This is a genomic window from Pelagibacterium sediminicola (genome assembly GCF_003390885.1).
Lineage (GTDB): Bacteria > Pseudomonadota > Alphaproteobacteria > Rhizobiales > Devosiaceae > Pelagibacterium > Pelagibacterium sediminicola.
The window spans coordinates 57,672-113,002 of record NZ_QMEL01000008.1; the positions used below are offsets into that span (position 1 = coordinate 57,672).

General features: G+C 65.4%; 57 protein-coding genes and 1 pseudogene (1 of these 58 only partly in view). 8 read left to right on the plus strand and 50 right to left on the minus strand.

All coding sequences use genetic code 11. The annotated features are described in order from the left end of the window. Together DQG18_RS12765 and DQG18_RS12770 are read left to right on the plus strand one after the other, a co-directional pair. On the plus strand, positions 1-2,174 hold the 3' portion of the coding sequence (locus DQG18_RS12765) for a DUF499 domain-containing protein (protein WP_116654657.1). The gene continues 1,126 nt to the left of window position 1, outside the view; the window shows 2,174 of its 3,300 coding nt (coding positions 1,127-3,300); its start codon lies beyond the left edge, outside the window; its stop codon occupies positions 2,172-2,174. Between the two features lie 91 nt (positions 2,175-2,265). Next, positions 2,266-4,386, plus strand: a complete 2,121-nt coding sequence (locus DQG18_RS12770; RefSeq protein WP_116654658.1) for a UPF0149 family protein — start codon at positions 2,266-2,268, stop codon at positions 4,384-4,386. A 165-nt stretch (positions 4,387-4,551) separates the two neighbouring features. On the opposite strand, the gene DQG18_RS12775 is transcribed toward DQG18_RS12770, so the two are convergent. After that, positions 4,552-5,538 carry a LysR family transcriptional regulator gene (locus DQG18_RS12775; protein ID WP_116654659.1) on the minus strand — a complete coding sequence of 329 codons (987 nt, stop codon included), beginning with the start codon at positions 5,536-5,538 and terminating at the stop codon, positions 4,552-4,554. 250 nt (positions 5,539-5,788) lie between these two features. Between DQG18_RS12775 and DQG18_RS12780 the strand changes: the two genes are divergently transcribed. Next, entirely contained in the window at positions 5,789-6,421 is a 633-nt protein-coding gene (locus DQG18_RS12780; protein WP_116654660.1) for a TetR/AcrR family transcriptional regulator, read from the plus strand. Here DQG18_RS12780 and DQG18_RS12785 read toward each other — a convergent pair. Genes DQG18_RS12785 through trbB form a run of 11 tightly spaced genes read right to left on the minus strand, consistent with a single transcriptional unit; the run spans position 6,416 to position 16,043 of the window. After that, positions 6,416-6,637 carry a DUF2274 domain-containing protein gene (locus DQG18_RS12785; protein ID WP_116654661.1) on the minus strand — a complete coding sequence of 74 codons (222 nt, stop codon included), beginning with the start codon at positions 6,635-6,637 and terminating at the stop codon, positions 6,416-6,418. The two genes, DQG18_RS12780 and DQG18_RS12785, sit on opposite strands and share 6 nt — an antisense overlap. A 2-nt stretch (positions 6,638-6,639) precedes the next feature. Then, complete coding sequence (locus DQG18_RS12790) at positions 6,640-7,767, minus strand: TraB/TrbI/VirB10 family type IV secretion system protein (protein ID WP_116654662.1); 1,128 nt, start codon at positions 7,765-7,767, stop codon at positions 6,640-6,642. Then, on the minus strand, positions 7,764-8,792 hold the full coding sequence (gene trbG, locus DQG18_RS12795) for a P-type conjugative transfer protein TrbG (RefSeq protein ID WP_116654663.1): 1,029 nt from the start codon (positions 8,790-8,792) through the stop codon (positions 7,764-7,766). Before trbG ends, DQG18_RS12790 begins: the two co-directional genes overlap by 4 nt. Then, entirely contained in the window at positions 8,789-9,478 is a 690-nt protein-coding gene (trbF, locus tag DQG18_RS12800) for a conjugal transfer protein TrbF (RefSeq protein WP_116654664.1), read from the minus strand. Before trbF ends, trbG begins: the two co-directional genes overlap by 4 nt. Then, positions 9,475-10,833: a P-type conjugative transfer protein TrbL gene (gene trbL / locus DQG18_RS12805; protein WP_116654665.1), complete on the minus strand. Its 1,359-nt coding sequence runs from the start codon at positions 10,831-10,833 to the stop codon at positions 9,475-9,477. Before trbL ends, trbF begins: the two co-directional genes overlap by 4 nt. 2 nt (positions 10,834-10,835) lie before the next feature. Next, the gene (gene trbK-alt, locus DQG18_RS12810) at positions 10,836-11,123 is read right to left on the minus strand and encodes a putative entry exclusion protein TrbK-alt (RefSeq protein WP_116654666.1); all 288 of its coding nucleotides are present in this window, start codon (positions 11,121-11,123) and stop codon (positions 10,836-10,838) included. Positions 11,124-11,140: 17 nt separating this feature from the next. Then, positions 11,141-11,923, minus strand: a complete 783-nt coding sequence (gene trbJ / locus DQG18_RS12815) for a P-type conjugative transfer protein TrbJ (RefSeq protein ID WP_116654667.1) — start codon at positions 11,921-11,923, stop codon at positions 11,141-11,143. Next, entirely contained in the window at positions 11,920-14,427 is a 2,508-nt protein-coding gene (trbE, locus tag DQG18_RS12820; protein WP_116654668.1) for a conjugal transfer protein TrbE, read from the minus strand. The genes trbJ and trbE overlap by 4 nt, the downstream gene beginning before the upstream one ends. Positions 14,428-14,437: 10 nt before the next feature. Then, complete coding sequence (locus DQG18_RS12825; RefSeq protein WP_035746452.1) at positions 14,438-14,719, minus strand: VirB3 family type IV secretion system protein; 282 nt, start codon at positions 14,717-14,719, stop codon at positions 14,438-14,440. Further along, positions 14,719-15,048 (minus strand): TrbC/VirB2 family type IV secretion system protein, encoded by a 330-nt coding sequence (locus DQG18_RS12830; RefSeq protein WP_035746450.1) that lies wholly within the window; start codon positions 15,046-15,048, stop codon positions 14,719-14,721. The genes DQG18_RS12825 and DQG18_RS12830 overlap by 1 nt, the downstream gene beginning before the upstream one ends. Beyond that, positions 15,045-16,043 (minus strand): P-type conjugative transfer ATPase TrbB, encoded by a 999-nt coding sequence (gene trbB / locus DQG18_RS12835; RefSeq protein WP_116654669.1) that lies wholly within the window; start codon positions 16,041-16,043, stop codon positions 15,045-15,047. The genes DQG18_RS12830 and trbB overlap by 4 nt, the downstream gene beginning before the upstream one ends. Positions 16,044-16,553: 510 nt before the next feature. Here trbB and DQG18_RS12840 point away from each other — a divergent pair. Beyond that, positions 16,554-17,314 (plus strand): annotated as a pseudogene (locus DQG18_RS12840) (IS5 family transposase). 151 nt (positions 17,315-17,465) lie between these two features. Here DQG18_RS12840 and DQG18_RS12845 read toward each other — a convergent pair. From DQG18_RS12845 to DQG18_RS12950, 22 genes are all read right to left on the minus strand, one after another. Then, complete coding sequence (locus tag DQG18_RS12845) at positions 17,466-17,909, minus strand: CopG family transcriptional regulator (RefSeq protein WP_116654671.1); 444 nt, start codon at positions 17,907-17,909, stop codon at positions 17,466-17,468. A gap of 4 nt (positions 17,910-17,913) precedes the next feature. Next, positions 17,914-19,899, minus strand: a complete 1,986-nt coding sequence (locus tag DQG18_RS12850; RefSeq protein WP_116654672.1) for a conjugal transfer protein TraG — start codon at positions 19,897-19,899, stop codon at positions 17,914-17,916. 25 nt (positions 19,900-19,924) lie between these two features. Continuing rightward, a complete protein-coding gene (locus tag DQG18_RS12855; protein WP_116654673.1) occupies positions 19,925-21,679 on the minus strand; it encodes a relaxase/mobilization nuclease domain-containing protein in 1,755 nt (584 codons plus the stop codon). A gap of 243 nt (positions 21,680-21,922) precedes the next feature. Then, a complete protein-coding gene (locus DQG18_RS12860) occupies positions 21,923-22,687 on the minus strand; it encodes a lytic transglycosylase domain-containing protein (protein WP_116654674.1) in 765 nt (254 codons plus the stop codon). A gap of 2 nt (positions 22,688-22,689) precedes the next feature. Next, the gene (locus DQG18_RS12865) at positions 22,690-23,025 is read right to left on the minus strand and encodes a DUF736 domain-containing protein (protein WP_116654675.1); all 336 of its coding nucleotides are present in this window, start codon (positions 23,023-23,025) and stop codon (positions 22,690-22,692) included. A 68-nt stretch (positions 23,026-23,093) separates the two neighbouring features. Beyond that, on the minus strand, positions 23,094-23,639 hold the full coding sequence (locus tag DQG18_RS12870) for a S26 family signal peptidase (RefSeq protein ID WP_116654676.1): 546 nt from the start codon (positions 23,637-23,639) through the stop codon (positions 23,094-23,096). Beyond that, a complete protein-coding gene (locus DQG18_RS12875) occupies positions 23,636-24,121 on the minus strand; it encodes a DUF2840 domain-containing protein (protein WP_116654677.1) in 486 nt (161 codons plus the stop codon). The genes DQG18_RS12870 and DQG18_RS12875 overlap by 4 nt, the downstream gene beginning before the upstream one ends. Continuing rightward, on the minus strand, positions 24,118-24,372 hold the full coding sequence (locus tag DQG18_RS12880) for a hypothetical protein (RefSeq protein WP_116654678.1): 255 nt from the start codon (positions 24,370-24,372) through the stop codon (positions 24,118-24,120). Before DQG18_RS12880 ends, DQG18_RS12875 begins: the two co-directional genes overlap by 4 nt. Beyond that, complete coding sequence (locus tag DQG18_RS12885) at positions 24,369-25,112, minus strand: DNA-methyltransferase (protein ID WP_116654679.1); 744 nt, start codon at positions 25,110-25,112, stop codon at positions 24,369-24,371. The genes DQG18_RS12880 and DQG18_RS12885 overlap by 4 nt, the downstream gene beginning before the upstream one ends. Further along, positions 25,109-25,762, minus strand: coding sequence for a ParA family partition ATPase (gene parA / locus DQG18_RS12890; RefSeq protein ID WP_116654680.1), 654 nt, complete (start codon positions 25,760-25,762; stop codon positions 25,109-25,111). The genes DQG18_RS12885 and parA overlap by 4 nt, the downstream gene beginning before the upstream one ends. Then, complete coding sequence (locus tag DQG18_RS12895) at positions 25,759-26,934, minus strand: replication initiator protein A (RefSeq protein WP_116654681.1); 1,176 nt, start codon at positions 26,932-26,934, stop codon at positions 25,759-25,761. Before DQG18_RS12895 ends, parA begins: the two co-directional genes overlap by 4 nt. A gap of 18 nt (positions 26,935-26,952) precedes the next feature. Then, positions 26,953-27,234 carry a helix-turn-helix transcriptional regulator gene (locus tag DQG18_RS12900; RefSeq protein WP_012092626.1) on the minus strand — a complete coding sequence of 94 codons (282 nt, stop codon included), beginning with the start codon at positions 27,232-27,234 and terminating at the stop codon, positions 26,953-26,955. Between the two features lie 141 nt (positions 27,235-27,375). Next, entirely contained in the window at positions 27,376-27,885 is a 510-nt protein-coding gene (locus tag DQG18_RS12905; protein ID WP_245958460.1) for a DUF2285 domain-containing protein, read from the minus strand. After that, on the minus strand, positions 27,851-28,147 hold the full coding sequence (locus tag DQG18_RS16565) for a transcriptional regulator domain-containing protein (protein WP_116654682.1): 297 nt from the start codon (positions 28,145-28,147) through the stop codon (positions 27,851-27,853). Before DQG18_RS16565 ends, DQG18_RS12905 begins: the two co-directional genes overlap by 35 nt. Positions 28,148-28,259: 112 nt before the next feature. Then, the gene (locus DQG18_RS12915; RefSeq protein ID WP_116654683.1) at positions 28,260-28,538 is read right to left on the minus strand and encodes a DNA -binding domain-containing protein; all 279 of its coding nucleotides are present in this window, start codon (positions 28,536-28,538) and stop codon (positions 28,260-28,262) included. Positions 28,539-28,631: 93 nt separating this feature from the next. Beyond that, positions 28,632-28,883 (minus strand): helix-turn-helix domain-containing protein, encoded by a 252-nt coding sequence (locus DQG18_RS12920; protein ID WP_058099093.1) that lies wholly within the window; start codon positions 28,881-28,883, stop codon positions 28,632-28,634. A 232-nt stretch (positions 28,884-29,115) separates the two neighbouring features. Continuing rightward, positions 29,116-29,517: a single-stranded DNA-binding protein gene (locus tag DQG18_RS12925; protein WP_058099094.1), complete on the minus strand. Its 402-nt coding sequence runs from the start codon at positions 29,515-29,517 to the stop codon at positions 29,116-29,118. 702 nt (positions 29,518-30,219) lie between these two features. Further along, positions 30,220-30,636: a hypothetical protein gene (locus DQG18_RS12930; protein ID WP_116654684.1), complete on the minus strand. Its 417-nt coding sequence runs from the start codon at positions 30,634-30,636 to the stop codon at positions 30,220-30,222. A gap of 160 nt (positions 30,637-30,796) precedes the next feature. Beyond that, the gene (locus DQG18_RS12935) at positions 30,797-31,732 is read right to left on the minus strand and encodes a DUF2493 domain-containing protein (RefSeq protein WP_066816302.1); all 936 of its coding nucleotides are present in this window, start codon (positions 31,730-31,732) and stop codon (positions 30,797-30,799) included. 335 nt (positions 31,733-32,067) lie between these two features. Next, entirely contained in the window at positions 32,068-33,111 is a 1,044-nt protein-coding gene (locus DQG18_RS12940) for a DUF7146 domain-containing protein (RefSeq protein WP_066816305.1), read from the minus strand. Beyond that, complete coding sequence (locus DQG18_RS12945) at positions 33,111-37,460, minus strand: strawberry notch-like NTP hydrolase domain-containing protein (protein ID WP_116654685.1); 4,350 nt, start codon at positions 37,458-37,460, stop codon at positions 33,111-33,113. The genes DQG18_RS12940 and DQG18_RS12945 overlap by 1 nt, the downstream gene beginning before the upstream one ends. Positions 37,461-37,618: 158 nt before the next feature. Beyond that, the gene (locus DQG18_RS12950) at positions 37,619-38,041 is read right to left on the minus strand and encodes an antirestriction protein (protein ID WP_012092616.1); all 423 of its coding nucleotides are present in this window, start codon (positions 38,039-38,041) and stop codon (positions 37,619-37,621) included. Positions 38,042-38,202: 161 nt separating this feature from the next. On the opposite strand from DQG18_RS12950, the gene DQG18_RS12955 reads away from it, so the two are divergent. Both DQG18_RS12955 and DQG18_RS12960 read left to right on the plus strand, forming a co-directional pair. Then, entirely contained in the window at positions 38,203-38,460 is a 258-nt protein-coding gene (locus tag DQG18_RS12955) for a type II toxin-antitoxin system Phd/YefM family antitoxin (RefSeq protein ID WP_116654686.1), read from the plus strand. Further along, on the plus strand, positions 38,457-38,840 hold the full coding sequence (locus tag DQG18_RS12960; protein WP_116654687.1) for a type II toxin-antitoxin system VapC family toxin: 384 nt from the start codon (positions 38,457-38,459) through the stop codon (positions 38,838-38,840). Before DQG18_RS12955 ends, DQG18_RS12960 begins: the two co-directional genes overlap by 4 nt. A 17-nt stretch (positions 38,841-38,857) precedes the next feature. Here DQG18_RS12960 and DQG18_RS12965 read toward each other — a convergent pair whose 3' ends face one another. The 16 genes from DQG18_RS12965 to DQG18_RS13040 form a co-directional block, all read right to left on the minus strand. Next, positions 38,858-39,502: an antitoxin of toxin-antitoxin stability system gene (locus DQG18_RS12965; protein ID WP_116654688.1), complete on the minus strand. Its 645-nt coding sequence runs from the start codon at positions 39,500-39,502 to the stop codon at positions 38,858-38,860. Continuing rightward, positions 39,495-39,911, minus strand: coding sequence for a hypothetical protein (locus DQG18_RS12970; protein ID WP_012092612.1), 417 nt, complete (start codon positions 39,909-39,911; stop codon positions 39,495-39,497). The genes DQG18_RS12965 and DQG18_RS12970 overlap by 8 nt, the downstream gene beginning before the upstream one ends. Positions 39,912-39,977: 66 nt before the next feature. Continuing rightward, a complete protein-coding gene (locus DQG18_RS12975) occupies positions 39,978-40,535 on the minus strand; it encodes a hypothetical protein (RefSeq protein WP_039194755.1) in 558 nt (185 codons plus the stop codon). Positions 40,536-40,666: 131 nt separating this feature from the next. Then, positions 40,667-41,035, minus strand: a complete 369-nt coding sequence (locus tag DQG18_RS12980; protein WP_012092610.1) for a thermonuclease family protein — start codon at positions 41,033-41,035, stop codon at positions 40,667-40,669. Between the two features lie 39 nt (positions 41,036-41,074). Then, entirely contained in the window at positions 41,075-41,455 is a 381-nt protein-coding gene (locus DQG18_RS12985; RefSeq protein ID WP_012092609.1) for a DUF6915 family protein, read from the minus strand. 10 nt (positions 41,456-41,465) lie between these two features. Next, positions 41,466-41,954 (minus strand): DUF6878 family protein, encoded by a 489-nt coding sequence (locus tag DQG18_RS12990; protein WP_012092608.1) that lies wholly within the window; start codon positions 41,952-41,954, stop codon positions 41,466-41,468. Positions 41,955-42,164: 210 nt separating this feature from the next. Beyond that, a complete protein-coding gene (locus tag DQG18_RS12995) occupies positions 42,165-42,329 on the minus strand; it encodes a hypothetical protein (RefSeq protein WP_166507195.1) in 165 nt (54 codons plus the stop codon). Positions 42,330-42,753: 424 nt separating this feature from the next. Next, complete coding sequence (locus DQG18_RS13000; protein WP_012092597.1) at positions 42,754-43,050, minus strand: hypothetical protein; 297 nt, start codon at positions 43,048-43,050, stop codon at positions 42,754-42,756. Next, positions 43,047-43,313, minus strand: coding sequence for a DUF6117 family protein (locus DQG18_RS13005; protein WP_116654689.1), 267 nt, complete (start codon positions 43,311-43,313; stop codon positions 43,047-43,049). The genes DQG18_RS13000 and DQG18_RS13005 overlap by 4 nt, the downstream gene beginning before the upstream one ends. Before the next feature lie 71 nt (positions 43,314-43,384). Next, positions 43,385-43,861, minus strand: a complete 477-nt coding sequence (locus tag DQG18_RS13010) for a hypothetical protein (RefSeq protein WP_116654690.1) — start codon at positions 43,859-43,861, stop codon at positions 43,385-43,387. 98 nt (positions 43,862-43,959) lie between these two features. Further along, positions 43,960-46,110 carry a ParB/RepB/Spo0J family partition protein gene (locus DQG18_RS13015; RefSeq protein ID WP_116654691.1) on the minus strand — a complete coding sequence of 717 codons (2,151 nt, stop codon included), beginning with the start codon at positions 46,108-46,110 and terminating at the stop codon, positions 43,960-43,962. A gap of 123 nt (positions 46,111-46,233) precedes the next feature. After that, complete coding sequence (locus tag DQG18_RS13020) at positions 46,234-46,629, minus strand: DUF2958 domain-containing protein (RefSeq protein ID WP_116654692.1); 396 nt, start codon at positions 46,627-46,629, stop codon at positions 46,234-46,236. Next, the gene (locus tag DQG18_RS13025; protein WP_116654693.1) at positions 46,626-47,582 is read right to left on the minus strand and encodes an ArdC family protein; all 957 of its coding nucleotides are present in this window, start codon (positions 47,580-47,582) and stop codon (positions 46,626-46,628) included. The genes DQG18_RS13020 and DQG18_RS13025 overlap by 4 nt, the downstream gene beginning before the upstream one ends. A 185-nt stretch (positions 47,583-47,767) precedes the next feature. Beyond that, positions 47,768-50,947, minus strand: coding sequence for an error-prone DNA polymerase (locus DQG18_RS13030; protein ID WP_116654694.1), 3,180 nt, complete (start codon positions 50,945-50,947; stop codon positions 47,768-47,770). After that, entirely contained in the window at positions 50,944-52,467 is a 1,524-nt protein-coding gene (locus DQG18_RS13035) for a Y-family DNA polymerase (protein WP_116654695.1), read from the minus strand. The genes DQG18_RS13030 and DQG18_RS13035 overlap by 4 nt, the downstream gene beginning before the upstream one ends. Further along, on the minus strand, positions 52,382-53,143 hold the full coding sequence (locus DQG18_RS13040; protein ID WP_116654696.1) for an ImuA family protein: 762 nt from the start codon (positions 53,141-53,143) through the stop codon (positions 52,382-52,384). The genes DQG18_RS13035 and DQG18_RS13040 overlap by 86 nt, the downstream gene beginning before the upstream one ends. 160 nt (positions 53,144-53,303) lie before the next feature. On the opposite strand from DQG18_RS13040, the gene DQG18_RS13045 reads away from it, so the two are divergent. Continuing rightward, on the plus strand, positions 53,304-53,972 hold the full coding sequence (locus DQG18_RS13045; protein ID WP_116654717.1) for an SOS response-associated peptidase: 669 nt from the start codon (positions 53,304-53,306) through the stop codon (positions 53,970-53,972). Between the two features lie 9 nt (positions 53,973-53,981). Beyond that, positions 53,982-55,109, plus strand: coding sequence for a DNA polymerase IV (dinB, locus tag DQG18_RS13050; RefSeq protein ID WP_066816363.1), 1,128 nt, complete (start codon positions 53,982-53,984; stop codon positions 55,107-55,109). Positions 55,110-55,331: the final 222 nt, after the last annotated feature.

A 55,331-nucleotide genomic window follows, 5' to 3' on the forward strand; every position in this document is an offset into this window, starting at 1 on the left:
AGGGACTGCCGTCCGGTTCGTTTGATGCGAACCTGTCTTTCGTCCAGTCACTGACCGAGGCGGTCAAGGCCAGTCCCGGCACGCTGCTGGTGGCCTCGCTCCCGGCATCCCAGATCGAGGTCGGCGGCGAAGGCGGTCAGGAGGCGCTGGCGCGCCTGAAGCAGACCTTCAGTCGCGTGGAATCCTCATGGCGACCGGCAAGCCAGGAAGAAAGCTATGAGATCGTCCGGCGGCGGCTGTTCAAGGAAATCCCGGGCGACAAGTTCCATCACCGCGACAACACACTGAAGCAGTTCGCCAAGCTGTACCGGGAAAACGCCAACGACTTCCCGCAGGGCTGCGCGGATGAGGACTACCGGCGCAAGCTGGAAAAAGCCTATCCGATCCATCCCGAACTGTTCGATCAGCTTTATACGAGTTGGGGCTCGCTGGAGAAGTTCCAACGCACACGCGGCGTGTTGCGCCTGATGGCGCAGGCCATTCACGAACTTTGGATGAGCGGTGACCCCTCGGTGATGATCATGCCCGGCAGCGTGTCGGTCAGTTCGCCGCGCGTTGAGCCGGAGTTGCTGCATTATCTCGACGTGACCTGGCAGTCGATCATCGCCGGCGATGTCGATGGCACGGCATCCACGCCATACAAGATCGACCAGTCGGCACCGAACCTGAACCGCTATTCGGCGACCCGGCGCGTTGCGCGCACGATCTTCATGGGCACAGCTCCGACGCACCAGCAGCAGAATACCGGCCTCGACGACAAGCAGATCAATCTCGGGGTCGTTCAACCGGGCGAGCGTCCGGCGATCTTCGGCGATGCAATGCGACGGCTGACCAATCAGGCCAAGTTCATGCACGCCGATCTTGGCCGCTATTGGTACTCGATGTCGGCGAGCCTCAACCGTATCGCAGCGGATAAGGCGGCACAGATTGAAGCGGCACTGGTCGATGTGACAATCGACGCGGAACTCGGGAAATATGTGAATGGCCTCGCCGATCGCGGGCATTTCGACGCCGTGCAGGTCGCTCCGGCCTCGTCTGCCGAAGTCCCCGATGAAGCGGGCGGTGTGCGCGCCGTCGTGCTGGGTGTCAAACATCCCCACAATGGCCGTGACGGCTCGGACGCGCTGGTCGAGGCGAAAGACATCCTGATGCAGCGCGGCAGCACACCGCGCGTCTATCGCAACATGCTGGTATTCATCGCTGCGGAAAGTCGGCAACTCGACAATCTGAAGGATGCCGTGCGCGCATCGCTCGCCTGGGGCGAGATCGTCCGTGACACCGAGCGGCTCAACCTCACCCAGAGCGACAGTGCGCTGGCCAAGACAAAGCTGTCCGAGGCCAATGAAACGATGAAGACGCGCCTGAAAGAGGCATGGTGCTATTTGCACTATCCCGCCCAGGAGAGCGCCCAGATGGATTGGGAATGGGTATCGGGCAAAATTCCGGCACAGGACGGGTTGCTGGCGCGCGCCAGCAAGAAGCTGGTCGCCGAAGAAGGCTTGCTCGTGGAACTGGGGCCGTCTCGCCTCGACCGTGATCTCCAGAAATACATCTGGAACGGCAAGCCTCATCTGTCCCTGAAGGAGCTGCGAGAGTTTCTCAATCGCTACATCTATCTGCCGCGCATCAAGGGTCAGGACGTGCTGATCAAGGCAGTGCAGGCTGCCGTGAGCGGCATGCTGCCCGGCCCCTTCGCCTATGCCGAGCGGTGGGACGAGAAGACCGGCGCCTATCTGGGCCTCGCGATTTCGCACACCGGAAACGCCATGGTGGTCATCGACAGCGACAGCATCATCGTGAAACCGGACGTCGCGGAGGCGCATCGTCCGTCTCCTGCGCTGCCTGATCCGACTCGTAATCCCAGTGAGGCGGCCGAGACCACAGGGGAAGCTGGCGGTGCCCAGACCACCGACGGTGCATCAGAACCCACTACCACGGAGAAGAAGCCAACCCGATTTGCCGGAACGGTGATGGTATCTGCCGACAGGCCAGCGCGAGACATGCACCAGATCGTGGAGGCCATCGTCGAACAACTCACCATCATCCCTGGCAGCGATGTGAAGCTGCGGCTCGAAATCGAGGCGGAAATCCCCTCGGGCCTTGATCGCGCAAAGGTCCGGACGCTGGTCGAGAACGCCAACACCCTCGGATTCATCGAAAAGTCTGTCGAGTAATAGGAGCTGGTTGCTTATCTTCTCAAGGACAAGACTGGCAGCGCAATTTTTGGTGACCGAAGTAGCAGCTTGATACAGAAAGCGGGGCGGCGTGGCTGACGGGCAGATCGAAACGGCGATAGCGGAACTGACGCGGCTGCGGGACGATGACAACGCACATCGCGAGGTTCTCGACCGCGCAAGCTATACGATGCTGCATCGGCCTGCATTGGGTGGACGCCTGATCGCCATTCTTTGCGCCACGGAGGAGAACGCCCCGGAGCTGGAGCCACTCACCGAATTGCTGGCATCGGCACTGGATGCCGCGCGTATCGCCAGGGAGAACCGAAAGAAGCGAGGTGATACCTTTCTTGAGGCAGTGACGGATGCGGTCGAACTGGCTTCTGGCCAGGGGCGCCTGAGCCCCTTCCACCGCCTGCTTCTTGCAAGCGCATGGACGAGGAACGGACTGCCCGCACCCGCATCTCTGGAGGTTTCTTCCGCCGATATGATGCTCGCAGCGCCCGGTCCTGCCCCGCAGGATCGTGTCGCGGCGGAGGCGGCGCTGGAAGATCTGTTCCGCAGCCTGATCGAGCAGACCGAAGGCGATGCGCTCGCGCTGCATGCCGCGCTGACCGAGACGTTCCCGGCAATGCCGTCGGCAATGCGTCAGCACGTCATTGCATGGTCGGTTGGACGATCGGAGCCGATCCACGCGAAGCTGACATGTTTCTGGCTGCTCGATCCGTCAGCGCAGATCCGCGCTGCGGCGGCACACGCCTTGGTCGAACGCGCCGCCGCAGGCACGCTCTCGCAGGAGATAGCGAGCAAGATGGTGATCCTGCGCAGCTGGATGCCTCAGGACGAGGCTCGCGCCTCGGTGGACAGGGCATTGAAACTCGCCATGCGGTCGGGTCTGGCGACCGGCGCATCAGCCAAGCCGTGGACCATCCATTCGGTCATGGCCACACTGCCCGATGGCGGCGGCGCGCAAAGCCTCATGATCGCGCTACAATCGGGCGGAAGCCGCAAGACCGCGATGCTGCTCTTCAAGCAGGGCCACGGGGTCAAGGACGCCTATACCGTGCCCTGCACGTCGGCGAGCGAACAGAAGGCGCTGCTCAGCCGCATCAGCCAGGAGACCGGCGCGGTCAAGGTGCCCCTCTCTTGGCTCGAAGGCAGTATCGGCATGGCCCTGGCCGATGGCCTGGCAGGAGGGCTGCCCCCGGCTCCGGGGCTCATCGAGGTGGCGGAACTCTGCGGCCTCGACAAGCTGCGACCTGAAGCCGTCACGACTGAAGCCATGATCTCTGCCTTGCCCGCGTCGGAACGTATACGCGACCTCTCGGCTCAAGCGCGAGGCAGGCTGATCAATGCCAGCGAGGGCTGGTGGGATCGTCATGAGATCGTCCAGAGCTGGTTCGAGGAAAGCGATCATGCGCATGAAGTGCTCGAGGGCCGCCACAGCCCGCGCGCGCTGGACTCGGCGCTGTGGCGATGGCTTGACACCCGACGCGACTTCTGGGCGCGACTTGTCGCGCGGGCGGCCGATGTGCTGGCGGCGGCCGACCACCCGGACGCCAACAGCTTCACGGCCACGGCGATGGCGCTCCTCGAAGGACGCGATCTGAAGAAGATCCCGGTCATGGCCGATGTCCACGACCAGACAATCGAGGCATGGGTATTCGACGACCCGGACGTGGATCCGGACGCCACGCTTGAGGAATGGGTGGAAGAGGCGGAAGCAGAGGCGCCAAAGCCGGAGCGGAAGGGCGAACTGGCACGCCTCGTGAAGGGCTCGGCGATTACGGCAGATTGGATCGACGGGTTCCTGATGTCGGTCACAATCGCGCCGAAGGTGATCGCGCCCAGCAGGTGGCTACCCGAGATCCTCGGCAGCGCCATCGGAAACCTGACGCCGGACAGTATCCAGCGCTTCGCCGATCTGATCCTGATGCGCGCAAACGCCTGCGTGGACCAGGCGGACGAGCCTACGGAATTTTCGGGCGCGATGTCGGGACGCAGCCAGATGGCCATGCGGGACTGGGCGGCCGGATTCAGCCATGCCCGCGAGCATTTTCGATCATCTTGGCCCGCGAAGTCCACGGCCCCGGGCGATCGGGCGATGATGCAGTGTGTTGCCGATGCGATGGCCACGGGCTTCGGCGCAGCCGAATTGAAGGGCCTTGGCCAGTGGATCACTGCTCGGCATGATCGAAACAAGGAATCCTGATATTTGATCCACTGCGGATGTCGTCCGCCGGGGGCCAGCGCACGGGTTCTCGTGACGCGCATCCTGCGGAGGTGAGGCTATCCGCCAGATCTGAAGGTGGCTGCTTCGAGGGCAAGCGAGCCAGGGGAAAAACCCACGACATTCTTGCTTCGAGGGTTGCCATCCTCAGGGAGGTGGTTGTGACCCTACAGAAGCTTTTCCCATCGCGCGAGCCATGCTGAGCAATCGCCGGCAGGCCGGGTTGTCGTTTTGATCTGACCACACCATGCTGAACGGCAACACTTCATCCACCAGTTGCCGGAATGCGATCCCCGGAAATTGCCCGACGGTGGTGGCTTCGCTCGTCAAGGTGAGGCCACGACCGACCGCGACCAGCGACAAGATGTTGTCGCGGCCCACCTGCTGGGAGTGAATGTCAGGGTGATGACCGAGACCGGCAAGGTGAGCGACCAGATAGTCGTGGATCTCCTGGCCCGGTGCGACATCGCTCACGATGAAGCGTTCACCTGTCAGATCAGGCCATCCGAGTTGGGCTTTGGCAGCCAGCGGGTGGTCGGTCGGCAGCACGACAAAGACCCGTTCGCACCAGAGATGCTCCGTTTCGCAGCCATCCCAGCGAGCAGTTCCGGTAATGAAGGCGATGTCCAGGTCCAACTGCCGGACAGCCGCGACATGCTCGGCAGGATTTCCGTCCATGAGGTCGATCTGAACCGTCGGATGGTGCCTCCCGAACTTCCGCAGGAGGTCAAACAGAAACCCCGACGCCAGCGACGAGAAAATTCCGACCTTGAGCAGTCCCCGGTCTACCCGGCCAACCGCAGCGACTTTTGTCACGCCGATGTCGATCTGCCGAAGGGCATGCCGGGCGCTGCGCAGAAACTCCTGCCCGGCGACTGTCAGCCGCACCCCGCCCGAATGTCGTATGAAAAGAGAAGCACCCAATTCGTCCTCAAGGTCGCGGATCTGGCGGCTGACCGATGATTCATTGATGGCGAGCGCGATTGCTGCCTTGCGGAAACTCCCGTGGTCCGCCGCTGCAAGGAAATGCCGCAACTGGCGCAACCGGATTGTGTTCTTACCGGCGCCGCCCTCGACAATATGCGCGAGGACGGAGCTACCAGATGGGGCGTCCCTGTTCCGGCGCGCAGGCATGACGCATCATCCCGAACCGCAGTTGGCTTCTGGCCGGCGCTCGTTTGCAGCCTGCCGACGAAGGCGACGGCGCGTACCAAAAGAGAGGCGCGCACCATGATGCCCAGATTCGTACGCGACCATCTCCCCTCCTCTCCGCCTCAAACTTAATATCATTCAGTTCTTGGGATGGTGCTGCTTGACATCGGCTCCGTCAACGAAAAAAATAAATCGCATTCAGTTTTCACGCACAGTTGCAGCAGGGATCCCGATGGCTCGGCCCAGGAAGGAGCAGGAACTTGATATTCCTCGCCGCGCGGTCGAGGAAACGATCCGCCTGCTGGCACAGCAGGGTGACTTCGGTGTTCCACTGACGGCAGTGGCACAAGCCGTGGGATGCACGGCGCCGGCCCTTTACGGCCATTTCCGTAACAAGAATGCTTTGCTGCGCGCGGCGCGCGATGAAGGCTTTGGACGGCTCTACAATGAGAAGTTCGCGGTTTTCGAACAGATGCGAGGCGATCCGTTCGGCTATTTGCGCGATGGTGGCTATGCCTATGCGCGCTTCGCCCTGGAGAACCCCACTCTGTACCGGCTGATGTTCTCACCCCCCCCGAAGCTTGGGGTGAGCGATGATCCGTGGTCAAGCGAAGCGGGTCGTCAGGTCCTGAGTCTGCTGCTGACCGGCCTTCGCTCATCTCAGGAGCATGGTTACTTGCCGGGCGCTGACCTGCAACGCTACGGCTTCATGTTCTGGTCAACGATCCATGGTGCGGTCAGTCTGAACATTCAGAACCGCCTGCTGGACCACGCGGCGAAGTGGGACTCGACGCAGAGCGTGATAGACGCGCTCATGGAGATGATCGCGGCAACCGGCCCGGCCAAACACCCGATCACGTCATGAGCAGATCTTTCGCGCCTTTGCAAAGCCGCGATCCGTTGCAATGAACCGCTCCAGCATGGGCACGATCAGTCTGACGGGATCGGCGACGGGCTGGCCGCTCTCGCGGGCCAGCACCTCGGCATAGGCGATCAGATCGCGGTGAAGCGGCGCGGGCAGTTCCACCGTCACCTTGACGGGCTTGTCGTCAGTCAGCGGGCCGAGTTTCAGCTTTGTCATGGTCAACCTCCTGCCGGCTCGAATACGAGATCGCGGGTCACGATGATCCTGACCGGGAAGCCGGGCCGGATGGTGAGCGTCGGGGCAACCTGCAACTGGCGCTGCACGATCTGCTGGCCCGCCTGATTGACGGTATCCTGTGCGCCGTCGCGGATGGCGCGGATCAGCCGATCCTCGTCGCTGCTGGCCAATTCCGTGCCGACCGCGAGCAGCGTGGACAGCCCTGCGGCCTTCATCAGATCCCACCAATGATAATCGACGCCATCCTCAAGCCCGGCGTAGCCGCTGGCGTCCGCACCCGGCAGGCGCTCAAGGACGATGGAACGGCCGCCCGGCAGGATCAGGCGATTCCACACCAGCAACACACGGCGCTGGCCGAAGGTCACGCCATCATCATATTGACCGATGATGCGTGTTCCCTGCGGGATCAGAAGCAGCGAGCCGGTGGGGCTGTCATAGACGTTCTCCGTCACTTGCGCGGTGATCTGGCCGGGCAGATCGGACCGGATGCCGGTGATGAGCGCGGCCGGAATCACAGCCCCGGCCTGAAGGGTGTAGGGCGATGCCGGCGGCGCGACGCGATCCGGCGCGACGGTCTGCCGGTCCACGGGTCCATTGAGGAAAGCGGTATGGCGGTTCTGCCCGTCTGGCTGCCCGCCGAGGCCGAGGCCAGCGAGGCCGGGCATGGCCGTTCCCGACGGAGCTGCCGTGCGCGGGCCGGCCTGGAAGAACACACCGCTCAACCGTGCGGCTTCTTCCTCAGCGAGACGACGCTGTTCATCCGGATCGACGGCCGGTGTCGCGATGGTTGGCGGCACGACCGGCTGGCCCCGGTTCTGTGCCTCGAGGATCGGACGGCCGAGGTCGCCAGGCAAAGCCGGTCCAAGAACCGGGCCGGAATAGTCGCGCGGCAAGCCAGCGAGGCCGTCCGCCGTAGGCCGGTTCTCGGTCGAATATAGTTCGCTGCCCCCCGGTCCCGCCTCACTGGTCTGGAGGGCGTAGATCAGCGCCCCGCCGATTCCGAGAAGGGCGACGGCTCCGACCCCTGCCAGCACCTTGCGGGACAGACGGGTGACGCGGGGCGGCTCGGCGCGCAACCGCATGGGAGCCGTATTGTCGGTGCCACTCATGAGGGTGATCCTCCCGTGGTCGCACCGGCTGGTTGGGCTGCGGCCTGCGTTTGCTCGACGCGGACAATCCTGACCACCTGCTGGCGGTTGCCGCTGCCAAGGCGCAGCTCGGCGGCGCCGAACAGTCTGTCCACGATCAGGACGTTGTGGTGGATGCGGGAATTGACGATCTGCGGCTCGCCGTCCGACCCAAGAACGAACAGAGGCGGCATCTCGCCCTGGACGATGCCGCGCGGGAACACGACATAGACGCGCCTGCCGTCGTCGAAGACGGAGACTGGGCGCCATGGCGGGCTGTTGCCCTGCACCTGCAAGCCGTAGCGATAGTTGCGCGCGGCCTCGGCCGGGATGACGGGGGCCGACGGCGCGGTCACGCGGCTGCCTGGCGGCGGTGCGGGATAGGCCCAGGCGACGGCGGGCATGTAGAGCGCTTCCCGCGCGCGCAACTCGATCATGTAGATCCGACGGTCGGTGGTTATGACGAGGTTGGTCGAGATGTCCGGCCGGGTCGGCTTCACCAACACATGCACCCGGCGGGTCGGGCCGGAGCCGCTTTCGGTGTCGCCGATAACCCACCTTGCAGTATCGCCGGCGGCAATCGGTCCCGCGCCTGTCAGGCTCTCGCCCGGCTCCAGCGCGATGGTGGTGATCTGCCCGACAGCGGCATAGACCTGATAGAGCGCGCCTTCCGACCAGGGATAGATCTGGATGGCATTATAGTAGCCTTCCCGGCGCGGCTCGACGCGGGCGGCGGCATTGGCGTTCTCGACGCGGGCCGTCGCCGTGCCGGCAGCCTCGCCGCCCCGCGCCACAGTCCAGGCGGGCGGGACATGCAGCGGTCGGGGCGTTGTGTCGGTCGCAGCCGCCTGCACGGTCGGCAAGGGCGGCACATCGGCATCGTAGCTGAACTGCGGCGTCCGATTGGTCGCGCAGCCGGCCAGCATGGTCGCGGAAAGCAACAGAGCCGCGCAGGCGGATTTACGGAAAGCCGGAAAGCCGGTTTTGCGGAAAGTTGTGGCGGTCATTGGCTCATCTCCCGCGACCAGTTGATCGCGTTGACATAGATTCCGAGGGGATTGGCGCGCAGCCGCTCAGCGTTGCGCGGGGGCTGGATCACGATGGTCAGGATCGCGGTCCATCGCTCGGTGGTGGAGAGCTGGCCGTTTTCGTAGTGGCGTTCGGTCCAGGCTACGCGGAAACTGTCCGGGGACGCCCGGATGATGCTCGACACCTCGACGGCAACCTGCTGGCGGCCGACGCGCGTGAAGGGATCATTGGAGCGGGCATAATCGTTCAGCGCCGCCGCGCCCCGGTCGGTGGTGAACTCGTAGGCCCGGAGCCAGTTCTGGCGGACGACGATGGCGTCGGCCGGGAGCGAGCGAACCTGTTCGATGAAACGGCCGAGGTGAAAGGCGATCTGCGGGTCGGTCGGCCGATAATCGGCCGCCGCCGGCCCGACGGCCTGCGCCTGGCCGAGATTGTCCACCTGAACCACCCAGGGCACGACGGTCCCGCGCGCCGATTGCCAGACGAGAGCCCCGGCGAAACCTGCCGCGAGGATCAGGGAGCCGAAGGCCATGTAGCGCCAGTTTCGTGCCTGGACGCGGGCCGAGCCGATGCGGTCATCCCAGATCTGCGCGGCGCGCTGATAGGGCGTCTCGGGTTCCGGCACCTTGCCGTAGTGGGTCGTCGGTCGTTTGAAGATGGTCATGTGCGATCACTTTCGGATAGGCTGACGGATGAGCCGCCGCCGTGGCTGTCGCCGGACCGGACGGCATGGGCGGCAGCGGTGACGCCGTGGCTCATCGCCCGGCTACGGCGCATGTTCTGCGCCCAGGCTGGGGGACCATCAGCGGCTGAGGGGGGTGACGACTTGGGCGATGGGGAGCCCCCGATCGTGCCCATAGAGGAGCTGCCGCCGGATGCCGCGAACCCGGCTTTTGCGCCATCGGAGTAGCTGGATTTCACGCTGTCGGCGGCACGGGAGGCTGCGCGCTTCAAAGGCGAGATGGCAGCCGAGCCTGCGGCGCGTGCCACACCGCCAAGCCCGGAGGCGACCCCGGCCGGGCCGGAGTCGCCCATGGAACCGAGGGAATAGGCGGACGAGGCCGCACCGGCGGCCGAGGCGCCACCGCGCGCAAGCGCAGCACCACCCGAGAGTGCGGCACCGCCGCCCCGCGCGGCGAGCATGGTTGCGCCACCGGCAGCGATCGCGGCACCACCGACCGCGAGGCCGGTTCCAACCGCCGCCCCTGCGCTGAGTTGCGGGCCGCCCGAGACGAGGCCGGTAGCAATGCCGGGGCCGAAGATGCCGAGGCCGAGAAGAGAAAGGGCGGCCAGCACGATGGCCATGGCGTCGTCGATGGTCGGGGTCGCGCCGCCGAAGCCTGCGGTGAACTGGCCGAAGAGTGTCGAGCCGATGCCGATGATGACGGTCAATACCAGCACTTTGATGCCGGATGAGACGACATTGCCCAGAACCCGTTCGGCCATGAAAGCAGTCTTGCCGAAGAGACCGAAGGGGATCAGCACAAAGCCGGCCAGGGTGGTCAGCTTGAACTCTATCAGGGTGACGAAGAGCTGGATCGCCAGAATGAAGAAGGCGAGGATCACCAGCGCCCAAGCGAAGAACAGGCAGAGGATCTGCACCAGGTTCTCGAAGACCGCGATCCAGCCCATGAGGTCCGAGATGGATTCGAGCAGCGGTCGCCCGGCATCGAGGCCGATCTGGGCGACACGGCCGGGACGCAGAAGATCGGCGGCGGAAAACCCGGTGCCGGAGGCCATGAGGCCGAGGCCGGCAAAGCTCTCGAAGACGATGCGCGCGAGGTTGTTCCAGTTGGAAATCAGGTAGGCGAAGACCCCGACGAAGATCGTCTTCTTCACCAGGCGGGCGAGAACATCATCATCGGCACCCCATGCCCAGAACAGGGCGGCGAGCGTGACGTCGATGACGATCAGCGTGGTGGCGATAAAGGCCACCTCACCGCCGAGCAGTCCGAAGCCGGAGTCGATATAGCTGGTGAAGATGCCAAGAAAATTGTCGATGACCCCCGTTCCGCCCACGACTATCGCCCCCCATCCAGGCCAGGCGAAGACTGCACGGGCGTCCGGCCGAGGAAGCGATCACGAGTCTCGGCCCAGATGCCCAGGCACTCGGCATCATTGGCGGCCGCTTCGCCCATCTCCTGACAGCGGCGCTGCCCTTCGCGCAGGGGATCGACCTGCCGCGTAAGCGATGGAGCGGAAGGTGCTGGCGCGGGGATCTCCTCGCGGGTCATCTCGATAATCGCCGCGGTGATCGCCACGGCGACGAACACGATGGCCGCGATCCGCGCCAGCATCTTCCCTTCCATGATCTGCCCTCCCGGCCTCAGTTGAACATCTGCGCATTGCCAGGCTGATAGCCGCTGCCCGGTGCCAGGAAGCGCTCGCGCTGGATACGGCCCTGCTCCGCGGCGGTCGCACGTTCGGCCTCGGACAGCGCGTCGGCGCGGCCATTGGCCGAGATGACCGCGATAAGGTCGGAAAGCTGCTGCGACTGGAGGGCGAGAAGCTGGTTGCCGGCCTGGGTGGCTTGAAGCGCGCCGGTCGCGCCCTGACTTTCGCTGACGAGTGCGGACATTTCGGCCCGGTTGCTGTCGATGTTGCCGACGACGCCGGCCTGCACCCGCATCGCGTCCTGAAGACCCCCGACGGTATTCTCCCAGCGGGACCGGGCATCGGCGATGAGCTGCTGGTCGGTCGCGGTCAGGGACAGATTGCCGTAGTCCTGCTGGAACATCTGGTCGATGTTCTGCACGTCGAAGGTGATGTTCTGGGCCTGACCGAGAAGCTGCTGGGTCCGCTGGACATTTTGCTGAAGGGCCTGCAGCGAGCTGTGGGGCAAGCTCGCGAGATTGCGTGCCTGGTTGATCAGCATCTGTGCCTCGTTCTGGAGCGAGGTGATCTGGTTGTTGATCTGTTCCAGCGTGCGGGCGGCGGTCAGCAGGTTCTCCGCATGGTTGGTGGGATCGTAAACGATCCGGCCGAACCCACCAAAGAAGGCATGGGCCGGTGTCATGAACACCGGCGCCAGAGCCAGCGGCGCGGAGAGCGCAAGCAAGAGCGTCGAGGCGCTGGCCATGCGGATGAACCGGGGAATTGCGCGCGTCATAGGGTAATCTCCTCTTCTTCCAGGATGATGCCGAACTCGTCCTCATCGACGACGGGCGGCAGGTGTTCGCTTTCGGTCGCGAGATTGGTGAGGTCCGGGATGAGATCGGCCGCCCAATCGACGCCGCGGGCCCGGAGCCAGGCACCAAGGAAGCCGTCGCGGCCATGTTCAGTGAGGATTTCGCTGATCAGGGCCTGATCGGACTTGGCCGATGCGGCGCAAAGCGCCAGCCCCACTTCGGACAGTCCAAGATCGAACAGGCGGTTGCCGCGCCGCGACTGGCAGTAGTAGTCCCGCTTCGGCGTTGCCCGCGCGAGGATCTCGATCTGGCGGTCATTGAGGCCGAAGCGGCGATAGATCGCGGTGATCTGCGGCTCGATGGCGCGCTCGTTCGGCAGCAGTAGCCGCGTCGGGCAGCTTTCGATGATCGCGGGTGCAATGGCGGAATTGTCGATGTCCGACAGCGACTGCGTGGCGAAGATGACGCTGGCGTTCTTCTTCCGCAGGGTCTTGAGCCATTCCCTGAGCTGGTCCGCGAACCCGTCGTCATCGAGCGCCAGCCAGCCCTCATCGATGATCAGCAGCGTGGGCCGCCCGTCCAACCTGTCCCCGATGCGATGGAACAGGTAGGCCAAGACAGCCGGCGCGGCTCCGGTGCCGACCAAGCCCTCGATCTCGAACGCCTGCACGTCGGCAGAGCCGAGATGTTCGGCCTCGGCATCGAGCAGCCGGCCATAGGGTCCACCGACGCAATAGGAGCGCAGCGCCTGTTTCAGGTCATTGGATTGCAAAAGCACGGCGAGGCCGGTGATGGTGCGTTCCCCGACCGGAGCCGAAGCAAGCGAGGTCAGCGCCGTCCATAGATGCTCCTTCACCTCGGGCGTGATCTGGATGTTCTCGCGCATCAGGATCGCCACGATCCAGTCGGCCGCCCAGGCGCGCTCGGCAGTTTCGTGGATGCGGGCCAGCGGTTGCAGCGAAACCGACGCCTCAGATGCCTCGGTCAGCTCGCCGCCCAGATCGTGCCAGTCACCCTGCATCGCGAGTGCGGAGGCGCGGATGGAGCCACCGAAATCGAAGGCGAAGACCTGTGAGCGCGCGTAGCGGCGGAACTGCAGGGCCATCAGCGCCAGCAGCACCGACTTGCCGGCGCCGGTCGGCCCGACGACGAGGGTATGGCCTACGTCGCCGACATGAAGGGACAGCCGGAACGGGGTCGATCCTTCGGTCCTGCCGTAAAGCAGCGGGGGTGCGCCGAAGTGATCGTCCCGGTCCGGCCCCGCCCACACGGCGCTTGAGGGGACCATGTGGGCAAGGTTGAGCGTCGAGACCGGCGGCTGACGGACATTCGCATAGGCGTGTCCGGGCAAGCTGCCGAGCCAGGCGTCGACTGCATTGACCGTCTCGACCATGACGCTGAAGTCGCGGGCCTGGATGATCTTCTCGACCAGCCGCAGCTTTTCGTCGGCACGGCGGGCGTCCTCGTCCCAGACGGTGACGGTCGCCGTGACATAGGCCATCCCGGCCATGTCGGCGCCGAGTTCCTGCAAGGCCATGTCCGCGTCGGCGGCCTTGTTTGCTGCATCCGTGTCCACGAGCGCGGATTGCTCGTTGGTCATCACCTCCTTGATGATCGCCGCGATGCTCTTGCGCTTGGCGAACCATTGCCGCCTGATCTTCGTCAGCAGCCGGGTCGCGTCGGTCTTGTCCATGAGGATGGCGCGGGTCGACCAGCGGTAGGGGAAGGCGAGCCGGTTCATCTCGTCGAGCAGGCCGGGTGTGGTGGTGCCGGGAAAGCCGGTGATCGTCAGCACCCGGAGATGGTGATTGCCCAGGCGCGGCTCCAGCCCGCCGGTGAGCGGCTGATCGGCCAGCAGCGCGTCGAGATACATCGGCACCTCCGGCACGCAGACGCAATGTCGGTTGGTCGAGATCGTGGAATGGAGATAGGTCAGCGTGCCGGCATCATCGAGCCAGCGGCACTCCGGCATGAAGCCGTCGAGCAGCGCCAGCACGCGGTCGGTGCGGTCGATGAAGCCGCGCACCAACTCCCAGGGGTTCACCCCGGATGTCTCTCGCCCCTCATAAAGCCAGGACTCCGAGCGGGCGGCATCTTCTGCGGGCGGGAGCCAGAGGAAGGTGAGAAAGTAGCCGGAGACGAAATGACTGCCTTCCTCCTCGAAATCGGCCTTGCGCTCGGCATCGACCAATGCCGAGGCGGGATCGGGGAAGCGGTCCGCAGGATAGGTTGCGGCCTCCGAACGCTGTGCTTCCACGAAAATGGCCCAGCCAGAGCCGAGACGGCGGAAGGCGTTGTTCAGCCGCCCGGCGACCGCGACCAGTTCGGCCGCAACGGCGGAATCCAGATCCGGCCCGCGAAACTTCGCCGTCCTCTGGAACGAGCCGTCCTTGTTGAGGACAACCCCCTCCCCGACCAACGCGACCCAAGGCAGATAATCGGCTAGGCGGGAAGCGGTGCGGCGGTATTCTGCGAGATTCATCATGGATCAAACCTCACACCGAGAGATGGCCGGGGATGCGGAGATGGCGGCGCGCGACCTCGACGAAGAGCGGATCGCGTTTGGCGGCCCAGACGGCGGCGATATGGCCAACCGCCCAGATCAGGATGCCGGCCAGCCAGAGCTGGAGACCGAGGCCGACCGCTCCAGCCAAGGTGCCGTTGAGGATGGCGACGGATCGCGGCGCACCGCCGAGCAGGATCGGTTCGGTCAGGGCGCGGTGGACCGGGACAGCGAAGCCCGGCACCGCGTCGAGCGCCTCGAAGCTCACGGCCATCAGACCAGCGCCCCGCCGCCGAAGCTGAAGAAGCTCAGGAAGAAGGAACTGGCGGCGAAGGCGATGGAGATGCCGAAGACGATCTGGATCAGTCTACGGAAGCCGCCGCCGGTATCGCCGAAAGCCAGCGTCAGGCCGGTGACGATGATGATGATCACGGCGACGATCTTGGCCACCGGCCCTTCAACGGATTCGAGGATGGATTGCAGCGGCGCTTCCCAGGGCATCGAAGAGCCGGAGGCAAAGGCCGGGGACGTCATGAGGCTCACCCAGGCGAAGGCGGCGGCGGTTGCGATATGGTGACGGATGCGGAAGGCGCGACGGATCATGCAGGTTCTCCAGTGTTGCGAGTGGTGCCGGGTTCTGAAAAGGCGGGGGAAATCCGGTAGTCGCCGTCGGGTCCGAGACCTTCGACGCGGGCGAGTTCGACAAGCCGCCGTGCGGAACCGCGACCGGCGAGGACAGCCACGAGGTCGATGGTTTCGGCGATCATGGCGCGCGGGACGGTGACGACGGCTTCCTGGATCAATTGTTCGAGGCGGCGAAGCGCGCCGATGCCGGAACCGGCATGGATGGTGCCGATCCCTCCGGGGTGTCCGGTGCCCCAGGCTTTGAGGAGATCGAGCGCCTCGGCGCCGCGCACCTCACCGATCGGAATACGGTCGGGACGTAGGCGCAGCGAGGAACGGACGAGTTCGGAAAGCGTCGCCACCCCGTCTTTTGTTCTCATGGCAACGAGGTTCGGAGCGGCGCATTGCAGCTCGCGCGTGTCCTCAATGATGACCACGCGGTCGGAGGTCTTTGCGACTTCGGCCAGCAGCGCATTGGTCAGCGTGGTCTTGCCGGTGGACGTGCCACCGGCGACAAGGATGTTCGCACGCGACTGGACGGCAACGCGGAGCGTTTCCGCCTGATCGGCGGACATGATGCCCGTCGCCACATAATCATCCAGCGTGAACACCGCGACGGCGGGCTTGCGGATGGCGAAGGCGGGTGCTGCCACGACTGGAGGCAGCAGCCCCTCGAAGCGCTCGCCGGTCTCAGGCAGTTCGGCCGTCACGCGGGGGCTGCGGGTGTGGACTTCGACACCGACATGGTGGGCAACCAGGCGCACGATGCGCTCGCCATCGGCGGGCGCCATCCTCTCGCCGGTGTCGGCCAGTCCCTCGGACATCCGGTCGACCCAAATGCGCCCGTCGGGGTTCAGCATGACCTCGACGACGGACGGGTCTTGCAGCAGGGTTGAGATGGCAGACCCGAGCGCCGTTCGGAGCATACGCGCGCCGCGGTCCACTACTGCCTGTTTGTGGTTGATGCCTGCCATCTCGTCCCCGTTCCACCAGGGAGGCGCGAGATGATCCCCGGATGGGGATGACTAAAAGAGACTCGAAACGGGTTGTTTCAACAAGTTTCGAGCGTCGTAGTAGCGTGGCGTGCAAATACAGGAGAACGGCGGTGGTGGTTCTCCTCGCCAAGTACGAACGACGAGGACCACCACTTCAATCTCATCTGACTGATTCGATGAGCGTGGCCGCTTTGGAATCCTTCTGGCCAATCCCTGCGGCTGCGAGGTTGGCACATGCGCCGCCGCATGTGCGGTGCATCGGCGGGAAAGCGGACGGAAGTGCTTGCGGCACGGCGTGCGCGGCATCCTGCAAGAACTGCCATTCGACTGCGGCTCAGGTTCCCGGTAGGTCGGTCTGGTGGTGAAATGCGTGCTGCAGTCATTTGCTTTTTGCGCGTTTAGGTCGTGTTGACAAAAGGGATTCACAGGGCGTGCTGGACGTGATTCAAGCTGGTATCTGCGATGGAGATCAGCTTGGCACGAGACCTGATGTCGGACGAGGAATGGGCGTTTCACGAACGCTTCATCCTGGCGATTCGAGCCCCGAACGGGCGCAAGCCCATGAACCATCGCCTTGTTCTGGATGGCATTTTCTGGGTCGCGCGGACGGGGTCGCCGTGGCGTGACCTGCCCGAAGAGTTCGGCAAATGGTCGTCGGTTTACCGCCAGTTCCGGCGTTGGACGCTGGCCGGGCTCTGGGAAAAGATACTGGAGGTTCTCAATGCAAGCGGGCTGGTCCCGGACGCGCTCCAGATGATCGACAGCACCGTGGTCCGCGCCCATCATCAGGCAGCGGGCGCAAAAGGGGGACTCCGCGACAGGGTTTTGGCCGTTCGCGCGGTGGCTTCACGACCAAGATCCATCTCCGCGTTAACGGCGCGGGCCTGCCCATGAGGTCGGACATCACGCCGGGCGAGATTTCGGACTATCGCGGCTTCGATCTGGTCATGGACGACAACCTGCCCGAGCCCTGCGTTCTGCTTGCCGACCGTGGCTATGACTCTGACAAGGTGAGAGAAACCATGGAGGCGCGCAACGTCGTGCCGGTCATCCCGATGCGCAAGTCCCGCAAGCTGCGCGTGGCTGTGGACCGCTCCCTCTACCGCCTACGCAACCTCGTCGAGCGCTGCTTCAACAAGCTCAAGAACGCCCGCCGCGTGGCGACCCGCTACGACAAAACCGCCGAAAGCTTCCTGGGCTTCATCGACATCACCTCGATCCGCCTCTGGATCCGCCATTTGTCAACATGACCTACGGCAAGAATGAATGTCCGGTTCGGGGAAGTTCGCAGCCGAGGCCGAAAGGCGGCTTTGGGCCGCACTTTTCCGCTGCACCCGCATAGAGATGCACGATGCTGCGGCCTGCCTGAATGTCTCAGATGGGTTCAAAGGTGCGGCGCGTTCAGTTTGACCCTGCTGGCTGGTGTGCCCCATCAACATCCTCGGAAATCTCCTGCCGCAGCTTCGGCCCCTGAGCGAGCCGTCGGCCGAGGGCCGTGATGAACGCCTCATACCGCTCGGCCGATTTGGCCTTGGCCGCCTTCGCTGCCGGCTCGGGCAAGGCCGGCGTTGTCGTGACCCAGAACCGAATGAACACCGCCAGGCTTTCGACGGCGATTCCGACATCACGCTCCAGCCGCGTCATGCGGCGGTCGAGCTGGTCGAGGCGCTTGACGACAACCGCTTCGCGCCGCTCGGCGTCGTCCGGCGACAGGAACGACGCGATGGCGGCTTCGGCGATCATGGATTGCGAGCGATCCCGGCGCGCGGCGAAGTCCGCAAGGGCGGTCGTGACATCGGGGTCAAGATAGATCGTGATCTTCGATTTCTTCCTGTGGCGTGTCATGGTGCTACAGCTCCATGCCGTCGTTCGGGTCCATGGCGACCTGCCGGGCAATCCCCTGCACCTGTCGGATCATGCGTCGGTTCCGGGCAACATCTTCGTCCACGTCATCGGACAGATGGGGCTCGAACTCGTTCTCGATTGGCTGTTTCTTCTCGACCGGCTTCACGCGGCTGAGTTCGGGCTGCAACCGGCGTTCGGATTCGGTCGGATCTTCATCATCCCTCATGTGCTCCTCGTCATCCTCGGCAGGTCCGGGTCGCGCCGGGATCGGCAACGCGGTCCAGTCGTCGGCACGGGTTCCTTCTGGGCGCGTCAGGTCAGGCGGAGAAAGAACCCGCTCCCGAAACCGGGTATCCTCAAAGTAGCGCGCCTTCGTCGCCCGGATCGGCGGGATGCCAGCCACCATGACGATCTCTTCATCGGGTGGAAGCTGCATGATCTCGCCTGGCGTCAGCAACTGGCGGGCGGTTTCCGACCGCGAGACCATGAGATGCCCCAGCCAGGGCGACAGCCGGTGCCCGGCGTAGTTTTTCATCGCCTTCATCTCGGTGGCGGTGCCGAGCGCGTCGGATACGCGCTTGGCTGTGCGTTCGTCGTTGGTGGCGAAACTCACGCGAACATGGCAGTTGTCGAGGATCGAGTTGTTCGGCCCATAGGCTTTCTCGATCTGGTTCAGCGACTGCGCGATAAGGAAGCTCTTGAGGCCATAGCCGGCCATGAACGCCAGCGCCGTCTCGAAGAAGTCCAGTCGCCCGAGCGCCGGAAACTCGTCGAGCATCAAGAGCAACCGATGCCGCCCGGCATTCGCCTGCAGATCCTCGGTCAGGCGACGGCCGACCTGGTTCAGCAGCAAACGCATCAGGGGCTTGGTTCGGTTGATGTCGGATGGTGGCACCACGAGGTAGAGCGTGGTTGGCTGATCGCCGGCCACAATATCGCTGATCCGCCAGTCGGAGCGGCGCGTGACCTCGGCCACGACGGGATCGCGATAGAGGCCCAGAAACGACATCGCCGTCGACAGGACGCCGCTCCTCTCGTTCTCGGATTTATTGCGCAGCTCGCGCGCCGCACTGGCCACGACCGGATGCGGCCCCGCCTCACCCAGATGCGCGGTTGTCATCATGGCGCGCAGTGTGGAGTCCACCGGACGCTTGGGATCGGACAGGAACCTGGCCACACCAGCCAGCGTCTTGTCAGTTTCGGCATAGAGAACATGCAGGATCGCACCGACGAGGAGCGAATGGGAGGTCTTTTCCCAATGGTTGCGCTTGTCGAGGCTGCCTTCGGGATCGACGAGGATATCAGCGATGTTCTGCACGTCCCTCACCTCCCACTCGCCACGACGCACTTCGAGCAGGGGATTATAGGCCGAGGATTTCGGGTTGGTCGGATCGAACAGCAGCACGCGGCCATGGAGTGCCCGGAAACCAGAGGTGAGTTGCCAGTTCTCGCCCTTGATGTCGTGGACGATGGCCGAGCCAGGCCAGGTCAGCAGCGTTGGCACCACCAGGCCGACGCCCTTGCCCGAACGGGTCGGCGCGAAACACAGCACATGCTCGGGGCCATCATGCCGCAGATACTCGTGGTCATATCGGCCGAGGATGACACCATCGGGATCGAGCAGGCCCGCAGCCTTCACCTCGGGCTTTGAGGCCCATCGTGCCGAGCCATAGGTGGCGACGCCCTTCGCCTCGCGCGCCCGCCAGACCGACATGCCGATGGCGACCGCAATGGCGATGAAGCCGCCCGAGGCTGCGATGATCCCGCCCTTGGCAAAGATCGGTGGCGCATAGGCTTCGTAGAAATACCACCACCAGAAGATCGCCGGCGGGTAATAGATCGGCGTCCCGAACAGCTCAAACCAGGGCGGCCCGAGCCGCGCCTGATAGCCGAGACTCCAGGCGACATATTGGGTGGCGCCCCAGGTGGTGGCGAGGATGATGAGGAAGACGATGCTGATCTGTCCCCAGAGAATTTTGGTGGCGGACATGGGCGGAGATCCTTTCCGGTTGAGGTCAGAGGCCGAGGCTGCGCTTTCGCCCGAAGTCCCAATCGATGCCGCCATCGTCGCGGGCGACGCCGGAGACGTGACGGCCGATCTGCTTTTCCAAAGAGGGCGACCAGGGCACGAGCTGGAAGCCGAGGCCCCCGTCGGGTCCGGGACCTTCGATCATGGCGAAACGGCCGGAGGCGAGCGCGAAGCGCTGGCGATAGGAACCGGCGACATATTCGCCGCTGGCGGCACGCTCAAAAGACATGCCGGTTTCAGTCGCGAGCTTCTCGGCAAGGCTGTCGAGTTCGCGCCTGCGCAGCGTGCTGAGCAGCCGGCGCGCAAAGACCACGCGCCCGCCCTGTCGTTCGGCATAGCCCTCGCCGATCAGATGTTCCGCGCGGTCATCCAGAGCCTGACGGACCTCGGCGCCGAAGCCGCTGTCGGAAAGTGCAATCGGATCGCGGGCGATGGCCTGCCGGTCGAGCCAGGTCGCACCCGAGGCGCCGATCTGCGCGCCGAGATCGAGATCGGAGCGGACGGCAAGCGCGACACGGCGCGCGCCTTGCACATCCTCATAAGCGCGCAGCTCGACAATCGAGCCGGGCGGGCTGTCGCCAGCGGCATCCAGATGCGGGAGCCTGATATGATGGCTGCGGCCGTCGGCACCATCGACCACCGCATAGGCGGTCCCCTTCAACTCGTCATCAAGGCCGCGTTCGACCAGACGGCCGATAACCGGAACGTCGAGGCTTTCACCGGCGAGGACATAGCTGGCGGAGCCGCGCTCGATGCCGCGTTCGGTCAGGGCGCGGTGCATGCGCTTGATGATGTCACTACGCTCGCCAAGCTCGCGTAGGACCGCTTCAGCCTCGGGCTTGATGAACCACTGCGACTGGCCGATCTGATCGGCCAGCCCGAGGATTTCGAGGGTGCGCAGCCGACCGACCTTCAGCGTGTGGAACTCGTCCTGCGGGTGATCAGCGAGCGGGGCGAGATCGACGATACCGGATTTGCCAGCGTCGCGGGCAAGCTGCCGGTCGAGTTGTGTCCAGCGTTCCGCCTGGATCTGGGCCTCAAGGCTGCGGTGGATGTCGAGATCGGTGCGCGGCCCCAGATCCAGGGTGATGAGATCGCGCGCCCGGTCCCGCATCCCCTCTTTGATGTAGTCTCGGGAAATCACGAGATCCTGCCCGTCGTCGCGGGTGCCGCGCACGATCAGATGGACATGCGGATGCGCCGTGTTCCAGTGATCGACCGCCACCCAATCGAGGCGCGTGCCGAGATCCTTTTCCATCTGGCCGACAAGATCGTCGGTGAAGGATCGGAGGTCGGACATATCCAGCGCGTCGTCAGGCGAGACGATGAACCGGAAATGATGCCGGTCATCACCGCTGCGCTCCGCGAAAGCGCGACCATCAGCATCCTCCGTTCCCGGCCCGAACAGCCTTGCCTTCTCTCCGTCTCGGGTCACGTCGTCACGGCGCAGATAATCAAGATGCGCACCAAGCGGCGCCGACGACGCCATGTGGCGAACGACGCGTGCCTTGACGACGGCACCGCGTGTACGGGAGGTGATGAGGCGGTTGGCCTGTACGCTGGCGCGCTGGCCGCGCCCGAAGCGGGAACGATTGCCGGATGTGACGCGGCCGGATCGCGAGACGCCACCTCCGGCCTTTTTCGCGGCGGCAAGCGCCTGTGCGATGAAAGGACGGGTTTGCTGCGCACGAGTTGATCGGATGCGCCCCGGACGGATGCGGAACTCGTGCTCATCGGACATGGCACATCCCCGCACGGCGCAAAACTGACAAGAAAATCAGGAAGATGGACGCGAAGCACACGGTGCGCGATAACGCGGCACGGTGCGAAACGCGCCAGAAACATGAACAAAAACAACCGCCCGCCTGAGCCGCACCGTGCGCGCTTTTATCCTGCCATCCTTCGGTCGTGGTGCCTGCCGCCACCCTTTGCGCCCTCCATGACACGCCAGCGCCCGATGGGATGCGAATTGCGGTGCCAATGCTCATGGCCGGTCCTCACCGGCATTGCGGGCGACGAACAGCCCCTCCGGCTGCAAGGCGTTGAGTGCATCTGGTGTCGCCGGGACGAGCGAAGGACCGGCGTCCGGCGTCCAGTCGGAGGACACGGGATCGGCAGCGGAAGCACCGATTTCGCTCGCCACGAAGATCGCCGCCTCGCGCCAGTCGAGCGGCGGGGCAACCGACGAACCGCTGCCGGAAGGCTGCTCGCCGAGCAGGATCGGGATCAATGCAGCGACATAGGCGCGCGTCTCGGCCGGAAGCGGGCGAGACGTCGCGCGGTATTCGTCGTAGCGTCCGGGACCGGCATTGTAGGCCGCGAGCATGGCGGCGACATTGCCGTAGCGATCCCACATCTCGCGCAGGTAGGCCGTGCCCGCGAGGATGTTGTCGCGCGGCTCGAAGGGATCGCGGCCGAGAGCATGACGGAGGCGCAGCTCCGCCCAGGTCGAGGGCATGACCTGCATCAGCCCCACCGCGCCGGCGGACGATACGGCGCGCACATCGCCCGCGCTTTCGACCCGCATCACGGCAACGATCCATGCCGCCGGGATGCCGAAACGCCGCGAGGCCTCTTCGATATGCGCGCCGTGCGGATGCGTGGTGACAGCACGATCCGGCACGGTGGTCTGCGCTAGAACCGGCGGCGTAGTGATGGCCGGGATGAACAGGCCGGAAAGAAGAAGGAAGAGGATACCGCGGCGCGCGCCGCATCTCCCCGAGGCGGGACGGGTGCAGGACGTGACCATGCTCACTCCTGTTCGTCGCGCTTCTTCGGACGGGTCCAGTGCAGGCCCCAATCGCGGCCATCCTCGTCCGACTGGAACAGGCGGGCGCGGATCGGCTGCTGGAAGACGGGATCGTCGAGAATGACGGAGACGAACGGTCCCGCGCGCTCGCCGGAATGTTTCCAGCCTGCGCCGACCTCCGGCCCGTCCTCATCGCCGAGATGAATGCGATAGGCGGGCGCCTTCTCGGACTCGGCGTTGTCGGTCGGAACAAAGGTCAGCTCAAGGTCGAGCGAAAGGGTGCGAAGCTGCCCGGAATAGCCGGACGGGGTGCGGGTAAACTGGCCGATCTGTGCCATTGGAGGCTCCTTTCCTATGCGGTGGAGAAGACGCGGGACGGCTCAACCGCCCCGCTATGGACGAGCCGTCACCGCACCGGCGCGCGCCAGACGAAGCGGCCATCGCCGTCTTCGTCGGTGAAAAGCGGGATCGCGTGGCCGATCACCGCCGAGGCGGGGAACGGGCCGAAATAGCGACCGTCGAGGCTGTCGCCGACGTCCGGGTTCATCAGGAACACTTCGCCCTCGGCAATGACGCGGCAGCCCTGCCAGACCGGCAGATCTCGGCCGAGGCTGTCGCGGTCGTGCGCCTCGCCGAGCGGAACCGCGTCGACGGTGATCGCGCGGCCAGTGCGGCATACGCGCTGTCCGGGCAGGCCGAGGACGCGCTTCAGAAGCGGCACGTCGCGGGCAACGTAGCTGCGTTCGACTATGAAAGAGGCGAAGGGTTCAGGTGGAATGACCGCGACCAGATCGGGCACCTCGATCCGGTCAGTGGGCACGACGGTGTAGAACCCGATTGGCACGCTGGCCGATGCGTTCCAAAGCAGCCTTGGCGCGGTCGGAACGACAGCGGCGATGGCGATCCCGAGCACGGCCACCGCCGTCACCATGACATAGCGAAAGCGGGTCATGGGGCGATCTCCCGGCGCCGGAGCCATGCTTGATGGCGCTCGGCGGTGTAGGGGCGCGGCGCTTCCCCTGCGTTCATCCAGTGGGCGACGTGCCGCCAGTGGTCGGGATCGACCTCGGCCGGATCGATGCCGAGCGCCTCGATGGCATCGACATGGCGGAGGACGTCCTCGACCTTCGGCCAGGTATCGATCCTGAGCAGGATTTCCGCACCGGGACGCACGAAGGGCAGTGTTTGATAGGCGCAGCCGGGCGCGACGGCGCGCAGGATGTCGATCCGCGAGATGACGGTGCCATAGTCATTCGCCGCCCAGCGGACGAATGCGAACACGGCACCGGGACGGAAAGAGACGGTGCGGCGGCTGCGGTCGAGGATATTTTCCCCGGCCTCCTGACCGAATCTGATCCAGAACTCGATCTTCTTTTCCACCCACGTCAGTTCCACGCGGGTCAGGTCATCTTCATGAGCTGCGGCGCCGATCATGAGCGCTCTCCTGATGTATCAGGGAATTCGCGCGCGAGCAGGTCGCGCAGCATGTCGGTGACGGTGCCGCCGCGCCTGATTGCTGCGATCTTGATCCGCCCGCGAAGCTCGGGCGTGATGTCGATCGTCAGCCGGGCGGAATGGGTGGCTGCGGCGCCATCTCGTGCTGGCCGCGTGTCGCCGGCCCTGATCCAGCCATCGGGATCGACCGGGCGGGTGGCAAAGCCGCGCTTGTCGGTGCGAGTCGTCATGACGAGCCTCCGTCATGGAACGGCAGCACGGTGGCGATGCGCGCCCGAGCGCGCTCGGCCATCGCGGGGTCGATCTCGCAGCCGATATAGCGCCGGCCGGAAAGTCGGCAGGCTTCGCCTGCCGCGCCGGAACCGGCGAACCAGTCCACGACCAGGCCGCCTTCCGGGCAGCTCGTGCGGATCAGGATTTCCAGGAGCGCCGACGGTTTCTCGGTCGGATGGATGGCGCGGCCGTGACAGTTGCGTAGGTAGATGACCGAGCGCATGAGGCGCGGCCCACCGTCATGGCTGACGTAATGCCCGGCGTCGATCTGGCCGGTATGGGGCGGACGCTGCTTGCGCCGCACCGTCCGGGCCGTCGCATCGGGCGTGGTTTGCGGGTCGTTGTAGATGTCGCGCCAGGCCGTCTCGGCGGGATAGAACTGCACGGCCAGTTCATGCACGCGCTTGAAGCGGTCGGCATGAAACCCGGTGCCGTTCTGCTTCTCCCAGACCACTTCTTGCGCGATCCGCAGGCCGGCGTCAGTGAAGCAGTCGGCGGTCGCCATGAAGCTGCGCAGCGAGCCGAAGACCCAGAGCGAGCCGGTCGGTCTGAGGGCGGCGCGCGCCAGCGCGACCCAGCCCTCGACGCGCCGGTCCCAGGGGAGCGAGGTGTCGCCATAGGGCGGATCGGCGAGGATCATGTCATAGGGTGCGTGCCAGGGCATCTGGTCGCGGCCGTCGCCGGTAAGGATCGTCATGCCGATACCCTCCCGATCCCCAGCCGTTCGACCTCGGTAGCCAGTGCTGCGATCTCGCGCGCCGCAGGTGATTGGGCGTCGATCTCACTGGCGAGCCGCCCGGTCTGCGCGGCGTCGGCGAAAACGACGCGCTGGCCGATGGCACTGGCGAGCAGGGGAGGGTCGTGGTCCGCCAGCGTCTCGGCCGTTTCGCGGGCGATGACGGTGCGGGCCCCGCAGCGGTTGAGCACGAAGCGCGCGACAAGCTGCGGGCGATAGATGCGCGCTTCCGCCAGGAGGGCGAGCATCTCGGCCGAGGCCCAGCCGTCGAACGGCGATGGCTGCACCGGGATCAGCACGAGATCGGCGGCGAGCAGCGCCGAGCGCATGAGGCCGGCGACCCGCGGCGGCCCGTCGATGACGATATGATCGACGTCGCGGGCGAGTTCGGGCGCTTCACGGTGCAGCGTGTCGCGCGCAAGGCCGAGTGTGCCGAAGGCACGGGGCAGGCCCTCACGCGCGCGTTGTTGCGGCCAGTCGAGGGCGGAACCTTGCGGATCGGCGTCGATCAGGGTGACGCGCTTGCCGCCCCGCGCCAGCTCACCGGCGAGATGCAGGGCCAGCGTCGTCTTGCCGACGCCGCCCTTCTGGTTGAGGAGCGCGATGATCATTTGCACCCCCCCGGCAGATCGAGAGGCAGGCGGGGTCTTTCTGCAGATTCAGGAGCCTCGGTTGCGCCTCGATCAGATGCCGGTCGAGGCGATGTCGGGGCGTCGGATGCCCTCTTCTTCGCGGCTCTGCCAAGGCTTCTGGCGGTGTCGCGGATGAGGTTTTCCACATCGCGCGCACGCTCTTCAAAGTTAGACTCTTTGTTAGACTCTAAGTTAAGGGCGCGATTTCCTGAATGACTGCTATGGGTTAAGGCCGGTTTCGGTTCCTGATAGCACGAGCCTCCGGTTCCCGATAGCACGATAGTCCGGGTTCCTGATAGCACGAGGCCATCCACAGGTTTTCCACAGGCCGACAGCGGCTCGAAGGCCAGCAACATCCGCCCGCCGACTTCGGCTTCAAGGAACAGCAAATAGCCGGGCAGCGGCTGGCGCCGGATGATGTCGCGCAGTTCGAAGGCAAAACGCTTGAAGGGCGACAGGCTGCCGGATTTCTGGTGAAGGTGACGGAAATCGAACCGCCAGCCATCGCGCTGGCGGCCGCCGTGCTTGCGCACCAGGCGATAGAGCCAGCGGTCGAGGCCGCCGGTGAGATCGAAATAGGTCCGGTCGATGGTCAGCACGAGGGCATCATCCAGGACAGCCTGGTAGAACCAGTCCGGCACGATCATCTCGATGCCATCGGGTCGGCCGTTGCGGTCGGTGCGCTCCTGCCACTCGTTGATCCACGAAAAGCGATGCCGGCGGCCTTCGACCGGCTGGCGAATCGAGGTGGAGATCGTGGTCGACTGCAGCCGGTCGAGAGCTGCCTTCAGCCGCTGATAGTCGCGCAAGCCGGTGCCGCGCCCGACATAGGTGAGAATCTCATAGGGCGTGGCGGCCATCAGTCGGGAGGTGCGAAGGCCGCTGTCGCGGGCTTCGACGATCTGGCTCGCCGCCCAGATCAGAATATCGGCGTCCCAGATCGTGGCCATACCATGATCGGGAACGGCCTCGACCCGGATGGAGACATTGCCGGTGGCGAAGTCGATCGGCGCGATGCGCTTCGACTTGGCGAGGGAGAAGAAGGGGTAGGCCATGAGATCCTGCGCGTCTCGTGGCGCGAAATCGCCGGGGAGCGCCCTGAACAGGTCGAGTTGCCCACGCTCGGAAAGGGATCGACGTCGCACCGTCATGAAGAAAACCGCGAGCGGTCAGCGGGCATAACGACCAGCCTGCGGGCCGGACGGAAACGCATGACGCTTGGCGGGCAGTACGGAGCCGCGCGGATCGGAGGTGGAGGTCACCGCGCCGCGCTCGGTCCAGGCTTCGAGATCGTCGATGGCATAGACTACGCGGCCGCCGAGCTTGCGATAGGCAGGCCCGGTTCCGTAGGTGCGGTGCTTTTCGAGAGTCCGGGCCGAGAGGCTGAGAAAGGTCGCGGCCTCTTTGGTCCGCAGGAAGCGCGGCGGCAGGACGACGGGTTCATGTGGCATGATCGGGCCTCCGTGGGGTTGCAAACGGCCGCTGCGGATCAGCGGCGGGCAACGACCACGGTGGCGAAGGAAGTGCGGCGAGGTGCAGGGCGAAGTTGGGGGGTATCGAAATCGCCCACCATCAGGGGCCGCAGGATCGCGTTATCGTGGGCGGCGATGACGAAGGAGTTTCCGATAACCGCCGGCGACCATGGAACGGGCGTCGCGCAGGAGTGCCTTGATGGCATGACGGGCCGAGGACGCCTGCCATTCGTCCCGGTCAAGCCGGCCGGTGTTCAGAAGAACCCGCGCGATCTCCTGCTGCGTGACGCCGGCCCGATGGCCATCGAAGGCCCGTAGCATCCGTCGGAGGCGCGCGCGTTGCTGGCGTGTCATGCGTGTATCCGGCGGGATCGCACGACCATGCAGGGCGGAAAGGAAGCGTTGAATGGCCTCGATCCGGTCGAAACCGGCGAGGCTGAGAGGGACGACGGCGACCGCGATCGCGTCCCCCATAATGGCGCCGTCGAAGATCTGGAGCTTCTGCCCATTGCCAAGCGGGACATGGAACTCCGCGCCAGCGTTCTCGACCGAGAAGTCGAGGCGCCAGTTCGGCGGAGCGCCTTCAGTGCTGTCGTCAAGTTCCGAAGGGACCCCGGTCAGCACCACCACACTTGTGTCCTCCGCCGGGAGCCAGAAGACCGGCGCATCGGGCGGCGGGACCAGCGGATCGACAGGGAAATCGCAACCCCCAGCGCTGCCGGATCCGTTCGGTCAGCGGTTGGGGGTCTCCATGGTCGGCAATTGAGGCTTCAAAATCTGCGTCATAATCGTCATTGCGGCGAAGCCATTCCCAGGCCAGATCGGATGCCGTCAGTTCATCCAGATGGTCGTATTGCGCCGACAAACGCCAGGTCGATGCGTCAGGGGTCATCGCGGCCTCCCGGGTCTACTCAAACGAATTGGGGATGGTCAGGATTCCCGCACGGGTTGAGTTGGAGAAGTCAGGCGATGGTCAACAGGTGATGCGCGGCACGCATCACGCGTCAGGACTTGCGCTGGCTTTCGCGGACCAGCTCGCGGTAGCCGTGTTCGGTCATCCAATTCGCGCGCGCGAGATGAGAATCATGGATGGAGCGGCAGCGGTCGGGATCGCACTCTGGATCGAGGCCAAAGAGAACCTGCACAGCTTCGCGCCAATCGGCGCCATCACGCTCGGCATCGAGCAGGCGCATGTAGAGTTTCATGTGCTCGCGATCATAGGATGTCAGCGTCTGGCTGGACGGCGGTTTGTCGAGATATGTCTGTGTCGCGCGGCCCATCATTCGCTCACGTTCGGGTAACGTATTTGTTAACCATCTTCGGCGGAAGATAGCCATTCCTTTTGACGAGAACCTGACATCACGCTGGCCGCTATTTCACCGTTTGTCGGTGTTGGCTCCATTGTGTTGCAGCAACACGCCCTCGCCCTTATCTGTCGACAGGAAAACGATCCCGGCCGCTTCGAGAGCGCGGCGCACCTGGTCGCGGGTGGACTCGAACACCTCGAGCCCGCTTTGGGATTCGAGGCGTTTGAGTGCGGTCAATGCGACCTGGGCCTTGTCGGCGAGCGTCTCCTGTGTCCATCCCAGTAACGCGCGCGCAGCCCGTGATTGGCGAGCGGTGATCATACATGATCACCTCCCACCGGGATATGCACGCACTCCAGAACTACGACTATAATAGTCGTTCTTGCTATGAGCGCCAGCCGAAATTCAGGTGCAATTATCATGGATAGAGAGGCGACGCCCTCGTCCATGCCCGTCTGATTCGGTCGCTGGACCTTGCCAGAGGCGGCGGGCGCGATCCGTTGAGACAGGGGAGAAACCCGGCGGCTTGCGCCGCCGGGCCTCGGGTTCCCGATCAGAACGGAATGTCATCGTCGTCGATGAACTTGCCGTCGTCGTTCTCGGTCTGCTTCGCCCGGCTCAGGAAATCGACCGTCTCGGCGATGATCTCGCAGCCGTAGCGATCGACCCCGGCGGCATCGGTCCATTTCGTGTAGTGGATGCGGCCGCGAACCAGAACCTTCATGCCCTTGTCGCAATGCTGCTGGACCGTCTTGCCGAGGCCGTTGAAGCAGGTGATGCGGTGCCATTCGGTGTCCTGGACCCGATAGCCGTTCTCGTCGCGCAGGACGCGGCCTTCCGAATAGCGGGGGCGCGAGGTGGCCAGGGTGAAGTGGGTGATGCCGGTGCCGCCCTGGGTGGTGCGGGTTTCGGGGGCCTGACCGATGTTGCCGGCGAGGATGACGATGTTCTGCATTGTAGGTCTCCGTTGCTCCTCGGAGGGACCGTCCCTCCGACGAGACCCGGCCAAGGCCGTCGGAAGACTCCTGCAACTGCCGCCCTTGCGGCAGCTTGCCCCTAAGGCCCCAGGTGGGGCGGGCAGCCGCGTTTGCGCGGCAACACGGCTGGGAGCCGCGGGGGTTGCTGGTGGAGGCCGAACGGACTTAGGGGATCAGTCAGGCGGAGGGATGGTGCTTTCGAAAGCAGATCGGGGACGCACAGCAGAACCATCGTCCTTGCTGGCGACAGCGACCAGGCAGGCCCCCTGCGAACCGAGACCACCGGCATGGCACTCGTTCAACCGTCTTTGCCGGTCACCGTCGTGTCCGCCGCCGGAAGGCCATGTCATCCGCGATGTGATCGAACAAGCTATCGGGTTCTCAGGTCCGGTATGGCGCCGCCCTGCTTCATCGGCCAAAGGCTCGGTCCCACAGCATCGTGAAGGGGCAAGGAAGGTGTTCGCGAAGGCCCCACGAAACGACGTGGACCGACGCAGCGGGGCATCGACCGCACGGGACCGCGGTTCGCACCGCAGACCATTTCCAGAGCCGCGAGAAGCAGGCCGTGTGCGATGGTGACGTGCTGCGACGAACTGCTTTTCCGTCTTGGGCGAAACGACCGAGGTCCGGCGGCGCAAGCTACCGGTCTTCCTCAGAAGTGGCTGATCGCGTCTGCCGTTTCAGCGAGAGAACACCGACTCGCCGAGGGCGTTCAGATTGACGATGGCCGAGATGCCGATGACAAGGCCGCCCATGCCGCCGAGCAGGTTGAGAACCAGCCCCGAGTCGATGGCGTTCTTGGTGATGCCATAGACAAGGGCATAGCCGGCGATGACGGCGGGTACGGCGAAGAGAGCGAGCGCAATGAGCCGCAGGGCCGGGTTCTTCGCGAAGCCAAGAACCACGATCACAAGCGCGATCGAGAGCACGGCGGCGCCGATGGCTATGAGGCCGGACATCACGACCCCGGCCCCCGCGCCCCAGGCATATTGCGCGGCCGTGATGGCTACCATGACGGGCAAGGCATAGATCGCGAGATTCCAGGCGATTACGCAGGCCGCGATGGTGAGCGAGATGGCGAGCAGGATCAGCGTCATGGAAACCTCCAGAGAACGGTTGGGGATCACGACAGGCTGCCGGGAGATGCGCTCCGCCTGCGACTATGCTGCTTCGCCGGTTCTGCAAGGATATTTCATCAAAGGCGCGGCCTTGCCTCCTGTCAAGTATCGGCGGCTGAAAGCCGCCAGGCGGCGGCGCTTACGCGCCGCCGTCGAACTTCATGACCGGGATGCCGAGCTTGCGGGCCTTGTCGGCGAGATTCTCCTGAATCCCGGTACCGGGGAAGACGAGGACGCCGACCGGCAGGACATCCAGCATGGCATCGTTTCGCTTGAAGGGCGCGGCCTTGGCGTGCTTGGTCCAGTCGGGCCGGAAGGCGACCTGAGGCACCTTGCGGTGATCGGCCCAGCGGGAGGCGATCAGTTCGGCTCCTTTCGGCGAGCCGCCGTGCAGCAACACCATGTCGGGGTGCTTGGCATGGACCTGATCGAGCTTCGCCCAGATCAGCCGGTGGTCGTTGAAGTCGGCGCCGCCTGTCACGGCCACCTTGGGGCCGGCGGGCAGCATCACCTCGGTCTCGGCCCGGCGCTTCGCGGCCAGAAAGTCGCGGCTGTCGATCATCGCGGCGGTCAGGTTGCGATGGTTGACCATCGAGCCGGTGCGCGGTCGCCAGGCGCTGCCCGTGTGGTGCTCGAATGCTTCGGCGGCGAGGTCGCGGAAGAGTTCCATGCTGCTGCGCCGTTCGATCAGGGTCTGCCCTTCTGCCGTGAGGCGTTCGAGTTCGACCGACTTCACCTCGCTGCCGTCCTGTTCCCGCTGCATCCGACGCTGCGCCTGCTCGTTGTCGTCGAGATCGCGTTCCACTCGGCCGGTGGCGCGGTGGAAGAGATTGGCGGCCCCCCAGAGCAGCTCTTCGAGATCGGGCTCGAGGCGGGTGTCGCTGAGCGTCGCCACAAGGGCGTCGAAGATATCGGTGACGGCGGCGGCGACGATATTGCCGTCGGGCAGCGGCCTTGGATCGGGTTCGTCCTGGAACGGGCGCCAGCCGTAGAGATGGAGTTCGGTGAGGGCGTGATCGGTCTGGGAGGAGGTGTGGACCGGCTCGGCCCCTGCATATTCGGGATCAAACGTCATCGGTTGCATCCTTCGTCTGGAGACCGCGCCCATCGCGGCCTTCGCAGGCGTCGAAGCGCACGGGCGGGACGGGTTGGCAGCCCTCGCCCGCTCCGCGAGGGCCTCGATGGCCGGGGGTGGACTATTTTGACTTTCGCGATGCAAAGGCGGCTCGCCGCCGGCGGAAAATAGTCCAAACCCGGCCATTGCCTGCCCGTCCCATTTGTGCGCCGATCGCCCTCTCGAGATAGGCCGTGGGTGCGGGACACTCCGACGAGGGATGCTCCCGGCGATGACCTGAAACCGAGACCGGCACGGGGCGAAGCCGGGCCGCGCCTCCGGGACCGATCACGCCCTCACCCTTCCATGAAACGGCGGACGTCTTCGGGATGAAGCTGATCCTTCAGGGTCGCCCTGAGGGCATTGGCACCAAAGCGTCGCAGATCATCATTGAAATCGCCCTCGCGCGGCGTGAGCGACATCGCCTCGATCCCGAGGCTCGCTGCTCTGGCAACCAGGCCGTCTCTTGCACCGTCCCCGGCCGGGTCGCGATCCCTGACGACATAGAGCCGGCGCAGGCTCAGTGGGAACAGGATGGCGGCGAGGTGAGCGGCCGAAAGCGCCGCCAGCATCGGCATGCGGGGCAGAACCTGACGGGGCGACAGCACGGTCTCGATGCCCTCGCCGGCGGCAAGCACCTCATCGGCGGTGCCGAAGCGGACGGCGTGCCCGAGAAGGTCGCCCATCGCCCGCCGCGGTGTCTCGACAGGTGCCTTGCCGGAACCGTCCGGGGCGAGCCAGGTGCGATGCGCGCCGGTCTGCTGCCCGGCAAGATCGGTGACGACGGCAACAAGTGCCGGCCTGCTCTCGGTGGGCGCATGCTCATCAGGTCTATAGTAGCAGCGCGGATGGAAGCGCAGCGCGGCGGTGCCCGAGAGTGAAGTGATCGCCCGCCCGTTGAGGTAGGTCTCCGCAAGGGTGCCGTGGATCGGTTGCGCCATGGCGAAGAGGCGGCGCGACGCTTCAGGCGAACCGGGCGCGGTGCTGGAGGTGCTGCCGGTCGGCGTCCTCGTCTTCTCCGGTTCGGGATGCGGGATCGACAGGAAACGGCGCGCTTCCTCGGCCACGTCCCTGAAGTCGGCAAGGCCAAGCGCCTCGCGGATGACGTCGAGCAGATCGCCATGCTCCCCGGTGGCCATGTCGGTCCATTTCCCCGCCGCGCCCTTGCCGGATTCCGGCCCGGCAAGGCGGACGAACATCGAGCGGCCAGGAGTGTTCTGCACATCGCCGACCAGCCAGTATCGCCCGGCGCGGTGGCCGGACGACAGATAGTGGCGGCAGACCGCCTCGGCCTCTCGGCCGAGACGGGTTGCCAGTTCAGATGCGTCGTGACGCGGCATCATGCAGCCTCCCGCTCGCCGATGCGTTCGACCGGCCAGCGGTCGAAGAGCTTGGCCAGCACGGCGGGTCCGCTGGCATCGACCGGCACGAACATGCGCAGCTTCCACGAGATGATCTCGTGAAACAGGCCATAGGCGCTGAGACGCTGGCGCATGGTATCGGTGAAGCCGGAAAGCTCGATGCGGTTCACCCCCATGACGCGGACCCGGCGAAGCTGGAGGCCCTCGGCGAGATCGAGGATCGTCCGGCCTTCCATCAGCGCCGTGAAGGCATCCTCGGGCGCGACCTTCGCGATGCCGGTCGTGGTCGCGTTTGCCGCCCAGGCCGGCGAGACCTTGCGGCCGATGATGCGCTCGCCGGCATCGGTCTGGAGCCGATAGACGCGGGTGGAGTCGTTCGGCAGCCGCTTCCAGATCGGCAGCAGCAGGCCCGTCACCATATGCAGCGTGCTGTCCGCGAACTCAGGCACTTCCGCGAGTTCGGCATTCCAGGCTGAGGCGAAGGCGTCCCGGTCCACCTCGACCCAATGGGTTTCGCCCATCATCCTGACCGGGACGTTATGGGCCTCCATTGGCCTGATAAGCCGAACGCGGCGCTCGATCTCGCCATCGTCCAGCATGACGCTGGTGGTGGGGATCTGCACCGCCGCGCGCCCCGAGCGCTCGTTGATCAGCAGCTTCGCGCGCGGATCATCGAGTTCGGCCAGGGCGGCATCGAGCGTCACCGGGCAGTTGCGCCTGCGCTCGGTGATGGTCAGCAGGCTGGTCTCGGCCCCGGTGCGCGGGTGGGTGTAGATCACCTGCCGGTTGGTGACGGCGAAGCTCTCGGCGCGCAGCGTCTCCAGCCCGACATCATAGGTGCCAGATGCGATGGCGCCCTCGATGCGCGCGGTCAGAAGCTGCTCGAAGGCGGTGAAGAGCACGCCCTGAAGCTCAATGGTCAGCGCCAGCAGCCGGTTGAGGAAGGTGGTGATGGCGGGCAGATCATCCTTGATGCCGTTCGAGTCCATCAGCTTTAGGCCGGTCGCGGACTCGAACCGCTCAAGGCTGCAGCCATCGACTTTGCCGCGCACCATTAAGAGATAGAGCTGGCGGAGCGCGTCGCGTGCGTAATGCGATTCCAGATTATCCTCGGGCCGGAACAGGCCCTGGCCGCCGGTCTGCCGCTGGCCGCGCGTGATCGCGCCCAGCGTGTCGAGGCGGCGGGCAATGGTCGAGAGGAAACGCTTCTCGGCCTTCACATTGGTCGAGATCGGCCGGAACAGCGGCGGCTGGGCCTGATTGGTGCGATGGGTGCGGCCGAGTCCCTGGATGGCGGCGTCCGCCTTCCACCCGGCTTCGAGGAGATAGTGGACACGCAGCCGGGTGTTCTTCGCCGACAGTTCGGCGTGATACGACCGGCCCGTGCCGCCCGCGTCCGAAAAGACCAGCACGCGCTTGGCATCATCCATGAAGGCTTGCGTCTCGGCCAGATTGGCAGAACCGGCACGGTTCTCCACGACAAGCCGGTCGATGGTGACGCCACGCTTGCGGACGATGCGGCGCGAGCGGCCCGTCACCTCGGCCACCGTGTCGGTGCCGAAATGCTGGATGATCTGGTCCAGCGCGCCGGGGACCGGCGGCAAGCTGGCGAGGCTGGCGATCATCTCGTCGCGCCGGGCCGCGGCCTCGCGGCTCTCGACCGGCTGGCCGTCGCGATAGACCGGGCGTGAGGACAGGTTGCCCTCCGAATCTGTGAACGGCTCGTAGAGCTGCACCGGGAAGGAATGGGCGAGGTAATCCAGGACATATTCACGAGGTGAGAGGTCCATTTTCAGATCGCCCCATTCCTCGGTGGGGATCTCCGCCAGCCGCCTTTCCATCAGCGCTTCGCCGGTCGAGACGATCTGGATGACGGAGGAATGGCCCGCGTCCAGATCGCTGGTGATCGACCGGATCAGCGTCGGGGTTTTCATGGACGTGAGCAAATGGCCGAAAAACCGCTGCTTGGCGCTCTCGAAGGCCGAGCGGGCGGCGGATTTGGCCTGCCGGTTCAACGTGCCGGACCCGCCCTCGCCGCCGGTGATGTTGGCGGCCTGCATCGCCGCATCGAGATTGTTATGGATGATGGCGAAGGCATCGGCATAGCTGTCGTAGATGCGGACCTGTTCAGGGGTCAGTTCGTGGTCGAGCAACTCGTATTCCACGCCTTTGAAGGACAGCGAGCGGGCGGTGTAGAGGCCAAGCGCCCGCAGGTCGCGCGCCAGCACCTCCATCGCCGCGACGCCGCCGGCCTCGATCGCCTCGACGAACTCCGCCCTGGTCGAGAATGGGAAATCCTCGCCGCCCCAGAGACCGAGCCGCTGCGCATAGGCGAGATTGTGGACGGTGGTGGCGCCGGTGGCCGAGACATAGACCACGCGGGCCTGCGGCAGGGCGTGCTGGAGGCGCAGCCCGGCACGGCCCTGCTGGCTGGCGGCGACATCGCCGCGTTCTCCCTTGCCTCCTGCGGCATTGGCCATTGCGTGCGCCTCGTCGAAAATCACCACTCCATCGAAGTCGGAACCCAACCATTCGACGATCTGCCTGACCCTGGAAATCCTTTCTCCGCGGTCGTCGGAGCGCAGCGTGACATAGGTTAGAAATAGGATGCCTTCGTTCAGGGTGATCTTTGCGCCTTGCGGGAATCGCGACAGCGGCGTGACCAGCAGCCGCTCCATGCCAAGCGCCGACCAGTCGCGCTGCGCATCCTCCAGCAGCTTGTCGGACTTCGAGATCCAGACCGCCTTGCGCCGCCCCTGCATCCAGTTGTCGAGGATGATCGCTGCGGATTCCCGGCCCTTGCCGACGCCGGTGCCATCGCCGACCATGAACCCTTGGCGGAAGCGGACGGCGCCCTTGGCGTCCTCCGGCGTGGCAGCAAGATTGTCGAGCGTGTCGTCCACCGTCCAAGCCCCGGCGAGGAATCCCATATGGGCCTCGCCGGCATAGATCACCGTCTCCAACTGCGCCTCGGACAGCCTGCCGAGAATGTCTTTGGGCAGCACCGGACGATAGCTCGGCTTCGGCGGCGCGATGCTCGCCATCGAGGCCGACTGCACGAGCTGGGTCGGATGCGCCTGCGCCCCGGCGATGCGGATGGTCTGAAGACCGTATTCCTCGTAGATCGCGTCGGAGAGGCGGCCGCCCTCGGCCGGTTCCCAATCCACGATCTCGTAGGCGACCGGCACGGCCTCCGGTTCCGCAAGGGGCGCGTCGGGCGCGGATCGCGCGGCGCGGTTGACATAGCCGCGCACGGTGCGCGGCGCGGTCGGTCGTGCCACCGGCACGGCCAGGCCGGGATCGACGGGAAGCCTGGCCGGAAGCTGCTCCGCCAGCCAGCCCATCAGGGTGGCAACATCCGACGCCACACCGGGCGCTGCCGGGAACACCGCCGGGTCTTCGGCGGGCAGCTTGTCGATGACGGTCAGCCGCGTGTCGATGGTCGTGCCGTGCTTGGCATAGACCGATCCATCGATGACGGCCGAGAAGACCACGCGGCCGCGCTCCTGCAGCCGTTTCCAGTTAGCCGTCCAGGCCGGATTGTCGGGGGCGAAGCTCGCGCCGGTGATGGTGACGAGCCGCCCGCCGGGCGCAAGGCGCGCCAGCGTCGAGGCGACATGGCGGAAGGCGGCATCAGCCACGCGGCCCTCGACATGGGCCATGACCGAGAACGGCGGGTTCATTAGCACCACTGTCGGGATCAGGCCGGGATCGAGATGATCGTCGATCTGGGCGGCGTCGAAGCGGGTGACGGACAGGGCCGGAAAGAGGGAGGAAAGCAGGCCGGCGCGGACCTCGGCCAGTTCGTTGACGAGCAGCGCACCGCCGGCGATCTCGGCCAGGATGGCGAGGAGCCCGGTGCCGGCCGAGGGCTCCAGCACGCGGTCGGCGTGTGTGATCGCCGCCGCCGTCACCGCAGCGAAGCCGAGAGGGATCGGGGTGGAGAACTGCTGGAAGGTCTGCGCTTCCTCGGAACGCCGGGTGTGGGTCGGCAGGAGCCCGGCAATTTTCGTAAGCTGCGGCAGGATTGCCGACGGAGACCCGGCTTTGCGGAAAAGTGCATTGCCGTATTTGCGCAGGAAGAGGACGGTCGCCGCCTCGCAGGCATCATAGGCGGTCTTCCAGTCCCAAGCGCCGGTGGCATCGGACGTGCCGAAGGCGGCCTCCATGGCGCCGCGCAGCGTGGCGGCGTCGACACGCTGACCGCGTTCCAGATGCGGCAGCAGCAGACCGGCAGCGGTGAAAACGCAGGCCGCGGTCTCAGCGTCATGGTCGAACGGAAGCGGCGCGGTGGCGGATGCCGCCGCGGATGCGGAAATCATGTTCATCGGGGATTCCTCGGGAGAGCAAGTCAGGATCAAGCCGGGCAGCGCTCTCTCTCGACCGCACCGGCTCAAACCCCTTCCGGCCCATCTCTCGCTCTGAAGCCGTGGCGAAAGCAGGCATGAAACAAGCGCCCGACCGTCAGGCTGGGCGCTTGTGGGTTTCAGTCGATGGCCTGGAAAATCGCCGCCGCCTCCGCGTGATCGGCGGCATGCTCGTAGAGGCGACCATAGCCCTCGGCGAGTTCGTCGTCATCGTAGCGGAAGGAAAGATGCGAGAAGGCGAAGAGCGTGGCGATGATCCCGGCGGCATCGCTTGAGACCTCGCCCTCGAAGCCGTTGCCTTCGCAGAACAGGCGGCAACGGGGCTTTGAGGTCGGCGCGAGATAGAGCGGCTGGCCGGCGCGTTCGTAGAAATCCCAGAGCCCGCCGCCGTAATCGCCGGGGCTGAGTATCTCCATGAAGCGAAAGACGGTATGCTCGCCGATGATGAGCAGGCGCCGGCCAAAAAGGCGCGGCAGGAAGTCCATGCGGCGCTCGTCGGGGACGCGGATTGCGGATTGGGAAGCAAGTTCGGGCAAAGCCATGATCGGTCTCCGAGAGGGAAAGGGGCACCTGCCGGACGACCCTCTCTCAACCCGTCCGGGGGCACCTGTTCCCGGCCCTCCTTTCGCTCTGGGGGCTTGAAGTGGACCATTATCTGGACCATCTTGTGCAGAATAGCGGAGAACATCTGGAGTGATATGCGATGAGGGTTTCTGTCACCGAGGCGAAGGGGCAGCTCACCGAACTGGTGAAGCGGGCCGAAGCCGGCGACGAGGTGATCCTGACGCGGCGGGGCCACGAGGTCGCCCGCCTCGTGCCGGTTGCCGTGGTGGCGACCCCGAAAGGCCGGCGCGCGCTGATGGAGCGGGTCCGGGGCACGGCGCGGGGCAAGGCATTGCCCGGCGCGGCTGCCGCGCGCAGCCAGGATTTCCTCTACGGGGATGACGGGATGCCGGCATGATCGCCGTCGATACCTCGGCGCTGATGGCCATCGTGCTGGACGAGCCGCAGGCCGAGACCTGCATGGTGGCGATCGAGGCGGCAGACGGCCTGCTGATCTCGGCCGGAACAGTGGCCGAGGCGCTGATCGTCGCCGGGCGGCGCAATGTCGGTGAAGAGATCGCCGCCCTGGTCGAGGGCCTTGGGTTCGAGGTGGTCTCCGTCACTGAAGCCTCGGCACGCAGGATCGCCGAAGCCTATGCCCGCTGGGGCAAGGGCGTTCATCCCGCCGGACTCAACTACGAGGATTGCTTCGCCTATGAGGTCGCCAGCGAACGCGGCTGCCCGTTGCTCTTCGTCGGCGACGACTTCTCACGGACGGACCTGCTGTCGGTTCTGTGAGGCAGCGCAGAAGGGTTTCAACCGAAGCGCTTTCCATCAACTGTGAAGCTGTATTCGTTGGCAACGATGGCCTCATCGACCGCCTCATCCGAAGTCAGGTAGTCGTATTCGCGCTCAAGCTGGCGATAAAGCCAACGGGCGAGATCGCGCAATGCCTCCATGATGGTCTCCTCGGCATCGGCGGTCATGTCCTGCCAGGTCGGGCTGTCGCGGGTGACCGAGATCGCCATGCAGTATTCGTGATAGTATCGCCCCCGATGGGTCGCCTCGGCGGTCAACTGGTAGAAGTTGCGGCGTTGCGCCTGGTGCAGGGCATCCGCGATGCGGTGCAGCTCCACATCCTTCGGCGCATAGGTACGGATTTCCGCCGCCGTGCCTTTGCGATAGGAATAGTGGCCTTCGAACGCGGCGCCATCGCCCTGCGACCAGAAGCCCGTAAACCAGATGCAAGGCTCTTGTCGCACGCCGCCGCCCATGAGGCGGACGGTGCGGCTCTTGATGCGGATGCCGAGGATGTCCGCGATCCGCCGGAAATCCTCATAGACGGCATCGTACCAATCGTAGTCGAAGCCGCCCTCGCGATACCAGGCGCGGGCATTGTCTTTCGCGGCTTCGGAAAGCTCGTCGAGCCGATAGACCGTGGTTTCGATGACGTCAGGCATTGGGGTCGCCCCCGTCCAGAACGGTGGAAAGCCAACCGTCGGTGTAGATCCAGTCCACCGTCTCGCCGGTGGCGAGGTCGAGGACATGCGCGCCGCCCCCGAACCCGTCGATTCTCGGACGTGAGCAGGTATTGGCGTATTGCATCCCCCATAGCCCGGTCAGGCCGAACGCGGCGGCACAGCGTTTGACGAACTGGATGACATGCTCGGGATCGCCGGTGCCGTCATCGCGCATCCAGAGCTGGGTGCCGCCATGTTCGGGCTGGATCGAAAGCATGAAGCCGTCCGAGGGCGGATCTTCGGCGGCGTTTTCGCGCGCCAGCGCGTTGTAGAGATCAAGCGCGCGGGCGGCGTTCTCGGGGCTGCCCACGTCGAGCAGGCAGGAGAAATGGGTGAAGTAGTCGGCCATGTCAGGCTCCTGAAACGAGAAGGCCCGGCGCGGGGCCGGGCCTAGTGGATGGAAAGGGGCGACAGGTCAGGCAGCTTGTGGCAGCCGCAGCAGATCGGCAGTCGTCTCGCGCCAGAAGGGATCGACCAGCCGCGCCTCGAGCAGGCTGGCGCGGTGGCGGAGATCACGAGCCGATACCGCATCGCCGCGCCCGGATGCCGTGAAGGCCATGCCCCGCAGACGGCTGGCCTCCGTGACGGTGCGGCGAGCCTCGGCGTCGGAGGCGACCGGATGCTGCCAGAGCACGATCCCGGCCCGGACCTCACCGGCAAGGACAAGGCCCAGTTCGTTGTCCTGAATGACCATGACGCGGGGGCGAAAGCGCAGCGCATCGCCCTGTCCAACGCGGAAATCACCGCGCGCAACGCGCTGGCTGGCGATGATCAGCGCCTCTTCGGGGGATTGGCACTGGCCGATGACGAGCGTGCGGTCGAAGCCGCCGACGTCATCGCTTTCGTCATCGCTGGCGATACCGATGCAGGAGATGCGCAGCGGCAGCTTCTGGGCATGACGCAGCCGGGGCAGGATCTGTCGCGCGACAATTTCGCCGATCGAGGCGAAAGTGGTGTGGTGGGAAAGGCTCATGGGGAATGCTCCGCGACGGACGGCGGAAGCCCCTCTCCCGCCTCACAATCCGTCACGGCCAACCGGCCCGCACTCTTACTCTCCCGTCCCGACGGTGGATCGTCCCGCACCTCGGCGGGACGATCCGGCGATCAGCACCAGGGCTCACGCCGCCCGGCCCAGGTTCTCGCCAGCCCTTCATCGACGAGAATATCGCCGACATCGCGGCCTTCGACGCGTATCGCCGCCAGGGTCCGGCCATAGCGGTCGGTCCCCTGACGCAGGATTTCGACCCGCCGACCTTGCAGGATTTCCGCCAGCCTGATCTTCGCTTGCCGGGCAAGGTCGGTTTCATGGATGCAGCGGCCCTCCATTTCGGGAGCGTCGATGTTGAATATCCGAACAGCTTCGGACTGCTGTCCCATACCCAGCCGGATCGAGTCACCGTCCCAGACGCGGATTTCCGCCGGTTCGCAGGAAGCCGTGCAGAGCAGGACGGAGATGACGATATGGCTGAGCATGGCAAGAGGCTTTCATAAGGGGGAGGCTGACGCGACTGCTCAGACTTCTTCCTGAAGTCGGCCATTGACGCAATGCGGATCGACCTCCGCCTCGATCCGCTGCGTCCGCCCCATCCAAGGCGCCGGGTGGATTGCCCGCGCCCAATCGGCGAAGGACGGGATACGGCCCAGATCCTCGCGGACATGCTGCTCCCCGACCCATCGGGCCGGGATCACCCTGCCGGTGGACAGGGTGATCGTCGCCCCGAAAATGGTCTCGGCCATGAAGATGCCCTCGGCATGGTGGCGAAGCGCGCGATGACGAAAATCGGCCAGGATCTCCTTGCTGGCATCGAACCAGCTATGGATGGGCAAGTAATCCTCGACCGTGCCGCCCCATTTCTTCACCGACGAGAGCGCATGATGATAGGGATGTGCCATTTCCGCCCCCTCAGAACTCGTGACTGTAGAATTCGGTGGCGGTGTAGCGCTCGTTGTAGTCGAGCGTGATGGTGCGCGCCGCCACATCGAAGCTGAACTCGCCATAGGCGCCATCATTGTTCTCCCAGCCGCCATGGGTTTCCGAGAGGAAGTCATAGGCGAGCTGTTCGATGGCCGCCTCAACGCCCATTGAGATTGCGGTCACCTTGTCGGTTCCCCATGCCACCGTGGCAATGGTGATCTCGCCCTGCGGCAGGTCCACGGTCCGGTCGTCCGATTGCGCGGTGATGTCCTCGATCTGGCCGCTGTCGCCAGAACCGTCGAAGGTGACGGTCACGAGAGTGATGCCTGCGGCGGCCAGCGCATCGAACAGCGCCGTCTTGTTGTCGGGACGGACCGCTTCAGCGCGACGGTTGCGCTCATCGCGCTCGGCGAAGAAGCGCGCGACGCTGGCGGCCATGTCGAATTCCGGCGTGGCTGGTTTGTCGGTATCGGTCATTGGATGATCCTCCAGGAGAGCGGGATGATATGGCCCGGCGGCGCTCTCCTCTCCTTCCGCCAGGCTCGCCCCGATCCCGGCCCAACTCTCCCTTTCCAGAGCCGAGGCGAGGCCTCGGCACCGCCGCTGGCGATGCGCAGCCTGCGCATGGCACAAGGCCCGGCTGCGCCTGACGCGGGCCGGGCCGTCGGGCGGAGGCGCTTTCGCGCCTCAGCCGAAGGGATCGAGTTCGAGCTTCACCATCTCTTCGTCGCCGTCGAACTCGTCGGCGGGCATGGCGCCGTGGGTGCCGTCCCCGGCCTGGAACACGACGATCACGACCATCAGCGTGGTGGCGAGGCTGGCGGCGAAAGCGGTGGCATCTGCGTAGGACATGGGTTCCGGCTCCTGTCTTTGGAGGCGGGGGACCATCCCCCGCGCGACAGGCGCCCGAAGTGTCTGACCGGATCTGCAATCACCCTCGGGCGTTCGGATTCTTTCCGAATCCCCGAGGGCGGCACGCGCGCGTAAGCCGACCCCACCGGGGTTGAATGCAAAGAGACGGTCGGACCAAGGTTAGCGAATGGAAGCGGGGGATGGTGCTTTGCGTCGAGCCGGTGCCGGAAACCCGTCGCAGATGCTTTGCTGCGCCAGCCTCGTTGCCGGCGGATATTCAGGGTGTGTTTCAGGCCGGGGACGGAACCCGTTGCCCCCACAACACCAAGGAGTTGGCGCAATGGTGAAGCTCGAACTCGATCCATCGCTGCTTGTGCAGCGATACCCGATAGCCCCGTGTGCAAGGTTCGGCTTTCAGGGCCGGTCAGTCCCAGAACCCATCGGCGATTTCGCGGGCGATCATGGCGCGGGCCTTCATCATCACATCGTCGCCGGAGGTGTCGATATGACCGAAAAAGCGCGTCCGGGCGCCATGGGCCGTCCAGTCGGCATAGCGGCAGTATTCGCGGGCATCGAGCCGGAAGGCGCGCATGTCCTCGGCCCAATGCGGTTTCGGTTCCACGATGACGGTGACGCCGTTGCGGGTTTCCTCCCAGGGAAGCGAGCGCTCCGATGGCGGATTGCGGCGGTCATCGGCGAAGATTTCATCGACCGTCATCATGATGCGCCCCCATCTTCGGCCTTCTCGACAAAGCCGGCAGGATCGTCGGGATCCGGCGGCAGATAGGCGTCATAGGGGTTGCCGCTTGCGAGATGGCCGAACGGCGTGAAGACGTAATCACCCTCGTCGCGGCCGACCGCGCACAGGACATAGCGTGTCTCACGGGTCGCGGCGTCGAGGCATTCCATAAGGGCGAGATTGCCGTCATCGGCAGCACGAAGCAGAGTGTCGAAGTTCGTTCGAACGGGATCGGGAATGGCCATTGTGTTCTCCTGAAACGAAGAAGGCCCGCCGTCACGGGACAAGCGGGCCGGATGAACGGGATCGGCGAACGTCACGCGGCAGCTCGACCCTCGACGGCGTCGGCGCCTGCCTCGTCGGCGGTGATCTCCTCGAGGCGCGCGCGGGTGTAGCCGTTCCTGGCTAGCCAGAGTTCGGCCGCCTCTTGGTTCTCCGCGAGGTGCAGCAATTCGACGTTCTCTCCGACATCCTGCACAACGCGGACTTGACCGATCTTCGGGCGTTCGATCACCCGGAAGCTCAGATCGCTGTCGATGCCGTAGCTGCGCATGACGGTGATAAGAATGATGCCGCCTTCGCCGAAATCGCCTTCATGCAGGGTGAAGGACGGCGTGGTCGTGTAGGTCGGGCGCTCGCGGCCCGGTTCCTTGCGCACGAGACGACCGGCCCCGTTGCGGGATTTCCACGCGGCGAGCTTCTTGGTGAAACGTGCGGGCGGTTTCGGCTGGCCGTCGCTATAGGCCACGAGCGAGCCGAGAGGCGCAATGTCGAAAATGAGGGAAGCGGACATGATCTTGCTCCTGAAACGAAAGCGGCCCGGCGAGATGCCGGGCCTTCAGATGGAAGGGATGGAATGCGGGGCGGCGGAGGCCGCCCCGCTGCTGCGCGTCACTCGGCGGCGACGAGGGCCTCTGGATCGTCGGCGGCCTCGGCCGTGTCCTCATGGCCACCGGCGAGGAAGTCGGGCAGCGCCACGCTGTCCTCGTCCTGATCGGTCGCGCCATCCACGGCCTGCGCCTCGATGGCGGGGCGCAGCGGCTCCGGCAGCCAGCCGGTATCGGCCAGGAGCCGTTCGGCCTCCTTCGCCATATCGCCCTTCTTGAGATGCGCGATGAGATCGGCCGCGCGATCGCCGGCGCCCTCGCGCACCGCCTCGATGATGCGGGTCTTGGTCACGCGACCCAGGTAGTTCTCGACCGTGGGCCTCCAGCCCGCTTCGACGAGATCGAGGCCGGTGGCCTGTGCCAGCCGTTCGGCCTCGGCCATGCGGCGGTCGAGACCGTGCTGCGAGATGCCATTCCCCGAATAGGGGTTGGGCCGCTCGTAAAGCGCGTTGACCCCGAAACTGACGCAATGCGCAAGCAGCGCCAGGCGGCTGGCATCGTCGAGACCGTCGATCCAGTCCCAGAGCCGGTCGTCATCACCGGAGGGAATGTCCCCCCGCCAGGCGTCCGCGCGCTCGTCGATCATCTTCGCGGCGGCGCTGTCAGCGAGCCCGGTCGCATCCGTGGGAAGATAGATGTGACGCACGGCGGCATAGAGGCTGGTTCCCGAGGTGGCGGTGCGCTCGAAAGTATCGAGAACCAGCTTGTGCAGCAGCGCCGTCATGGCGACGCGCGGATTCTCGGCAAGCGCATTGCGCAGCGCCAGCGTCCGCCAGGCGGTCAGGTCGGTCACGAGTCGCTCGGGCAACGGCTTGACGGCATCGTCCTCCTCTTCATCGGCGTCCGGGACGGGCTCGCCGCCGACGGTGATGACCGCGCGCTGCACGGCATCGGGATCGGACGGGTCCGCACCCTCGGTGGCATCCTCGCCATCGACGGTCTCGGGTTGTTCGTCCTCGGAGCGGACGTAGCCGTTGCTGACGATCAACTCGCCATCGCGGCCGATGCTGACGAAGACACCGGCACGAGCGATGTCTTCCGGCGCGAAGGTGACAGGCCGATTCTCGAAGGCTTCCAGCTCGGCTTCGATTTCCCCGAGCCGCTGATCGACCTCATCGGGCAGCTCGTCGGCTTCGGCATACTGCGCTTCGAGTTCGTCATACTCGTCGCGCAGCGCCTCTCGGGTGGCGCGTTCCTCGTCGGTCAGTTCCTGGGTCACGCCGACCAGCCTGCGCAACCCGTTGGTGTGGCCGTAGGGCAGCTCGACCGCCGCGTCGATCCACTTCCAGCCCTGACCGGCGATCTCGTCGGCGACGGTGCGCAGCTTCTCGTCGACCAGCCGGTCGAGAAGCGTGACGTCCTGCAACCAGCCGCCGTTCTCCTCGGAGAAGAGGTCGCGCAGCACCGGGCCACCCGCCGCATCGTAAGCGTCAACGCCAATGAAGCGGGCGCGCTTGTCGGCGGCCGGAACCGTGGTCTCGGTCAGCATGTTGCGGATCTGCCAGGGTTCCTTCTGCCACGACGTGCTGATGCGCTCCCAGACCTGCTGCTGGCGCTCGTGGTCGGGGTTGACGGTGAAGGCTTCCAGCATCGCCAGCGTCATCTCGTTGCGCGCATAGGCGTCGTGCAGCGTCGGCGCGACGGTGGCGAGGCGAAGACGCTGCATGATGTAGCGCGGGGTGGTCCGCCATGCGTCGGCGATCTCCTCCTTCGACATGCCCATGTCGAACATCCGCTTGAACGCCTTGAACTGGTCGAGCGGATGCAGGGCGAGGCGCAGCAGGTTCTCGGCCAGCGAGTCGTCCACGGCCGAGGTCTTGGCGTCGGCCTTCTTGACGATGCAGGGCACGAGCCCTTGGGCCGGGAAGCGACCGGCCTCGACAAGGCGCGCGATGGACCTGTAGCGGCGGCCGCCGGCCGGGGTTTCGAACTCGCCGGTCTCATTGCCGTCCTCGTCGAGGATGGCGCGGACATTGAGACCCTGCACGAGATCCTCGCGCCGGTCGATGTCATGGGTAAGTTCGTCCAGACCCGCCTCGACATCGGTCTCGCGGACATTGCTGTCCGACAGCCTGATGCGGTTGAACGGAATGTCGCGCGCCCGCGAAAAGACGATCATCGGGGCGACGGGCTTCTTCCTGGCAGCTTTGGCCATGGTGGTTTCTCCGCGACGGGCGGCCGGGAGCCTCTCTCTCGACCTCCAACCCGTCACGAAGCGAAGCGCCGCCCTCTTCCTCTGAAGAGCGCGACGCCAGGCCACAAAGCCGACAGCCGGAAATCAGGAATCCTGGCTTTCCGTATCTGCGGATGTGCAGGTGAATGCCGCACCGGCGCGGTAGAGGGCTCGCTCCGCCGCACGGATGCTGCCGGCTTCCCGCGCAGCCTCCGCCCAGACCGAGATCGGGAAATCCCCGGTGAAGAGCAGATCCCGCTCGATCCCCATGCCGAAGGGCAATCGGACCCTGCGCAGCTCTTCCAGGCTCCACGAGCCAAGTTCGGGGTAGCCGATATCGGCCAGGCCGAACATGATGTCGCCGCCCGGATCCAGCTCAGTGGCGAGCCAGACGCCCGCGCCGAAGGGGTTGAAGAATTTCACGACGGGGATGTGATCCACATCACGTTGGCGACCATTGGCCAGAAGCCGGTCGCGCTGTGTTCCGGTCAAAAGGATCATGCCGCGACCCTCCCTTCGATTGCAGCCGGAACCGGCTCCCCGGCATCTTCGTCGGGCAGATGCGACAGCAGCCAGTCGGCCGCCTTGCTGGCCTGAGAAGCTGCGCGGACGATGGCGCGGTTGTCCTCGCGCAGCACCTCCAGCCAGGAGCCGATATAGTCGGCATGGCGCACGGTCGGCACGATACCAAGCGAGGCGCAGCAGAATGCCGCGTTCATCTCGGCGACCAGCTCCTCGAAGGCGTATTTCTTCGTGCCGAAACTGCCCGAGAAATCCCGCCCCAGGCGCGAGGCATGGCCGGTGGCGTGCCCCATCTCGTGCAGCGCCGTCCGGTGCCAGTTAATCGGCTCGAAATAGGCGGCCGGCGGCGGCACCTGCACATAATCGAGTGCCGGCACATAGAAGGCGCGATCTCCGCCGATGCGGAAATCGATCCCGGTCGCGCGGATCAGTGCCTCGACCTTCGGCTCGATCATACCGGGCGGCGGTGGTGGCGCCTCCACGGCAATATCTTCTGGCAGGCCCTCGCATTGCGCGGTGTTGAAAACGGTGAAGCGCTTCAGGAACGGGACGCGTCCCGGTTCTTCACCGGTCTCGCGGGCTCGGCGCTTCTCGTCTTCCGGGGTGAAGCGGTCGGCATAGACGACCGTCGTGCCGTGCTCGCCCTTACGGACGTTGCCGCCGAGGGCTGCCGCCTGGCGATAGGTGAGCCAATGCTGGGTCGGATAGCCGTGCTGGACCACGGCGCCCCAGAGGATCAGCACATTGATCCCGGAATACTGCCGCGAGGTCGCGGCGTTTCGCGGCATGGCAAGCGGCGCTTTCGCCGCAGTCCCCCAAGGCTGGACCCAGGGAAGCCGTCCTTCCTCCAGCTCGGCGATGATCTTGCCGGTGATGTCGTCGTAAAGATTGCTGCGGGCGCCGCCTTCACGGGCGCGGTCCTGTCTGGCCATCGGGATGATCTCCGCGACGGGCGCCGGAGGCCACTCCTCCAGTCCTTAACCCGTCACGGAAAACCCGCCCGCACTCGAACTCTCAGGGGGCGTTGCGGGGTCTCCCCGCTGATGGGGGTGCGTCGGCAACGCAGTGCCGACCAGGGGGAAGGCTTTTCCCCGCCCGGTCTCCGGAACCTGCCCCTTCACCGGAAATCCCGCGCCTTCACCCTGATGCTGTCGGCCTCCGGCCCCTGCTGCCCGACCGTCGCCACGTCGCGTTGCCCAACGCTCGCCAGATCTCGCGACAGATCGACGATCCGATGGACAACGAGATGCACGACCTCTCCCTCGCGCTGAACGCGACCCCTGACGGCAATCATGCTCGATGAGAGGATCACACGCCAATACTGCGCGAAGACCTTCTGCCAGACCACGACATTGGTGATGCCGGTCTCGTCCTCGATCGTGATGAACATGACGCCCTTGGCCGAGCCGGGGCGTTGGCGCACCAGCACGATCCCCGCCGTCTCCAGCCAGCGGCGGTCGCGCGCGCCCATCGCCTCGGCGCAGGAAACCATGCGGCGCTTGCGCAGATCCTCGCGCAGGAAGGAGATCGGATGGCGACGCAGAGAAAGGCCGGTATGGCTGTAATCCGCGACCACCTCGCGGCCAGCCGCCATCGGCCGCAGGGCGATGGACGGCTCCGATATCTCTGAAACCGTCTGGCCCTCGCGTGCCGAGGCTGCCGCAAACAGCGGCAGTTCCTCGTCGCGCAGCCCCTTGATCGCCCAAAGCGCTTCGCGGCGCGCAAGGCCGAAGGGCGGGCGGAAACCGTCGGCCTCGGCAATGTGGACCAATGCGGCGACCGGAACCCCGGCCCGCCGCCAGAGATCCTCGACCGAGGCAAATGGCTGATCAGCACGGGCGGCGACAATCGCCGCCGCATGGGCATTGGCAAGCCCCTTGACCATGCGCAGGCCAAGCCGAACCGCAAAGCGCGCCTCGTTGCCGGTCGGCTCCAGCGTGCAATCCCAGCGCGAGGCATTGGCGCAGATCGGGCGCAACTCGACGCCATGGTCGCGCGCATCGCGCACGATCTGGGCCGGGGCATAGAAGCCCATCGGCTGGCTGTTCAGCAGCGCGACGCAGAAGGCATCGGGATGCCAGCATTTCAGCCAGGCCGAGGCATAGGCGATCAGCGCGAAGCTTGCCGCGTGGCTTTCGGGAAAGCCGTAGCTGCCGAAGCCTTCGAGCTGCCGGAAGGTGCGTTCAGAAAAGTCCTGCTCGTAACCATTGGCGACCATGCCTGTAATCAGCTTGTCGCGGAATTTCGAGACGCCGCCGGTGTGCTTGAAGGTCGCCATGCTTTTGCGCAAAAGGTCCGCCTCGCCGGGGGTGAAGCCCGCGCATTCGATGGCGACGCGCATCGCCTGTTCCTGAAACAGCGGCACGCCAAGGGTCTTGCCCAGCACCCTTTCCAGCTCGGGACGGGGATATTCGACCTGTTCCAGCCCTTCGCGGCGACGCAGATAGGGGTCGACCATGTCCCCCTGGATCGGGCCGGGGCGGACGATGGCAACCTGCACCACCAGATCGTAATAGGTGCGCGGCTTCAGGCGCGGCAGCATCGACATCTGCGCCCGGCTTTCGATCTGGAAGGTGCCCAAAGTGTCCGCCTTGCGGATCATCGCATAGGTGCGCGGGTCTTCCGCCGGGATCGAGGCAAGGTCGAGGCTGATCCTCTTGTGCTCCGCCAGCAGATCCAGCCCCCGGCGCAGGCAGCTCAGCATTCCGAGCGCCAGCACATCGACCTTCATGAAGCACAGCGCGTCGATATCGTCCTTGTCCCATTCGATGATCTGCCGATCCGCCATCGCCGCAGGCTCGATGGGCACCAGATCATCGAGCCGCTCATGGGTCAGGACAAAGCCGCCGGGATGCTGCGACAAATGCCGGGGCGCGCCGCGCAGCTGCGCCGCCAGTTCAAGGGTCAGGCGCAGGCGGCGGTCACCGGGGTTCAGCCCCGCCGCCCGCAGATCCGCATCCGACAGCCCGCCCTTCGACCAGCGGCCCAACTGCCCGGACAGGGTCGCGATCAGATCCTCGGGCAGGCCCATGGCCTTGCCGACATCGCGCAACGCGCCCTTGGAACGATAGCGGGTCACGGTGGCGGTCAACGCGGCCCGGTCACGGCCATAATTCTCATAGACCCACTGGATGACTTCCTCACGGCGCTCATGCTCGAAATCGACGTCGATATCAGGCGGCTCGCGGCGTTCTTCGCTGACGAAGCGCTCGAACAGCAGATCATTGCGGGCGGGGTCGATGGCAGTGATGCCGAGAACATAGCAGACGGCGGAATTTGCCGCCGATCCGCGCCCCTGACAGAGAATGCCGCGCGAGCGGGCAAAGCGGACGATGCTGTTCACGGTCAGGAAATAGGGCGCATAATCGAGCTTGCCGATCAGGGCCAGTTCATGGCGCAGCGTTGTCGTCACCTCGTCCGGCACGCCCTCGGGGTAGCGGTTGGCAGCCCCTTCCCAGGTCAGCCGCATCAGGGTTTCCTGCGGGGTCAGCGCCGGATCGTCGCGCTCTTCGGGATACTGATAGCGCAGTTCGTCGAGCGAGAAGCGGCAGCGGCCCGCGATCTCGACGGTACGGGCCAGCGCCTCGGGCCAGCGGGCAAACAGCCGGTGCATCTCGGACGGGGGCTTGAGATAGCGGTCGGCATGGCGTTCCCGGCGAAAGCCGAGATTGTCGATGGTGGTGTTGTGGCGGATGGCCGTCACCACGTCCTGCAACCTGCGGCGGCCGGGTTCGTGAAACAGAACGTCATTGGTCACGACGGTCGGCACGCCGAACCGCTGCGCCAGTTGCGACAATTCCCACAGCCGCATCTGGTCATTGGGCCTGCGCCGCAGCGTCAGCGCCAGATAGGCCCGATCACGAAAAACATCACGCAAACGACGCAGCCGGAACACACATTCACCGTCGGGATCGTCCGGCACCAGCACGGCGATCAGCCCTTCAGCGTAAGCGACCAGATCGTACCATTCGAGATGGCATTTGCCCTTGCCGGCCCGGACCTTGCCAAGCGTCAGCAACCGGCACAGCCGGGCATAGGCCGCGCGGTCAGTCGGATAGACCAGCACCGACATGCCGCAGATCAGGTCAAGCCGGCAGCCGACGATCAGCCGGACGCCCGCCCCCTTCGCCGCTTCATGGGCGCGAACGATACCCGCCAGGGAATTGCGATCCACCACCGCCAGCGCCTCGATGCCCATGGCTGCTGCCGTGGCGAACAACTCCTCGGCCGAGGAGGCCCCGCGCAGAAAGGAAAACTGCGTGGTGACCTGCAACTCGGCATATCGGGGCGCATTCATCCGAAAACCCCGTGCAGGAACCAGCGATGCGATCCGGTGGCTCCGTCCTCGCCGTCGCCGGTGCGAAAGATCCAGAACCGCTCTCCGGCATCATCCTCGATGCGGAAATAATCCCGCACCGCGACCAGCTCGGCATCGCGTTTCCACCATTCCCCGAAGATACGCTCGGGGCCGTCGGCCCGGCACACCCGCCGCCGCACACCGCGCCAGGAGATCCAGTTCGGCGGATGGTCGGGCAGCAGCGCCATGGTCTCGATCGGCTCGGGACGGGGTAACAGCCGCGAGGGGCGCGGCCAGTGATCGGGCCAGCCCGCGCCGGTCACTTCCGCCAGGGCCGGAATGCGGCGGGCGGATCGCTCGGGCACGTCGCTCGCCACCGGCGCGAAGCGATAGATCGCGCGGGCGCCGACCCGATTGGCAAGCGTGTCGATCAGACCCGACAGGTCCGGCTCGGGCGCCTCGATCAGACTGCTGGCTGCCTGGCGTTCGGTCATGGGTTCCGCCAGCGTGGCCGCCAGCGTCATGACCTCGATGCCGAGGCCGGGGTCGATGGTCTCGATCTTGTCGCAGAACAGCCGGGTCAGGCGCTGAGGGTCGCGCACCGGCCGGGCCAAGCCGATGCGGACGGTCTCGACGCAGTTGTCGACGCGGTGGCACAGCAAGTCGAGGCGGCGCGCGCCGAGGCCGCGGGTCTCCAGCGCCTCGCAAAGCGTTGCGACCAGCTTACCGATATAGCGAGCGATGGTCTCAGCGGCGGCGATGGGTTCGGCAAAGCTGCGCCGAGCCTCGATCATGTCCTTCGGGCGCAGCGGCTCAACCGGTTCGGCGCTGGTGCCCAGAGCCTGATCCAGCCGGCGGCAGAGTTCCGGCCCGAAGCGCCGCGTCAGGGGTGCGCGGGGCTGGCCGATCAGATCGCCGATCCGGGCGAAGCCCAGATCGCGCAGGCCAGCCGGGATCGCGGGCGATAGCCGCAGGGCCTCCAGCGGCAACGGCGCGAGCATGTCGCTGCTGTCCCCCGGCATGGCGATCAGCACCGGATCGGCCCCATAACGCGCCAGCGCATGGGCCGCGCCCCAGGTATCGGCAATGGCGGCCCGTGCAGACACACCCGACAAGGTGAGCCGCCCGATCAGCGCATCGAGCATCGCCGCTTCACCGCGATGCAGATGATCCGCGCCGGTCGAGTCGATCACGATCCCGTCCGGCGGATCGACCGCCGCAATCGGCGCGATCCGTTGCAAGACCCAGAGCGCGAGGCGTTCAAGGCTTTCGGCATCTGCCTTCGGATCGGCGGGTTCAATCACCAGTCCCGGCACCAGCGCCTGCGCCTTGGTGACGGGCATGCCGACCCGCAGGCCGAGCGCCTGTGCAGTCGCGTCGGCCGCCGTCACGATGCGGCGGTTGCGATCACGTCCTGCAATGACGAGCGGCGCCTCAACCGGCGGCGTTGTGTCGCCGGCCTTCCGCCGTAGCCGGTCTGTCGGCCATGTCGGCAGGAAGACCGAGATGACCCGAGCCATCGCACGCCTCCAGTTCGATATCGAGGGATTCTCCCGCCCGCGCCCGGATCAGTTCAACCAGCCAGCGCGCGCGACCGACGCCGGGCACTGGCAAGGGTCGGGACGGCAGAGCCGAGATCCGCCAGCGGGTCATCGCCGCCGTCGGCTGGCCGAAGTCGCTGGCCTCGGCCTGGCGCCGCCAGCGGCGCAGGGCGAGGCCGATGGTGCCGCTTTCCTTGGCGGCCAGGTGCAGCCGCCGCGAGGCGGTCATCGGCAGCCGGGCAATATCGGCGACCACCGCGCCCAGCCCACCGTGCCGCAAGCCCTCCTCCATGCAGGCGAGAGTCGACTTGTCATCGCCGGCCTCGACATGGATGACGCGATCGGGCGGCAGGCCGGCCTGTTCCAGGCCCGGCGCGAACAGATCCTGCTGCGCGACGCACCACAGTACCTTGCCTTGGGTCCGCGCGGCGATCCCGGCCACGAAACAGGCCGCCGCCGCGCCGTCCACCGCGCCGTTGCCGCCGCCCGCGACCTCATGCAGGCAGCCAAGAGCCAGTCCACCACCGGGCAATTTGCGGTCCAGAGACGGAACGCCGAAGGGCAGCACTTCCCTCGCGCGAGCGCCATCACCTTCAAGCTGCGCGATTCGCGCACGAAGGGCCGCAATGGCTGGACTGATGGCGCGCTCGTGCATCTGGAAGGCAGGCTCCGGGTCTTCTCAAGGGCAAATCCTGTCGTTATGTTCTTTATTTGTTCCGATGCGCAGCGGGAGTCAATCTGAGTCCCGAAAGATGTGATCGGAAGCCTTGCCGGAACTTCTGGCGTATGATGGCCGCAAAATCGGAGAAGCGGGTTTGTGCAATCTCTACAATCTGACCACCAACCAGCAGGCGATCCGGGATTTCGTGGCGCTCACCCACGACAGTATCGGCAATCTGGAACCGATCCTCGACGTCTATCCCGACCGGCCCGCGCCGGTCGTGCGCAAAACCGATGGCGGGTTGGAGCTTGCTCGCCTTACATGGGGAATGCCAACGCCGGTCGAGCATCTGAAGACCCCGGACGCGCCCGACACCGGCGTGACCAATGTTCGCAAGACCTGGATACGGCACTGGCAGCAGTGGCTCGGGGTTGAGCACCGTTGCGTGGTCCCGGCGACGGCCTTCTCGGAATACGGGCAGGCGCCTGATCCGGTAACAAAGCGCAAGCCGCTCTACTGGTTTGCGCTCCGCCAAACGCAACCGCTGTTCTTCTTCGCCGGGATCTGGACCCGATGGGAGGGGACGCGCGGCTCGAACCGTACGCCCAGACCGGGCAAACATGAGCTCTTCGCCTTCCTCACCACCGGTGCCAACGAGGTGGTGAAGCCGATCCATCCAAAAGCCATGCCTGTGATCCTGACCAGATCCGACGAGGTGGAGGTCTGGCTGACGGCCGACTGGCGCGAGGCGAAGGCCCTGCAACGACCTTTGCCCGCCGACCTGCTTGAAGTCATCGAAAAACCGGCAGCTCCGACAGGTTGACGACGAAGCATGTCGGGATCGGGAGAGCAGATCAGGGAGGCAGGCGAGCCGCGCGGAAAGATCCGCAAGATCATCCATGTCGATATGGATGCGTTCTATGCCTCAGTCGAGCAGCGCGACAATCCCGAATTGCGGGGCAAGCCGGTCGCGGTCGGCGGATCCGCCGCGCGCGGCGTGGTGGCCGCCGCCAGCTATGAGGCCCGAGTCTACGGCGTCCGGTCGGCCATGCCCTCGGTCACGGCGAAGCGCCGCTGTCCCGAATTGATCTTCGTGAAACCGCGCTTCGAGGTCTATCGGGCGGTGTCGGCACAGATCCGGGAGGTCTTTGCCGAGCATACCGATCTGATCGAGCCCCTTTCGCTTGACGAGGCCTATCTCGACGTGACCGAGAACAAGCAGGGCATCGCCATCGCGACGGAGGCGGCGGAGATCATTCGTCGCCGGATCAAGGAGGTCACCGGGCTCAATGCCTCGGCCGGGATCAGCTATTGCAAGTTCCTCGCCAAGATGGCGAGTGATCTGAAGAAACCCAACGGGCAGGCGGTCATTACCCCGTCGCGGGGGCCTGAGTTCGTGGCCGCGCTGCCGGTGAAGAAGTTTCACGGCGTCGGACCCGCGACGGCGGCGAAGATGGAGCGGCTGGGCATCCTGACCGGGGCTGACCTGCGCGACAAATCACCTGAGTTCCTGCACGCGCATTTCGGGAAGTCGGGCGACTGGTACTACCACATTTCGCGCGGGATCGACCATCGCCCGGTGGAGCCGCATCGGGAACGGAAGTCGATCGGCGCGGAGGACACCTTCTCCGAGGATATTTTCGACGTGGAACCCGCAAGACGAGAGATCGACGCACTGGCGTCCAAGGTCTGGCGAAGCTGCGAAGCCAAGGCGCTGACCGGACGTACGGTTACGATCAAGGTCAAATACGCCGATTTCCAGCAAATCACCCGCGGCCGAACGGTCGAGCGCGGCATGCGCGGAGCCGGGGAACTCTCGGCGATTGCGAACGCGCTACTGGAACCGCTGTTCCCGGTCGAAAAGGGTGTGCGGCTTCTTGGCGTGACGCTCTCCTCGCTGGAAGCGGACAAGGACGATGATGCTGCCCGGCAACTCAGCCTCGGCCTGCCGGACCTGTGAGGAACGGAGTGGGCTGAGGGGGGGCACCGTCGGAACCGGCGGCCACCATCGGCGCGGCCAATTTTCTCGCATTGCCATGCGCGGCGTCTCCGCGTTAGACTGACCTCAGGACATGGCTGGAACGTCGCGCTGTGCGAGCAGATGTTCAAATCTCTTGGCGAGCCGCAAATTCGCACATCGTCGCGCCAGTATTTTTGCGACGCCATGCTGCTCAGGACTACG

Excerpts from the sequence above, each read along its gene's own strand:
- DQG18_RS12775 (WP_116654659.1), bottom strand. The coding sequence starts at position 5,538 with ATGCCTGCGCGCCGGAACAGGGACGCCCCATCTGGTAGCTCCGTCCTC.
- DQG18_RS12780 (WP_116654660.1), top strand. The coding sequence starts at position 5,789 with ATGGCTCGGCCCAGGAAGGAGCAGGAACTTGATATTCCTCGCCGCGCG.
- DQG18_RS12785 (WP_116654661.1), bottom strand. The coding sequence starts at position 6,637 with ATGACAAAGCTGAAACTCGGCCCGCTGACTGACGACAAGCCCGTCAAG.
- DQG18_RS12790 (WP_116654662.1), bottom strand. The coding sequence starts at position 7,767 with ATGAGTGGCACCGACAATACGGCTCCCATGCGGTTGCGCGCCGAGCCG.
- trbG (WP_116654663.1), bottom strand. The coding sequence starts at position 8,792 with ATGACCGCCACAACTTTCCGCAAAACCGGCTTTCCGGCTTTCCGTAAA.
- trbF (WP_116654664.1), bottom strand. The coding sequence starts at position 9,478 with ATGACCATCTTCAAACGACCGACGACCCACTACGGCAAGGTGCCGGAA.
- trbK-alt (WP_116654666.1), bottom strand. The coding sequence starts at position 11,123 with ATGGAAGGGAAGATGCTGGCGCGGATCGCGGCCATCGTGTTCGTCGCC.
- trbJ (WP_116654667.1), bottom strand. The coding sequence starts at position 11,923 with ATGACGCGCGCAATTCCCCGGTTCATCCGCATGGCCAGCGCCTCGACG.
- trbE (WP_116654668.1), bottom strand. The coding sequence starts at position 14,427 with ATGATGAATCTCGCAGAATACCGCCGCACCGCTTCCCGCCTAGCCGAT.
- DQG18_RS12825 (WP_035746452.1), bottom strand. The coding sequence starts at position 14,719 with ATGGCCGTGAGCTTCGAGGCGCTCGACGCGGTGCCGGGCTTCGCTGTC.
- DQG18_RS12830 (WP_035746450.1), bottom strand. The coding sequence starts at position 15,048 with ATGATCCGTCGCGCCTTCCGCATCCGTCACCATATCGCAACCGCCGCC.
- trbB (WP_116654669.1), bottom strand. The coding sequence starts at position 16,043 with ATGGCAGGCATCAACCACAAACAGGCAGTAGTGGACCGCGGCGCGCGT.
- DQG18_RS12845 (WP_116654671.1), bottom strand. The coding sequence starts at position 17,909 with ATGACACGCCACAGGAAGAAATCGAAGATCACGATCTATCTTGACCCC.
- DQG18_RS12850 (WP_116654672.1), bottom strand. The coding sequence starts at position 19,899 with ATGTCCGCCACCAAAATTCTCTGGGGACAGATCAGCATCGTCTTCCTC.
- DQG18_RS12855 (WP_116654673.1), bottom strand. The coding sequence starts at position 21,679 with ATGTCCGATGAGCACGAGTTCCGCATCCGTCCGGGGCGCATCCGATCA.
- DQG18_RS12860 (WP_116654674.1), bottom strand. The coding sequence starts at position 22,687 with ATGGTCACGTCCTGCACCCGTCCCGCCTCGGGGAGATGCGGCGCGCGC.
- DQG18_RS12865 (WP_116654675.1), bottom strand. The coding sequence starts at position 23,025 with ATGGCACAGATCGGCCAGTTTACCCGCACCCCGTCCGGCTATTCCGGG.
- DQG18_RS12870 (WP_116654676.1), bottom strand. The coding sequence starts at position 23,639 with ATGACCCGCTTTCGCTATGTCATGGTGACGGCGGTGGCCGTGCTCGGG.
- DQG18_RS12875 (WP_116654677.1), bottom strand. The coding sequence starts at position 24,121 with ATGATCGGCGCCGCAGCTCATGAAGATGACCTGACCCGCGTGGAACTG.
- DQG18_RS12880 (WP_116654678.1), bottom strand. The coding sequence starts at position 24,372 with ATGACGACTCGCACCGACAAGCGCGGCTTTGCCACCCGCCCGGTCGAT.
- DQG18_RS12885 (WP_116654679.1), bottom strand. The coding sequence starts at position 25,112 with ATGACGATCCTTACCGGCGACGGCCGCGACCAGATGCCCTGGCACGCA.
- parA (WP_116654680.1), bottom strand. The coding sequence starts at position 25,762 with ATGATCATCGCGCTCCTCAACCAGAAGGGCGGCGTCGGCAAGACGACG.
- DQG18_RS12895 (WP_116654681.1), bottom strand. The coding sequence starts at position 26,934 with ATGACGGTGCGACGTCGATCCCTTTCCGAGCGTGGGCAACTCGACCTG.
- DQG18_RS12900 (WP_012092626.1), bottom strand. The coding sequence starts at position 27,234 with ATGCCACATGAACCCGTCGTCCTGCCGCCGCGCTTCCTGCGGACCAAA.
- DQG18_RS16565 (WP_116654682.1), bottom strand. The coding sequence starts at position 28,147 with ATGACCCCTGACGCATCGACCTGGCGTTTGTCGGCGCAATACGACCAT.
- DQG18_RS12915 (WP_116654683.1), bottom strand. The coding sequence starts at position 28,538 with ATGATGGGCCGCGCGACACAGACATATCTCGACAAACCGCCGTCCAGC.
- DQG18_RS12920 (WP_058099093.1), bottom strand. The coding sequence starts at position 28,883 with ATGATCACCGCTCGCCAATCACGGGCTGCGCGCGCGTTACTGGGATGG.
- DQG18_RS12925 (WP_058099094.1), bottom strand. The coding sequence starts at position 29,517 with ATGCAGAACATCGTCATCCTCGCCGGCAACATCGGTCAGGCCCCCGAA.
- DQG18_RS12930 (WP_116654684.1), bottom strand. The coding sequence starts at position 30,636 with ATGACGCTGATCCTGCTCGCCATCTCGCTCACCATCGCGGCCTGCGTA.
- DQG18_RS12935 (WP_066816302.1), bottom strand. The coding sequence starts at position 31,732 with ATGACGTTTGATCCCGAATATGCAGGGGCCGAGCCGGTCCACACCTCC.
- DQG18_RS12940 (WP_066816305.1), bottom strand. The coding sequence starts at position 33,111 with ATGCCGCGTCACGACGCATCTGAACTGGCAACCCGTCTCGGCCGAGAG.
- DQG18_RS12945 (WP_116654685.1), bottom strand. The coding sequence starts at position 37,460 with ATGAACATGATTTCCGCATCCGCGGCGGCATCCGCCACCGCGCCGCTT.
- DQG18_RS12950 (WP_012092616.1), bottom strand. The coding sequence starts at position 38,041 with ATGGCTTTGCCCGAACTTGCTTCCCAATCCGCAATCCGCGTCCCCGAC.
- DQG18_RS12955 (WP_116654686.1), top strand. The coding sequence starts at position 38,203 with ATGAGGGTTTCTGTCACCGAGGCGAAGGGGCAGCTCACCGAACTGGTG.
- DQG18_RS12960 (WP_116654687.1), top strand. The coding sequence starts at position 38,457 with ATGATCGCCGTCGATACCTCGGCGCTGATGGCCATCGTGCTGGACGAG.
- DQG18_RS12965 (WP_116654688.1), bottom strand. The coding sequence starts at position 39,502 with ATGCCTGACGTCATCGAAACCACGGTCTATCGGCTCGACGAGCTTTCC.
- DQG18_RS12970 (WP_012092612.1), bottom strand. The coding sequence starts at position 39,911 with ATGGCCGACTACTTCACCCATTTCTCCTGCCTGCTCGACGTGGGCAGC.
- DQG18_RS12975 (WP_039194755.1), bottom strand. The coding sequence starts at position 40,535 with ATGAGCCTTTCCCACCACACCACTTTCGCCTCGATCGGCGAAATTGTC.
- DQG18_RS12980 (WP_012092610.1), bottom strand. The coding sequence starts at position 41,035 with ATGCTCAGCCATATCGTCATCTCCGTCCTGCTCTGCACGGCTTCCTGC.
- DQG18_RS12985 (WP_012092609.1), bottom strand. The coding sequence starts at position 41,455 with ATGGCACATCCCTATCATCATGCGCTCTCGTCGGTGAAGAAATGGGGC.
- DQG18_RS12990 (WP_012092608.1), bottom strand. The coding sequence starts at position 41,954 with ATGACCGATACCGACAAACCAGCCACGCCGGAATTCGACATGGCCGCC.
- DQG18_RS12995 (WP_166507195.1), bottom strand. The coding sequence starts at position 42,329 with ATGTCCTACGCAGATGCCACCGCTTTCGCCGCCAGCCTCGCCACCACG.
- DQG18_RS13000 (WP_012092597.1), bottom strand. The coding sequence starts at position 43,050 with ATGATGACGGTCGATGAAATCTTCGCCGATGACCGCCGCAATCCGCCA.
- DQG18_RS13005 (WP_116654689.1), bottom strand. The coding sequence starts at position 43,313 with ATGGCCATTCCCGATCCCGTTCGAACGAACTTCGACACTCTGCTTCGT.
- DQG18_RS13010 (WP_116654690.1), bottom strand. The coding sequence starts at position 43,861 with ATGTCCGCTTCCCTCATTTTCGACATTGCGCCTCTCGGCTCGCTCGTG.
- DQG18_RS13015 (WP_116654691.1), bottom strand. The coding sequence starts at position 46,110 with ATGGCCAAAGCTGCCAGGAAGAAGCCCGTCGCCCCGATGATCGTCTTT.
- DQG18_RS13020 (WP_116654692.1), bottom strand. The coding sequence starts at position 46,629 with ATGATCCTTTTGACCGGAACACAGCGCGACCGGCTTCTGGCCAATGGT.
- DQG18_RS13025 (WP_116654693.1), bottom strand. The coding sequence starts at position 47,582 with ATGGCCAGACAGGACCGCGCCCGTGAAGGCGGCGCCCGCAGCAATCTT.
- DQG18_RS13030 (WP_116654694.1), bottom strand. The coding sequence starts at position 50,947 with ATGAATGCGCCCCGATATGCCGAGTTGCAGGTCACCACGCAGTTTTCC.
- DQG18_RS13035 (WP_116654695.1), bottom strand. The coding sequence starts at position 52,467 with ATGGCTCGGGTCATCTCGGTCTTCCTGCCGACATGGCCGACAGACCGG.
- DQG18_RS13040 (WP_116654696.1), bottom strand. The coding sequence starts at position 53,143 with ATGCACGAGCGCGCCATCAGTCCAGCCATTGCGGCCCTTCGTGCGCGA.
- dinB (WP_066816363.1), top strand. The coding sequence starts at position 53,982 with ATGTCGGGATCGGGAGAGCAGATCAGGGAGGCAGGCGAGCCGCGCGGA.